Origin of the sequence: Micromonospora sp. WMMA1949, assembly GCF_027460145.1 — a bacterium.
Taxonomy (GTDB): Bacteria; Actinomycetota; Actinomycetes; order Mycobacteriales; family Micromonosporaceae; genus Micromonospora.
Map to the genome: position 1 here is coordinate 1942389 of NZ_JAPZBG010000001.1, position 55492 is coordinate 1997880.

Consider the following 55492-nt stretch of genomic DNA (forward strand, 5'->3'; position numbering starts at 1 on the left):
CGACGCGGTGGCGGCCGCCGTCACCCAGGCGTACGCGAAGCGCGGCTTAACCGCCCCCGGCACGCTCACGGTGCTCCCGGCCGGCGGCGTCACCCGGCTGTAAGGAAGGGCCCCTTCTTAACGCCTGCGGTAGAGGAAGGGCCCCTTGTTAACAACAGCTGTCAACAAGGGGCCCTTCCTTGCACGCAGGGGTCAGCCGGCCTCGACGATCATGCCGGCACCGACCGTACGGTTCGTCGACTCGTCGATGATCACGAAGCCGCCGGTGGTGCGATTGCGCCGGTACTCGTCGGCGAGCAGCGGAACCGTGGTGCGCAGCCGCACCCGGCCGATCTCGTTGAGCTTCAGCTCAGCGGCCGTCTCGTCGCGGTGCAGCGAGTTGATGTCCAGCCGGTAGTGCAGCCCGCGCACGATCGCCCGCGCCGAGCGGGTCGTGTGCTTGATCGCGTACCTGCCGCCGACCTGCAACGGCCGCGTCTCGTCCATCCAGCAGACCATCGCCTCGATGTCCTGCACGGGCGTCGGGGCGTTGTTCGGCCGGCAGATCATGTCGCCGCGGGAAATGTCCAGCTCGTCGGTCAGCCGGACCGTCACCGACATCGGCGGGAACGCCTCGTCGACCGGGCCGTCGGCGGTCTCCACCGCGGCGATCCGGCTGGTGAACCCGGACGGCAGCACCATCACCTCGTCGCCCGGCTTGAGCACGCCCGAGGCCACCTGGCCGGCGTAACCCCGGTAGTCGGTGACGGTGGTGGACTGCGGCCGGATCACGTACTGCACCGGGAACCGCACGTCGACCAGGTTGCGGTCCGAGGCGATGTGCACCCGCTCCAGGTGGTGCAGCAGCGACGGGCCCTCGTACCAGGGCATGTTCTCCGAGCGGGTGACGATGTTGTCGCCCTGCAACGCGGAGACCGGCACCACTGTCAGGTCCGGCACGTCGAGCTTCGCGGCGAACGCGGTGAACTCGTCCGCGATCCGCTCGTAGACCTCCTGCGACCAGTCCACCAGGTCCATCTTGTTCACGCACAGGACCAGGTGCGGCACCCGCAGCAGCGAGCAGAGGAACGCGTGCCGGCGGGACTGCTCCACCAGGCCCTTGCGCGCGTCCACCAGGATCAGCGCCAGGTCGGCGGTGGAGGCGCCGGTGACCATGTTCCGGGTGTACTGGATGTGCCCCGGGGTGTCGGCGATGATGAACTTCCGCCGCGGGGTCGCGAAGTAGCGGTACGCCACGTCGATGGTGATGCCCTGCTCCCGCTCGGCGCGCAGGCCGTCGGTGAGCAGCGCCAGGTTGGTGTACTCGTCACCCCGCGCGGCGCTGACCGCCTCGACCGCGGCGAGCTGGTCGCTGAACAGCGACTTGGTGTCGTAGAGCAGACGGCCGATCAGCGTCGACTTGCCGTCGTCGACGCTGCCCGCGGTGGCGAACCGCAGCAGGTCCATCGGCCGGGTGGTGTCGCTCTCGGCCGGGGCCAGGGTCTCGACGCTCATCAGAAGTAGCCCTCTCGCTTGCGGTCCTCCATGGCGGCCTCGCTGACCCGGTCGTCGCCGCGGGTAGCGCCGCGCTCGGTGATCCGCGTGGCGGCCACCTCCTCGATCACCTTCTCCACCGTGTCGGCGTCCGAGCGGACCGCCGCGGTGCAGGAGGCGTCGCCCACGGTCCGGTACCGCACCTGTTCGGTGAACGGCTGCTCACCGGCGCGGGCCCGGAAGAACTCGTTCACCGCGTAGAGCATGCCGTCGCGCTCGATCACCTCGCGCTCGTGCGCGTAGTAGATCGACGGCAGCGGGATCCGCTCCCGCGCGATGTAGTGCCAGACGTCCAGCTCGGTCCAGTTCGACAGCGGGAACACCCGGATCGACTCGCCCGGGTGGTGCCGGCCGTTGTAGAGCGCCCACAGCTCGGGACGCTGGTTCTTCGGATCCCACTGGCCGAACTCGTCGCGGAAGCTGAACACCCGCTCCTTGGCCCGCGCCTTCTCCTCGTCGCGCCGGGCGCCGCCGAACAGCGCGTCGAAGCGGTGCTTCTCCACCGCCTCCAGCAGCACCGGCGTCTGGATCCGGTTGCGCATGCCGTCGGCGGACTCGCGGACCAGGCCCTTGTTCAGCGCCTCCGGCACGCTCGCCACGATGAGCTGCAGGCCCAGCTCGGCCACCCGCTGGTCGCGGTAGGCGAGCACCTCGGGGAAGTTGTGGCCGGTGTCCACGTGCATCACCGGGAAGGGGATGTTGGCCGGCGCGAACGCCTTCTGGGCCAACCGGAGCATCACGATCGAGTCCTTGCCGCCGGAGAACAGCAGCACGGGCCGTTCCATCTCGGCGACGACCTCACGCATCACGAAGATGCTCTCCGCCTCGAGCGCGTCGAGGTGCGACACCTGGTACGCGGCGGGGGACGTCATGACACGAACTCGATTCGCACGGATCCGTACATCGGATTCCAGACCTTTCAGGTCGGACTCGTGAAGAAGAACGCTCAGGTTACCCGGAATGCCGCTGCAACGCTGCAAGCAACCGACTCGCGAGATCCTTGCGGCAGACCAGCAGATCCGGTAGGCGCGGGTCGGCCCCGTTGTATTTCAGCGCAGAACCGTCGATCCGGGAAGCATGCAGACCGGTGGCCGTCGCCACAGCGACCGGAGCGGCCGAATCCCACTCGTACTGACCGCCCGCGTGGATGTACGCGTCGACCTCACCGGTGACCACGGCGGCGATCTTCGCGCCCGCCGAGCCCATCGGAACCAGATGAGCGCCGACGTCCTCCGCCAGGTCGGTCAGGAAAACCGGCGGACGGCTACGGCTGGCCGCCAACCGGATGACCCGCGCGCCGGCCCCGGTGGCCGCCTCCACAGTCATCGGCGGGTACGCCGGCGGGTGGTCCGTGCCGAGCACCCGGTGCTGGGCCGGCAGGGCCACCGCGCCCGCCACCAGGCCGTGCGGCGTCGACGCGTTACGCGACCAGAGCGCCACGTGCACCGCCCAGTCCGCGCGCCCCTCCTCCGCGTACTCCCGGGTGCCGTCCAGCGGATCGATGATCCAGACCCGGTCGGCGTTCAACCGCGACGACGCCTCGTCCGTCACCTCCGCCGTCCAGGCCAGCCGCGACCCCTCGTCCTCCTCGGACAGCACCGCGTCGGCCGGCCGCCACTTCGCCAGCTCGGTCCGGATCACGTCGTGCGAGACCTTGTCCCCGGCCGACCGGAGCGCGCCCGCGTCGGCGAACCCCATCTCCGCGCGCAGGGCCGCCAGCGCCTGACCGGCCCGGGCCGCCAGCCAGCGGGCGAAGCCGCCGTCGATCATCGGAGGACTACCCATGCTGCTCCCGTCGCCCGCTCCCGTCACCAGAGCCGCAGACTACCGATGGCCGCTCAAGCCCCGTGGTAGAGGTTCTGCGTCGGTTCCACGCCCTTGAGAACGACGGACTCCACCACGTCCGCCGCGCGGTCCACCAGGAACTCCAGCTCCTTGCGCTCCGCCGAGGAGAAATCCGAGAGTACGTAGTCAGCCGGGTCCTGCCGGCCCGGCGGCCGGCCGATGCCGAACCGCACCCGCACGTAGTCCTTGGTGCCGAGCGACTTCGACATCGACCGCAGGCCGTTGTGCCCGCCCTCGCCGCCGCCGCACTTCACCCGCACCTGCCCGTACGGGATGTCCAGCTCGTCGTGCACCGCGATCACGTGCGCCGGCGGGATCTTGTGGAACTGCGCCAGCCCGGCGACCGGACCGCCGGAGAGGTTCATGTACGTCAACGGTTTGAGCAGCACCAGCTTCGGGCCGCCGAACCCCAGCCGCCCCTCGGCGGCCTCGGCCATCGCGCGCTTGTGCCGCCCGAACTTCGCGCCCACCCGGGCCGCCAGCAGGTCGGCCACCATGAACCCGACGTTGTGCCTGTTGTTCGCGTACTCCCGGCCGGGGTTGCCCAGGCCGACCACCAGCCACGGCCCCGCCTCGTCCGTCACCCGACGCCCCTTCCCGCTCGTTCGCCCGACCAGCCGTCCCGATACGCCGACAGGCGCCCCCGGGAACCGGGGACGCCTGTCGCACAGCCTTGCGGACCGGTCAGGCCTCGGTCTTCGCCTCGGCCGGGGCCTCCTCGCCCTCGGCGGCCGGCGCGCCCTCGGCAGCCTCGGCGGTCTCCTCGCCGGCCTCGGCCTCGGCCTCCTCGGTGGCCTCCTCGACCTCGGGGAGGGTGGCCTCGAGCTGCTCGGCGGTCGGAGCGGCGGTCACCGAGGCGACAGCGGTCTCCTCGTCGGTGGCCAGCTCGACGCCGGACGGCAGCTGGACGTCGGCAGCGGTGATCGTGGTGCCCGGCTCGGCGCCCTCGATCGACGCCTCCAGGTGGTCCGGCACCTTGGTCGCGTCGGCGGTCACCGACAGCGTGTCGTGGTCGTGCACGATCAGGGTGTCCTTCGCGGCCTCACCGGTCAGCTGGACCGGGACCTCGACGGTGACCTTCTCGCCGCGGCGGACCAGCAGCAGGTCCACGTGCTCGAAGGTGTCCTTGATCGGGTCACGCTGGATCGCCTTCGGCAGCGCCAGCACCTGGGTGCCGTCGCTGACCTCGATCGCGAAGAGCTGGTTCGCGCCGCCCTTGCGGATCGCGGCGGCGAACTCCCGCGCCGGAAGCGCGATGTGCTTGGGCTTCTCGCCGTGGCCGTACAGCACGGCGGGCACCTTGCCGGCCCGGCGGGTACGACGGGCACCACCCTTGCCGAACTCGGTACGGGGCTCGGCGCTGATCTTTACCTCGGACACGGGGAAACTCCTGATGCTTCGCTGCGGCGGCTTGTCGTCTGGCGGTGCTGGGGCGAGGGGCTCGCTGGGGCTAGGGTCATGAACGACCGCCCGGAGCACCGCGTCGATGACGGCGCCTCCGTGCGGTGCTTGTCAGCAGCCCGCCGGGCACCCTCGCCGTGGCAACCGCACCAGTCTACCCGAGGGATTTCCCGGCTCTCCGGCAGTCCCCCATATCACCGCCCCGCCGGTTCCGCAGGGCATCGGCCCGGCCGCCGGAGCACCGGCGGCCGGACCGGCGCGCTCAGCTCAGGCCACCGAACAGGGTGGTCACCGAGCCGTCGTCGAAGACCTCCCGGATCGCCCGCGCCAGCAGCGGGGCGATCGACAGTACGGTCAGCTTGTCCAGCTGCTTCTCCGACGGCAGCGGCAGCGTGTTCGTCACGACCACCTCGCTGATCGGGCTGTTCTTCAGCCGCTCCGTCGCCGGGTCGGACAGCAGCGCGTGGGTCGAGGCGACCACGATCTCCGCCGCGCCCTGCTCCTTGAGGATGTCCGCCGCCTTGGTGATCGTGCCACCGGTGTCGATCATGTCGTCCACGATCAGGCACACCCGGCCCTCGACCTCACCGACCACCCGGTTCGCCACCACCTGGTTCGGCTTGAGCGGATCGCGGGTCTTGTGGATGAACGCCAGCGGGCAGCCGCCCAGCCGGTCGGTCCAGCGCTCCGCCACGCGTACCCGGCCCGAGTCCGGCGCGACCACAGTCATCGGCCGGCCCGCGTACTTGTGCTCCACGTACTCGGCCAGCACGTCCATCGCGAACAGGTGGTCCACCGGGCCGTCGAAGAAGCCCTGGATCTGCGCGGTGTGCAGGTCGACGGTCAGGATCCGGTTCGCACCGGCGGTCTTCAGCAGGTCGGCGATCAGCCGCGCCGAGATCGGCTCCCGGCCGCGGTGCTTCTTGTCCTGCCGCGAGTACGGGTAGAACGGCAGGACCACGGTGATCCGCTTGGCCGAGCCGCGCTTCAGCGCGTCGACCATGATCAGGGTCTCCATGACCCAGGTGTTCACGCCGTGCGTCACGGACTGCACCACGAAGGCGTCCGAACCACGGACCGAATCCTTGTACCGTACGAAGATCTCGCCGTTGGCGAAGTCGTACGCGTCGGCCGGCGTCGGCGCGACGCCGAGCACCTCACCGATCTCCTTGGCCAGCTCCGGAAAACCCCTCCCGGAGAAGAGCATCAGGCTCTTGCGGTTTTCGGCGACGATGCTGCCCATGGGCCCGTCTGCTCCCGTATGTCGGTGGTGCCCGGCGGCGGTGGGGCCGGGGACTGTTCGGTTGCAGTATGCCCCCGGTTCAGCGATCCACCCACGGCCCGGCGATCCCCGTGGAGTCAGTCACCTTCGCTTGCGGCGCCGCCCGTGTCGGGCGCACCCTCACCGGCCCGCCGCGCCGCCTCCGCGGCCTCCGTACCGGCCCGCTTGCGCAGCACCCAGCCCTCCACGTTGCGCTGCTGACCCCGCGCCACCGCCATCGCACCCGGCGGCACGTCCCCGGTGATCACCGAACCCGCAGCGGTGTACGCGCCGTCGCCCACCCGCACCGGCGCCACGAACATGTTGTCCGCTCCGGTACGCGCGTGGCTGCCGATGGTGGTGTGGTGCTTGCGTACCCCGTCGTAGTTGACGAAGACGGTCGCCGCGCCGATGTTGCTGTGGTCCCCGATCGTCGCGTCGCCCACGTACGACAGGTGCGGCACCTTCGAACCGTCACCGATCGACGCCTTCTTGGTCTCCACGAACGTGCCGACCTTCGCCTTGCGGCCCAGCCGCGACTCGGGCCGCAGGTACGCGTACGGGCCGACGCTCGCCTGCGGGCCCACCTCGGCGCCGAGCGCGTGGCTGCGCACGATGCTCGCGCCCGCCCCCACCACCGTGTCCACCAGCGTGGTGTCCGGGCCGACGAGCGCGCCCTCACCGACCACGGTGGCGCCCTGGAGCTGCGTGTTCTGGTCGATCACCGCGTCCCGCTCGACGGTCACCGTCACGTCGATCCAGGTGGTGTGCGGGTCGAGGATGCTGACCCCGGTCCGCATCCAGCCCTCGTTCACCCGGTCGCGCAGCAGCCGGCGCAGCGCGGCCAACTCGACCCGGTCGTTGCAGCCGAGCGTCTCCACGTGGTCGGCGGCGCAGTGCACCGCCACCGGCTCCCCCGCGTCGCGCAGCAGCGCGAAGACGTCGGTCAGGTACTCCTCGCCCTGGTCGTTGTCGGTGGAGAGCTTGCCCAGCGCCTCCCGCAGCCGGGCCGCGTCGAACGCGTAGATCCCCGCGTTGATCTCCCGCAGCGCGCGCTGCTGGGGGGTGGCGTCGCGCTCCTCGACGATCTGCTCCAGCTGCCCCTGCACGTCCCGCACGATCCGGCCCAGGCCGGTCGGGTCGGGCACCTCGGCGGCGAGCACCGTGGCCGCGGCCGCGGCCTCCTCGTGCGCCTCGACGAGCGCCTGGACCGTCTCCGGCCGCAGCAGCGGCACGTCCCCGTTGATCACCACGACCGTGCCGGCCGCGTCCGGCACCGCGTCCAGCGCGATGCGGACCGCGTGGCCGGTGCCGAGCTGGCGTTCCTGGAGCACCGGCGTGGCACCGGGGGCGACGTCGGACAGGTGCTCCCGGACCTGGTCGGCGCCGTGGCCGACCACGACCACGGTGCGGTCCGCGCCCAGCGGCCCGGCCGCGGCCAGGACGTGACCGAGCAGGGTACGGCCGAGCAGCGGGTGCAGCACCTTGGGCAGGGACGACTTCATCCGCTTGCCCTCACCGGCGGCGAGCACGACAACGGTGCGGAGGTGGGGCTGGGACACGACGTGGCTCCCGTCGGGACGGCGACAGTCTCGCGGTCATGCTAACCACGCGACGGAGGGCAAACAGCAGAAGCTCCCGGGAGAGGATTCGAACCCCTATAATCAGGACCAAAACCTGACGTCCTGCCATTAGACGACCCGGGATGGTCGAAAACGGGCAAACGGCATTACGCCCGCCGGCTGCCTACACCTTACCGGTCACGAGGTGGATCTTCATCGCTCATTCCTTTCATGATCCCCTCGATCCTCCAATAGAGACGAGTTCCGCCCACGACGTGCACGGTCAGGCAGCCGCGATAGTCGGCGCCGACGTTCTTGCGCCTCGTCAACGGTCGATGCCTCTTGATCGTGGTGGGCTGGAAGCGCTCCGCCGGCACGCCCACCCGCGCCGCCCACCACCGCACCGCGGCCACGTCGTCCGCCGTCTCGTGGATGCTCACCCGGAACCTCCGGTCCTCGGCCGGCACCTCGACGGCGTCGAGGAAGCGCAGGAAGAGCATCACCAGCAGGGGATCGCTGTTGACGAACTTGATCCTGCAGTCGTTCGGACGCCAGGGCTTCGCCTTGCCACCTTCACACCAGTAGATCGCCGCCCCGATCAACAACAGCTCGCGCCGGTCGAGCCGCCGCACCCACTCCGCCGACGCGTTCACCACCTCGGCCCGGGCCGCGTCCCGCGCCGCCCGGTGCGCGCCCCACTGGGCGTCGGCACGCGCCTGCTGGGCGATGCGCCGCCGACGGCCCACCAACTCCGGATCCAGCGGCAGATGCCGGGTCCACAGGTACGCGGTGGACTTCGAGACGTCGAGCGCCTTCGCGATCTCCCCCACTGGGCAGCCGGCTCGCCGCAGGTCCAGCGCCCGGGCATGCAGTTCCGGCTTCCAGCCGCGATAAGAGGGCGGGTGGGTTCCGAACTCGTCACCGACAGCCACGGACGGAGATTAGAACGCGCGTACGACAGCGACCGGTCGGACCGGGGACGCCGCGCCTGGCAGGATGGACGGGTGACCGACGTTTCCGGCAGCGACCGCACCCGTCGGCGGCCCGTGCCGGCGGCGAAGCCCTCCCGGGTGCGGATGTCCGCGACGCAGCGGCGCGAGCAGCTGATCTCGATCGCCCGGCAGATCTTCGCCGAGAAGGGCTTCGACGCGACCTCGATCGAGGAGGTGGCGGCGCGCGCCAAGGTCTCCAAGCCGGTGGTCTACGAGCACTTCGGCGGCAAGGAGGGGCTCTACGCGGTGGTGGTGGACCGGGAGGTCCGCGCCCTGCTGGACCGGATCACCACGGCGTTGACCGCGGGCAACCCGCGGGAGTTGCTGGAGCAGGCCGCGCTGACGCTGCTGACCTACATCGAGGAGGAGACCAGCGGTTTCCGGGTGCTGGTCCGGGAGTCGCCGCTGATGTCGGCGACGGGCAACTTCAGCAGCGTGATGAACGACGTGGCGCACCAGGTGGAGCACATCCTGGCGGGCGAGTTCTCCATCCGGGGGTACGACCCCAAGCTGGCGGAGCTCTACTCCCAGGCGCTGGTGGGCATGGTGGCGCTGACCGGCCGCTGGTGGCTGGAGGTGCGCAAGCCGCGCAAGGAGACGGTGGCGGCGCACCTGGTGAACCTGGCGTGGAACGGGTTGTCGCACCTGGAGTCGAAGCCGGGCCCGATCCCCCGCGGCTGAGGCCGCTTCAGCACACGACGACAGCCGCTCAGCGCTCGCCGATCGGGTGGTAGCGGCGCTGCCGTTCCTCCTCGGCGTGCTCGGCGGTGCCGACCTTGTCGTAGAGGCCGGTGGCGAGCAGGACCAGCCCGAACAGCAACGACACGATGACCGTCGACATCGAGAAGTTCAGGAAGTTCGCCGAGGTCTGGAGCACCGACATCATCAGGATGCCGGTGACCAGGAAGACCACGCCGGCGGTGAGGTTCATGTAGTGGCCGAGGTTGTTGCGGCGGGACGCGCCGACCAGCAGGACCGCGCCGAAGACCACCGAGACCAGCGAGAAGGCCAGGTTGGTGCGCAGGCCCAGCGCCCAGTTGCTGCCCCGGCCGAACAGTCCCTCGCCCCAGGTCAGGAAGACGCCGTAGACGCCGAAGACCAGGATGTAGAGGCCGATGAGCCCGGACAGCACCCGGTACAGCGGCCGCGCGGGGTGGTTCACCGGGAAGTGCGCCATGATGCCCTCCAGCCGTATGACTGATTCGGGGCAATTGTCGCTTGGGTTGTCTGCTCGCGTCCGGAAAACACCGAAGGCCCGGCGCGTCGCGCCGGGCCTTCGGTGGAAGACGGGATCAGAGCACCAGGCGGGCCTTCTGCCAGGCCTCGTGCTCGTCGTCGGAGCCGACCTTGCCGTACATGCCGACCATCAGGAGCACCAGCGACAGGGTCAGGACCACGACGTCGGTCATGATCGAGAAGTTGAAGATGTTGGCGTCGGTCTGCAGGAACGCCAGCGCGGCCAGGCCGATCACCATCAGCGTGTAGGCCAGCCACTGGTTGATCGCCACGTCGAGGTTGCGGCCGATCGCGGTGCCGACCAGGATCACGACGCCGAACAGCACCGACAGCAGCGAGAACGCCATGTTGGTGCCCTGGCCGAGGACCTTGGTGTCGTCCTGGGCGAGGAAGTCGTTGCCGGCGCTGGCGATGATGCCGAGGCCGCCGAAGACGACGAAGTACAGACCAACGAGCCCGCCGATCGCCCGGTAGATCGGCCGCGCGGGGTGGTTGACGGGGGTGTGGGCCATCTCTGCGTCTCCAAAGACCGTTCGGACGAGGGTTCCACCGGTGATTGTCCCGTACGCCGGTCAGTGACGCCGCACACCCCCCACCCCGGCGGCAGGTCAGCCGCCCGGCAGTTCCTCGGCGAGAGCCAGCCAGGTCTCCTCGGTGCGGTCCCGCTCGGCCCGTACCTCCTTGAGCTGTGCGTCCAGCTCGGCGACCCGGGCGTAGTCGGTGGCGTTCGCGGCGAGCTGCTCGTGCAGGCCCGCCTCCTTCTGTTCGAGCTTGGCGATCTGCCGTTCCAGCCGGTTCAGTTCCTTCTTCGTGACGCGTACCTCGGCCGCTGACATGCCCTCGCGCGCCGGCGCCGCCGTGGCCGGGGTGAGATCGGCGGGCGCCGGGCCGCCGGCCGCGGCGGCGCGTGCCAGGTACTCGTCGACGCCGCCGGGCAGGTGCACCAGCCGGCCGTCACCGAACATGCCGTACGCGACGTCGGTGACCCGCTCGATCAGGTAGCGGTCGTGGCTGGCCACGACGATCGTGCCGGGCCACGAGTCGAGCAGGTCCTCCAGCGCGGCGAGCGTGTCGGTGTCCAGGTCGTTCGTCGGCTCGTCGAGCAGGAGCACGTTGGGTTCCCCGGCGAGCAGCCGCAGCATCTGCAGGCGGCGGCGCTCGCCACCGGACAGGTCGCTCACCGGGGTCCAGAGCCGCCTGTCGTCGAAGCCGAAGATCTCGGCGAGTTGGGAGGCGCTGATCTCCCGGTCGCCGAACTGCACGCGCCGGGCCACCTCCTCGACGGCTTCCAGCACGCGCAGGTGGCCGGGAAGCTCGGCGAGTTCCTGGGACAGGAACGCGGGCCGCACGGTCTGCCCGGCGGCGAAGCGCCCACCGTCGGGGCTCGTCACCCCGGCGAGCAGCCGCAGCAGGGTGGTCTTGCCGGCGCCGTTACGGCCGAGGATCGCGACCCGGTCGCCGGGACCGACCTGCCAGGTCGTGTCGTGCAGGATCTCCTTCGGACCGGCGTACAGCCGGACGCCTTCGAGGTCGTACACCTGCTTGCCGAGCCGGGCGGTGGCGAGCCGTTGCAGCGACATGGTGTCGCGGGGTTCCGGCACGTCGGCGATGAGCGCGTTCGCCGCGTCGATGCGGAACTTGGGCTTGGAGGTGCGGGCCGGCGCCCCGCGGCGCAGCCAGGCGATCTCCTTGCGGAGCAGGTTCTGGCGGCGGGCCTCGGTGGCGGCGGCGACGCGCTGCCGCTCGACGCGGGCGAGCGTCCACGCGGCGAAGCCGCCCTCGTACGCCCGGACGGTCTGGTCGGCGACCTCCCAGGTAGTGGTGCAGACGGCGTCGAGGAACCAGCGGTCGTGGGTGACCACGACGAGCGCGCCCTTGCGGGTGACGAGGTGCCGGGCCAGCCAGTCGACGCCGCCGACGTCGAGGTGGTTCGTGGGCTCGTCGAGGACGAGCAGATCGGCGTCGCGGACGAGCAGCGCGGCGAGCGCGACCCGGCGGCGTTCCCCGCCGGACATCGGGCCGACCGGGGTGTCCAGGCCGAGGTGGGGCATGCCGAGGCCGTCGAGGATCGCGCGCACGCCGGCGTCGCCGGCCCACTCGTGTTCGGCGCCCATGCTCTCGCCGAGCCAGGCGGTGCCGAGCACCACGTCCCGCACTGTCAGTTCGGGGGCCAGGTCGAGGCGCTGCGGCAGCCAGGCCACCCGCAGGTCGCGGCGGTGCGTGACGCGGCCGTCGTCGGGTTCCTCGGTGCGGGTCAGCAGCCGCAGCAGCGTCGACTTGCCGGCGCCGTTGAGGCCGACCACACCGACCCGGTCGGCGTCGTCGAGGCCGAGCGAGACGTCGGTGAGCAGCGGCCCCGCGGCGCCGTACCCCTTGGACACCCGGTCCAGGTTGACGATGTTGGCCACTGACCCACCCCTCACGACTCAGGCGTCCCGGGGGCCCGGGACGCCTGAGTCAAGGGTACGGGGCGTCAGACCACGCGGGCGCCGGCGACCGGACCGTGCGCGACGCGGGCCTCCCGGCACACCCCGGCGGCGGTGATCTCGGCGGCGATCCGGACCGCGTCGGACTCACCGGTGGCCAGGAAGACACAGGTGGGCCCGGAGCCGGAGACGAGGCCGGCGAGCGCCCCGGCCGCCTCGCCGGCCTTGAGCGTCTCGGCCAGCGACGGGCGCATGGTCAGCGCGGCGTCCTGGAGGTCGTTGCCGAGCGTGGCGGCGAGCACCCGCGGGTCGCGCTGACGCAGCGCGGCGAGCAGCGCGTCGGTACTGCCCAGCGGCGTGCCGGCGGCTCCGGTGTCGCGCAGCCGGTCCAGTTCCCGGTACGCGGCCGGGGTGGACAGGCCGCCGTCGGCGATCGCCACCACCCAGTGCCAGGAGGTGGGGCGGGCCAGCACCGGGCTGACCGCCTCGCCCCGGCCGGTGCCGAGCGCGGTGCCGCCGTGGATCAGGAACGGCACGTCGGAGCCGAGGTCGGCGGCGATGCCGGCGAGTTCGTCGCGGGACAGCCCGGTGCCCCAGAGCGTGTCGCAGGCGACCAGCGCGGCGGCGGCGTCGGCGCTGCCGCCGGCCAGCCCGCCGGCGAGCGGGATCTGCTTGCGCAGGTGCAGCCGGGCGTGCGGGGCGACGCCCGCGTAGCCGGCGAGCGCGTGCGCGGCCCGCAGCACCAGGTTGGTGTCGTCCAGCGCCAGTTCGCCGGCGCCCTCGCCCTCCATGGTGAGGGTGAGCGTGTCGCCGCGACGGGCGGTCAGCTCGTCGTAGATGGAGATCGCGTGGTAGACGGTGTTCAGCTCGTGGTAGCCGTCACGCCGCAGCGGCCCGACCCCGAGGTGCAGGTTGACCTTGGCGGGCACCCGCACCTTCACCGGGCCGCTGGACCCGCGCCGCTGCCCGTCCTCGTCCTCCGGTCGCCATGCCTCGGTCACCGGGCGGACTCCACCGGACGTGGGCGGATGTCGAACGGCTTCGGCACGGTCAGCTCCTCGGCGAGGGGTCGGGCAACGGCGCCAGCCTACTGCTCGCCGCCGTGGGCGTCCGGGGCCGACGCGGCGATGGCGGCGAACTGCTCGACGGTGAGCGATTCGCCCCGGGCGCCCGGATCCACGCCGGCGGCGGTGAGCGCCGCGGCGGCCCGGTCCGCGCCGCCGGCCCAGCCGGCCAGGGCGGCGCGCAGCGTCTTGCGGCGCTGCGCGAACGCGGCGTCGACGACCGCGAACACGGCCTTCCGGGGTACGTCCGGCCGGGGCGGCTCGCGCCGGGTGAACGCGACCAGGCCGGAGTCGACGTTCGGCACCGGCCAGAACACGTTCGGCGGGACCTTGCCGGCGGCGCGGGAGCGGGCGTACCAGGCGAGTTTGACCGACGGGATGCCGTACACCTTGGAGCCGGGACCGGCGACGAGCCGGTCGGCGACCTCCTTCTGCACCATCACCAGGCCGTGCCGCAGCGTGGGCAGCTCGGCGAGCAGGTGCAGCACGACCGGCACGGCGACGTTGTAGGGCAGGTTCGCCACCAGCGCGGTCGGCGCCGGGCCGCCCAGGTCGGCGGCGGTGACCCGCAGCGCGTCGGCCGGGTGGACGGTGAGCCGCCCGGCGGCCTCGCCGGCGAAGCGCGCGGCGGTCTCCGGCAGCGCGGCGGCGAGCGCCAGGTCGAGTTCCACGGCGTGCACGTGCGCGGCGACGGGGAGCAGGGCGAGCGTGAGCGAGCCGAGCCCCGGGCCGACCTCCAGCGCCACGTCGTCGGGGGTGAGCCCGGCGGTGGTGACGATGCGGCGGACCGTGTTGGGGTCGTGCACGAAGTTCTGGCCGAGCTTCTTGGTCGGCGTGACGCCGAGGCGCGCGGCGAGTTCCCGGATCTCCGCCGGGCCGAGGAGTCCGGTCACGCCCCGTAGCGTAAGCGCCCCCGGCCGCGGGGAAGGAAGGGCCCCTTCTTAACGCCTCGCGATATGGAAGGGCCCCTTCTTAACGCCACGGCCCGAACGCGCGCTCACCGTTCGTGGAGATGGTGGCGCAGAGGGTGTCCAGGTCGGCCCCGGTGGTCTCGGCGAGGAAGCGGACCGTCAGCGGGATCAGGTACGACGCGTTGGGCCGTCCCCGGTGCGGCATCGGGGTGAGGTAGGGCGCGTCGGTCTCCACGAGCATCTGCTCCGGCGGGGTGACGGCGGCGGCCTCGCGCAGCGCGGCGGCGCTGCCGAACGTGACCGTGCCGGCGAAGCTGAGCAGGAACCCGCGCCGGACGCACTCGCGGGCGAAGTCGGCGTCGCCGGAGAAGCAGTGCATGACCACGGTCTCCGGGGCGCCCTCGTCGTCGACGATGCGCAGGACGTCGGCGTGCGCGTCCCGGTCGTGGATGACGAGTGCCTTGCCGTGCCGCTTGGCGATGGCGATGTGCGCCCGGAAGCTCTCCTCCTGCGCGGCGCGCCCCTCGTCGCCGGTACGGAAGAAGTCCATCCCGGTCTCGCCGACGCCGCGGACCCGGTCCCGGCCGGCGAGCGTCTCGATCTCGCGCAGCGCCTCGTCCAGGTCGGCCAGCCGGGGCGCCTCGTTCGGGTGCAGCGCGACGGTGGCGAGCACCGGGGCGTACCGGTCGGCCACGTCGGCGCTCCACCGGGACGACTCGACGTCCACCCCGACCTGCACGAGCCGGTCCACGCCGACGCGGGCGGCGACGTCGATCGCGGCGGCCACCGGGTCGTCGCCGGGGGTGCCGCCCGGCGGCGTGCCGAACTCGCCGACGGTGATGTCGAGGTGCGTGTGGCTGTCCAGCACGGGCACGGGCAGCGGCTCGGGGGCGGGCGGGAACTCCCCGGCCCGGCGGGCGGCGCGCTGCTTGCGGGTCTCGGTCTGCTCGGTCATCGCGGCCAGCATCACACACCGGCCCGGGGCGGCGTTCCCGGACCGCCACCGCCTGTTCACGTGCCCCACATCTGGCGGGCTTAGCGTCTTGGAGTGACAGTCACCGACCAGGCCGGCGGGCCCGCCTCCGACCGGGCCGGGTTGCGCGTGACGTACGGCGGCCGGGTGCACCCGGCCGACGAGATCGCCCGGGGCGCGGCGTACGAGTTGTTCAGCGCCGACGAGGCACCCGGGTTCGAGTGGTGTCCCCGGCCGGGCGGCGGCTATCCGTGGCGCCGGTTCGTGCACGCCACGGAGGTGGACGCGGTGCACGGGGGCGCCGGGCCGGCCGACGACACGGACGCGCCGCTGCTGATGCCGGTGCACCGGGACCGGGGCTGGGCGTACGTACACCGGCTCAGCCAGCAGCCTGGTGCGGCGGCCGATCCGACGCTGGCCGCGGTACGGGCGTCGGCGGTGATCCGGCCCGGTACCCGGATGGTGAAGGTGCTCTCGGCCCGGCAGCTCGCCGGGTACGTGCGCGGCTGGCTGCCGCACGGCTTCTGCTACCGGGAGCACGACGTGGCGCACCTGCGGACACCGGCCGGGATGGCGGTGCTGCGGGGCGACTCCGAGGGCGGTGACGTGGCGTACGCGCTGCGCTGGCGGGCCGCCGACCCGGCCGACTACGACGTGCCGGTGGGCGCGGCGCACCGAGGGCTGATGGCGTTGCCGCCCCGGGACCGGCTCGGGCCGCCGGTGCTCGGTACCGGGTTCGTGCCGAGCAGCGCGCAGCTCGTGCCGGAGTTCGTCACCCGGGAGTTCGCCGACCTGCCGATGCCGGCGAACGCCACGCTGCTGGCCTACCCGGCCGAGGGGGTGGAGGTGGTGCTCTACACCTACCAGGCGGAGCAGCGGGGCTGGCTGCGCCTGGCGGGTCCGCAGTGGCGGCACCTGCTCGCCGCGGTGCCCGGGCTTTCCGCCGACCAGGAGTACGTGCCGACCGGCGACGCGCCGCGCTCCACCCGGCTCGTCGGCACGTACGCGGGTTCGGAGTACGAGGCGGTGGCCGACCAGCCGGGCGGGTTCCGGGTGCTGGCGATGACCCGGGCGGCCCGGTACCCGGTGGACGCGGCGGCCCGCCGGGTGCGCACGGCGGCGTGGCGCGGCGCGCCGTGCCTGGTGCTGCGGGAGGAGGGCGGCTGGTTGCGGTTGCGGCTGCGCCGCCCGGATCCGGACGCGGTGGCCGCGACGGGTGCGCAGTGTCTGGAACGTGGCGTGTACGAGGTCTGGGCGCCGGGCGCCGAGCTGACCGACGACCGCGTGGTGGACCTGCCGTATCCGGCCCGGCACGCATAGACGGGGGCACGTCGGGAAGGCGTGGGGCGTCCGAGAAACCCGCGCGAGGGGGAATCCCGACATGCCTTTCGTCACCGTCGGTACGGAGAACTCCGCACCCATCGACCTGTACTACGAGGATCACGGTTCCGGTCAGCCGATCGTGCTGATCCACGGTTTCCCGTTCAACGGGGCGACCTGGGAGAAGATGAGCGGTCCGCTGCTGAACGCCGGATACCGGGTGATCACGTACGACCGGCGGGGGTTCGGCAACTCCGCCCAGCCGGCCATGGGCTACGACTACGACACGTTCGCCGCCGACCTGGACGTGTTGATGACCGAACTGGACCTGCGCAACGCGATCCTGGTCGGGCATTCCATGGGCACCGGTGAGGTGACCCGCTACCTGGGCGCGTACGGGTCGGACCGGGTGGACCGGGCCGTCATGATGGCCCCGTTGGCGCCGTACCTGCTGAAGGCCCCCGAGGACCCGGAGGGCGTCGACAAGAGCATGTTCGAGGGGTTCCAGAAGGCGATCATCCAGGACCGGTTCGCCTACCTGACCCAGTTCTGCGACGCGTTCTTCAACGCCAGCGAGAACCGGGGGAAGCTGGTCAGCGACGAGGCGTACCACGCGCACTGGCAGATCGGCGCGCAGGCGTCGGCCAAGGGCACCCACGACTCGGTGGACGCCTGGCAGACCGACTTCCGCGGTGACCTGCCGAACATCGACGTGCCGGTGCTGATCATCCAGGGCGACAAGGACAACGTGCTGCCGTACCCGGTGACGGGCCAGCGGCTGGTGAACATGCTGCCCGACGCCAAGCTGGTCACGTTGAAGGGCGCGCCGCACGGCACGCCGTGGACCCATCCCACCGAGGTCAACAAGGCCATCATGGAGTTCATCGGCAAGCCGAGCATGGCGACCGCCTGACCCGGCGGACGACCGCGGCCCCGGGGAGATCCCCGGGGCCGCGGTTCGCGCGCGTGTTCAGCCGGCCAGGCGGGCCAGCTCCTCCTCGACGATGGACGGGTCGAGCTTGCGGAACACCGGCTTCGGCGCCGCGAGCGGCCGGCCCACTTCCAGGGGTACGGACTCCCAGCGCGCGCCGACCGTGTAGTCACCGGTCAGCACCGGGTACGACGGTCCGCCGTCGAGGTCGTCGACCTCCTCGATCACCGGCATCGGGGCGTGCGTGCCGGTGCCGCCGAGCAGCTCGTGGATCTTCTGGGCGGAGTGCGGCAGGAACGGGGTGAGCAGCGTGTTGGCGTCGCTGACCACCTGGAGCGCGACGTGCAGGATGGTGCCCATCCGGGGCTTGTCGTCCTCGCCCTTGAGCTTCCAGGGCGCCTGCTCGGAGAGGTACTTGTTGGCTTCGGCGACGACCTTCATGGCTTCGCCGATGGCCTGCTTCTGCCGGTGCCGGGCGATCAGATCGCCGACGGTGGCGAAGCCGGCCTTCGCGGTGTCCAGCAGGGCCTGGTCGGCCTCGGTGAGCCCGGCCGGGTCGACCGGCGGGATCGCGCCGAAGTTCTTCGCCGCCATCGACACCGACCGGTTGACCAGGTTGCCCCAGCCGGCGACCAGCTCGTCGTTGTTGCGGCGCAGGAACTCGGCCCAGGTGAAGTCGGTGTCGTTGCTCTCCGGGCCGGCCACCGCGATGAAGTAGCGCAGCGCGTCGGCGTCGTAGCGCTCCAGGAAGTCCCGGACGTAGATGACCACCTTGCGGGAGGACGAGAACTTCCGGCCCTCCATGGTCAGGTACTCGCTGGACACGACCTCGGTGGGCAGGTTGAGCCGGCCCAGCTCGCCCGGCTCGCCGTCGCGGGCGCCCTCGCCGGAGTAGCCGCCGAGCAGCGCCGGCCAGATCACCGAGTGGAAGACGATGTTGTCCTTGCCCATGAAGTAGTAGGAGCGGGCATCCTTCCCCTCCCCGTCGGCGGACCACCACTTGCGCCAGGCCTCCGGGTCGCCGGTGCGCCGGGCCCACTCGATGGAGGCCGACAGGTAGCCGATGACCGCGTCGAACCAGACGTAGATCCGCTTGTCCGGGCGGTCGCGCCAGTCGTCGAGCGGGATCGGCACGCCCCACTCCAGGTCGCGGGTGATGGCCCGGGGCTGGAGGTCGTCGAGCAGGTTGCGGGAGAACCGCAGTACGTTCGGGCGCCAGCCGTCGCGGTTGTCCAGCCACTGCCGCAGCGCGTCGGCCAGGGCGGGCAGGTCGAGGAAGAAGTGCTCGGTCTCGACGAACTCCGGCGTCTCCCCGTTGATCTTCGACTTGGGGTCGATCAGGTCGATCGGGTCGAGCTGGTTGCCGCAGTTGTCGCACTGGTCGCCGCGCGCGCTGTCGTAGCCGCAGATCGGGCAGGTGCCCTCGATGTAGCGGTCGGGCAGCGTCCGGCCGGTGGACGGGGAGATCGCCCCGGTGGTGACCTTCGGGACGATGTAGCCGTTGCGGTAGAGACCCGTGAACAGCTCCTGCACGACCGCGTAGTGGTTGCGCGTGGTGGTGCGGGTGAACAGGTCGTACGACAGGCCCAGCGCCCGCAGGTCCTCGGCGATCACCCGGTTGTAGCGGTCGGCCAGCTCGCGTGGGGTGACGCCCTCGGCGTCGGCCTGCACCTGGATCGGGGTGCCGTGTTCGTCGGTGCCGGACACCATGAGCACGTCGTGACCGGCCATCCGCATGTACCGGGCGAAGACGTCGGAGGGAACGCCGAATCCGGATACGTGGCCGATGTGGCGCGGGCCGTTGGCGTAGGGCCAGGCGACCGCGGCGAGAACGTGACTCATGAGCAGCAAGCCTAGTGATTGCCGTGGGTGCGCCGCGAACCAATGGGCGGCAGGCTCCGACCGTACGTCCGATTTGTCGCCGACACGCGGCGTGAGCTTCACCGCAAGCCGGGCGTATCGGTGTGAAATGAACATCGTGACCAACAGACCAGCGGCGCCGGAGTCGTCGGCGGCGACCACCCGGCGGGCGCGGCCCGCTCCGGCGGGCGCGCCCGTCGCGCCGCAGCCACGGCTCGACCCGGCGGATCCGCCGGTCGAGGTGGAGCCGACCACCGGGGCGCCGGTGGACGCGGTGCCGAGCCGGGTGCCGGTACGCCAGCCGCGCTGGCAGCGCGCGGCCGCGCCGTCCGGCGGCTGGGCGCCGATCGAGGAGGTGCACTGGGACGGCACCCCGCTGCGCGACGAGCCGCGTCCGGGTCCCGACCGGCTCCCGGCGCGGCGGGAACGCGCCCGCCCGGTCGCGCCGCCGAGCCCGCCCGCCGGCCTGGCCGTGCTACTGACGCTGAGCCTGCTCGCCGCGTTCTTCGCCTGGGTGAGCGCGGGCCCCTTCTGGCTGGCGGCCGGGCACTCGACAGGCGGCACCGTGATGATCACCGAATGCGCGGGGAGCGGGCTCACCCAGCGCTGCCGGGGCATCTTCTCGGCCGACGGCGACCGGTTCCAGGCCCACGGGGTACGGGTCAGCGGCGTACCGGCCGCTCGCACCGACACCGGCAGTTCCCTGCGGGCGCGGATGACCGGGCCGGACGGGTCCACCGCGTACGCGGACACCGGCGTCGGACGGCACCTGCGCTGGCTGCTGGGGTTGGCCCTGGTGGCCGGTTGCGCCGCCGGGATCGCCCGGTGGACCGGCGCGACCCGGCTCGCGGACGAACGGCAGCGTCGCTGGGCGGTCGGCCTGGCGCTCGCCGGGCCGGCGTTGATCACCGTCGGTTTCCTGGCGGCCGCCTGGTGAGGCGGGGTGTTAAGAGGGGGCCCTTCCTCTACCGCAGGCGTTAAGAAGGGGCCCTTCCTTTCTAGCTGTGCACGACGGCGTACACCTCGCGCCGCCGCAGCCCGTACGCGGTGGCGACCTCGGTGATCGCGTCGCGGCGGGACAGGCCGCCCGCCTCGCGCTCGGCCACCGCGGCGCGCAGCGTCTCGTCGTCCGGCCGGACCGCGGGCGTGGCCGGTGCGCCCGCCACGACGAGCGTGATCTCGCCCCGGGGATCCCCCTCGGCGGCCCACTCGGCCAGCTCACCCAGCGGCCGGCGGACGACCTCCTCATAGGTCTTCGTCAGCTCGCGGCAGAGCGCGGCGGGCCGGTCCGGACCGAACGTCTCGGCCAGGTCGGCGAGCGCACCGGCGATGCGGTGCGGCGCCTCGAAGAACACGAGCGTGCGCTCCTCGGCGGCGAGCGCGCGCAGCCGGGAACGGCGGGCCCCGGGGGTACGCGGCAGGAAGCCCTCGAAACAGAACCTGTCGCAGGGCAGCCCGGACAGCGCCAGCGCGGTGGTGACGGCGCTCGGCCCGGGCGCGGCGGTGACCGGCACTCCGGCGTCCAGCGCGGCCCGGACCAGCCGGTATCCGGGGTCGGAGACGCTCGGCATGCCGCCGTCGGTGACCAGCGCGACCGTGTAGCCGGCGGCGAGCACCTCGGCCAGTTCGGGGGTACGCCGCTCCTCGTTGCCCTCGAAGTACGAGACGATCCGGCCCGGCACCGTCACGTCCAGGTCGCGGGCCAGCCGGGTGAGCCGCCGGGTGTCCTCGGCGGCGACCACGTCGGCGGCGGCCAGCACCTCGCGGAACCGGGCGGACGCGTCGGCCGGATTACCGAGCGGCGCACCGAGCAGCACGAGCCGCCCGACCTCGGACATTTCCCCCACGGTGTGTGCTCCTTCATCGAAGGTCGTACCAATTTCGGAGACGACAGACGCCACCGGGCACCCTCGCAGCCTACGATCGCCGGGTGACGAGTGCGTCGACAGCACAGAGCGCGAACCCGGACCCTTCCACCACCGACCGGGGCGACGGCGCCGGGCGCGGGCTTCCCGCCGCCGTACGGCGCCGGCTCGCCACCGTCGACGACCGCATCGGCAGAGGTCAGGCGTGGCTGGCGACCGCGGTGGTGGTGGCCGTCGCGGCGATCCTGCGCTTCGTGGGGCTCGGTTTCCCGCCCGGGAAGATCTTCGATGAGACCTACTACGCCAAGGACGCGTACGGGCTGATCGACCGCGGCTTCGAGTGGAACTACAAGGACAACGGCCCGTCGTACGTGGTGCATCCACCGCTGGGCAAGTGGATGATCGGCATCGGCGAGTGGGCCTTCGGCTACCAGGACGCCGACAGTGGCGTCTCGGTGCCGGGCCACCTGATCACCACCTCGCCGGAGTTCGGCTGGCGCTTCGGCGCGGCGGTGGCCGGCACGCTGTCGGTGCTGCTGCTGGTCCGCATCGGGCGGCGGATGTTCCGCTCCACGGTGCTCGGCTGCGCGGCCGGCCTGCTGCTCGCCCTCGACGGCTACCACCTGGTGCTGTCCCGCACGGCCATCCTCGACATCTTCCTGCTGCTGTTCGTGCTCGCCGCGTTCGGCGCGCTGGTGCTCGACCGGGACGCCCGGCGGCGGCGCTGGGCCCGGGCGCTGGAGGCCGGGCTCGACCCGACACAGCCGGGCCGGGCCGGACGGCCGTCGTCGGGCTGGCGGGACTGGCCGTGGTGGCGGCTGGCGGCCGGTGTGCTGCTCGGCTGCGCCTGCTCGGTGAAGTGGAGCGCGGTCTACTTCGTACCGGCGTTCGCGTTGCTGGTGCTGCTGTGGGAGGTGGGTGTCCGCCGCTCGTCCGGGGTACGCCGGCCGTGGCGCGACGCCGTGCTCGACGAGCTGCCGTGGCTGCTCGCCGCCGGCGTGCTGATGCTGGTGACCTACGTGGCGACCTGGTCGGGCTGGCTGCTCGGCCAGGACGGCTACTACCGCCTGGCGGAGCGCTACCCGAACAACCCGGAGCTGAGCGACACCCCGTTCGTCGGGGCGCTGATCAACCTGTGGGAGTACCACAAGGCCGCGTACGGCTTCCACACCCAGCTCGACGACCCGCACAAGTACCAGTCCTGGCCGTGGCAGTGGCTGCTGCTCGGCCGCCCGGTGGCGTTCCACTGGTCCGGGGACGGCAGTTGCGGCGCGCCGAGCTGCGCCTCGGAGGTGCTGCTGCTGGGCACGCCGCTGCTGTGGTGGTCGTTCCTGCCGGCGATCGCCGCGACCGCCTGGCTCGGCCTGGCCCGGCGCGACTGGCGGGCGGGCGCGATCCTGCTCAGCGTCGCGGCCGGCCTGCTGCCGTGGTTCTGGTTCGCCCTCGACGGCCGGACGATGTTCTCCTTCTACGCCGCCCCGGCGGTGCCGTTCCTGGTGCTCGCGGTGGTCTACGTGCTCGGCGCGATCGCCACCCCGGCGCCGGTGACGAACCCGGCCGCGCCACCGGACCCGCAACAGGTCCACGACCGGCGGTTGGTGGGCGGGATCATCGCGGGCGCATACGTGTTGCTCGTGGCGCTCTGTTTCGCCTACTTCTACCCGATCTTCGTGGGCCGGGTGCTGCCGTACGCGGACTGGTCGGCCCGGATGTGGCTGGACGGCCGCTGGATCTGAGGCGGGGCGCCGGGCACTGCGCGGCGCCAAGCACATAGAAGCGCGCCCCGATCGCCTGCCACGGGGGAAGCGGGCGATTGGGGCGCGCAAGACAGAGCTTAACCACACTCCGGCAACCGCACAACGGGTGCGGGCCGGTCAGATTTCCGACGAGTACCCCACCGGCCGAAAGGTTTACATGGTGCAGCTAACGGTGGGTGGCCGAGCGCGGCCGTGACGGCCCCGGCGGACGCCGGAAACCGGGCTTCGGCGGGCACCCCGACCCGGATGATCTTCCAAAGTGGATCTCACTACACTTCGCCCGGTGATCAACAAGAGACGATCGACGGCCGTCCTCATCGGACTGCTGGCGGCGGCCGCGCTGATCGGGCCGAGCCCCGCCGGGGCCGACGACGAGACCACCGAGCCCGTCGCCGAACCACCGAAGGTCGAGCTGGTCCTCGACGTCAGCGGATCGATGCGGGCCCGCGACATCGACGGGCGCAGCCGGATCTCCGTCGCGCAGCAGGCGTTCAACGAGGTGGTCGACGCCCTGCCGGACGAGACACAGCTCGGCATCCGGGTGCTCGGCGCCACCTACCGGGGCAAGGACAAGAAGCAGGGCTGCCTGGACACCCAGCAGATCGTGCCGGTCGGCCCGGTGGACCGCACCCAGGCCAAGGCCGCCGTCGCCGGGCTGCGCCCGACCGGCTTCACCCCGGTCGGGCTGGCGCTGCGCTCCGCCGCGCAGGATCTCGGCACCGGCAGCACCACCCGGCGGATCGTGCTGATCACCGACGGTGAGGACACCTGCGCCCCGCCCGACCCGTGCGAGGTGGCTCGCGAGCTGGCCGCCCAGGGCACCCGCCTGGTGGTCGACACGCTCGGCTTGGCGCCGGACGAGAAGGTACGCAAGCAGCTGCTCTGCATCGCCGGCGCGACCGGAGGCACCTACACCGCCGCGCAGAGCGCCGACGAGCTGACCGGCCGGATCAAGCAGCTGGTCGACCGCGCCCGGGACACGTACACCGCCACCCCGGCGGTGGTCGGCGGCGGCGCGGCGTGCGAGGGCGCCCCGCTGCTCGCCCCCGGCGTCTACAGCGACCGGGAGGCGTTTTCCGAGCACCGCTGGTACCGGGTGCCGGTGCGTGCCGGGCAGGAGCTGCGCGCCTCGGTCAGCGTCGCGCTGGACCGGCCGGTCAACCCGGACTACGGCGTGCTGCTGCGCGCCACCGCGCCGGACGGGCGGGAACTCGTCCGGGGCGTCGACGCCGGCAGCGGGCGTACCGACGTGGTCTCCGCCGGGCTGCGCTGGTCGGCCGCCGACGAGGACGAGGACGGCCCGAGCCCCGAGCCGAGCGCCGGCGCGGAGCAGACGACCGTCTGCCTGGTGGTCAGCAACTCGTTCGCGGCCAAGCCCGGCACCCGGGCCCGGCCCGGCATGCCGGTCGAGCTGACGGTGGACGTGGTTCCCGCCTCCCCCGCGCCGGACGGGCCGGACCTCGGCCGCGGCTGGGTGCTGCTGCTTCTGCTCACGCTGGCCGGACTGCTCACCGGGCTGGTCGCCGGGCTGCTCACCCGCTGGTGGGTGCACACGTGGAGGGTGAACTGAGCATGCGTACGCTGATCCGCGCCGCGGCGGCCACGACCGTCGCGGGACTCGCCCTCACCCCGGCGGCGGCCCTGGCCGCGCCCACCCCGTCGCCGGGCGCGACCCCGGTGACCAAGGCCGGCACCTCGTTCCTCACCGCCACGACCGTCACCGCCGGCCAGCCGGTGCAGGTGGGCGCGTCGACGGGTGACCACCTGTACTGGTCGTTCCGCGCCGACGCCGGGCAGGTGCACGAGATCACCGCCACCGTCACCTTCCCGAAGGCACGCGGCGGCGCGTCCACCTGGACCGTCGACGTCTTCGACGGGTTGCGCCGCCGGCAGGCGTGCACGGCGGGCGCGCAGACCCCCACCGCGGACGCCACCGCGACGAGCGTCGCGCTCGGCTGCACGCTGCGCCGGGTACGGCCGTGGGCCGAGCCCTGGTCGGGTGACCCGCTGCCCGGCACCTACTACGTCCGGCTCTCCGTCACCGACCTGCCCGAGCCCGACCTGGGTCAGCCGATCGAGGTGGAGATGCTCGTCGGCGCGACCGACGAGGGCGGAGCGTCCGGCGACGACGGCGAACTGGCCGCGCCGCTGGTGCCGAACACCAGGGCCGGCACCGTGCTCGGCGCGGAGCCGACGCCCGAGCCGGTGGCCGACGAGGAGATCGACCTGACCGGATGGCTCCCCGAGGCCGGATCGCGCTGGGTGTGGACAAGCGTGGGCGGCGTGCTCGCCGCCGTGGCCGGCGTGGTCGGCTTCGCGCTCACCCGGCGGCCCCGCCGCCCCTGAGAACCGCCGCCCCTGAGACCGCAGCCGGTGGCCGCCGCGAACCCGACGCGGCGGCCACCGGACGCGCTCACGCCTCGGCGATACGCGGACCGCGCGGCACCCAGCCGATGAACCGGTCCTGGAGCGCGGTGACCGGCACGGAGCGCAGATCCTGCGTCGCCGCGGCGAGGCAGGATCCGAGATAGACGCTCAACGACGCCCGGTCCACCTGGTACTCGCGCAGCAGGTGATGACGTTTCGTGGCACAGGGCCAGTCGTCACCGCACGAGCCGCAGGTCCAGTCCGGGGTCACCGGCACGTGCTCGCCGTCGGTACTCCCCGAAACCTCCGCGCCAGGCGTCATCGGCCGCTCCTTCCGAGTCAGGAATGGTGGTGATGGACCGGTTGCCTCCCCGCAACGTTCCTTCAGCGCCGCGGCACGCCCCACCGTTACGGTACGTTCACCGCGTGTCCCCGTCATCCACCTCTCGTGCGTGATCTGCTTCCGGCCGTGGTCGCCGTGGCGGTGGCCGGGCCGGCCGAATGGGCCGGTGACCTGCTCCCGGCCGAGCTGGCGGCCCTCGGCGAGCGCGCGGTGCCCGGCCGTCGCCGCGACTTCACCGCCGGGCGGGTCTGCGCCCGCCGGGCACTCGCCGCGCTCGGCCTGCCCGCCACGCCGGTACCCGCCGGCGCCGACCGGGCCCCGATCTGGCCGCGCGGCGTGGTCGGCGCGATCACCCACACCCGCGACTACTGCGCCGCGGCCGCCGCCCGGGCCGCCGACGTGCGCGCCGTCGGCATCGACGCCGAGCGCCACCGGCCGCTCTCCCCAGGGGTACGACGAAAGGTGTGCCGCCCCGACGAGGAGGCGGACCTGGCCCGGCTGCCGTCCGGCACGCCCTGGCCGACGGTGCTGTTCAGCGCGAAGGAGACCGTCTACAAGGTCTGGCACCCGCTCGTCGGAACGTGGCTGGGCTTCGCCGACGCGCGCGTCACGCTTGACCCGGAGGCGGGCACGTTCCACGCCGAGATCGCACCGGCCCGGCTCGCCGCCGCGCCGGTGCCGGATCCGCCGTCAGCGGTGACGGGGCGGTTCGCCGTGGACGACGACCTGGTCCGCACCGCTGCCGTCCTGCCACACCGATGAGGCACCACCGGCCGGTTGCCCCCTGCCGGTACCGTCGTTGCGACTGAAAATCCAAAGGCGCCCCTAGGAGTACGGTGAGCCACCCTCAGCCTCCATCCGGGTCACCGGACCCGAACCAGCAGCCGCCGGAACCGCCGACGCAGGCGTTCCCCACCGCACCGATGCCGCCGGCGCCGGACAGCCCGTACGCGCCACCGCCCGTCTCCGGTCCGCCGCAGCCGCCGGTGTCCGGGGCGCCCTACCCGCCGCCGGGCAGCGAGTACCAGCCCCCGGGCGGTACGTACCCGCCGCCGGGGTCCGAGTACCAGCCCCCGGGTGGCGCGTACCCGCCGCCCGGGTCCGAGTACCAGCCCCCGGGCGGGACGTACCCGCAGGCGGGGTCCGGGTACCCGCAGGCGGGTGGGGCGTACCAGGCGCCGGGCGCCTATCCGCCTCCGGGCGGTTACCCGCCGCCGGGTGGTGGCGCGTACCCGCCGCCGGGAGCGCCGTTCGGGCCGCCGGCGAAGAAGTCGAACAAGAACGTCTGGATCACGATCGGCGTCGTCGCCGTGATCCTGCTGCTGCTGTGCTGCGGTGGCGGCATCTTCGCCGTCTACAGCGGCGCGCAGAAGACGCAGGATGCGATCGACTCGCTGCCCACCCCGGGCGTCACCGACGGCCAGCCGACCTCCGCCGCCCCGACGGGTGCGCCCGCCACCACGTCGCCGGGCAACTCCGACGGCAAGACGTTCAACCTGCCGGCCGGCGAGAAACTGTCCGTCAACGACGACCGGGGCACCATCGAGATCACCGTCGGCAACTTCCGGACCCGGAACGCCGCCTGCAGTGAGGTCATGCCCGGGCCGAAGAACGGCATGTTCCTGATCGCCGACGTGACCGCCGAGATCGTCGAGGGCACCGGCTCGATCAACCCGTTCTACTTCACCTGGGTCGCCGCGGACGGCACCGAGGAGAGCGGCATCGGCGGCGCCTTCTCCGGCTGCGGCAAGCTCATGACCTCGGGCACCAACCTGCCCGCGGGTTCCAAGCGCAGCGGGCAGCTCATCTTCGACGTGAAGGACCAGAACGGCGTCGTCGAGTACCGGCACCTCTTCCGTCCCGCCGGTTCCTGGAAGCCCTGACCCACACGTGACCCCGCACGGGGGGCCGGTCCATAGCGGACCGCCCCCCGTGTCCGTTCGGACGGCGCCGCCAGCCGTTCGGACATTTCCATGGGCGCATGACGGCTCTCGTTCGCCAGGCTCGAGGCATGGCGAACGAGATGACAATTCCCCTGCTGCCCTGCCGCTCCGTGGACGACGTGGCGCCCTTCTACCAGGCCCTCGGCTTCGAGGTCACGTACCGGCAGGAGCGCCCGAACCCGTACGTGACGCTGCGGCGGGAGGACCTGCACCTGCACTTCTTCGGGATGCCACAGTTCGATCCCGCCGACTCGTACGGCTCCTGCCTGGTCCTGGTGGACGATCTGGTCGACATCCACAGTGCCTTCGCCGACGGCATGCGTGCCACGTACGGCAAGGTGCTCGTCTCCGGCGTACCCCGGATGACCCGGCCCCGGCCCCGCCGCAACCAGGAGGGCCACTTCGGGTTCAGCATCGTCGACCCCGGCGGCAACTGGATCCGGTTCGTCGGCCGGGCCACCCCGCCGGAGACCGACGACAGGGGCGGTCTGGCCCGTACGCTGCACAACGCGGTGGTGCAGGGCGACTCGCGCGGCAATCCGGCGCAGGCCGCGCGGATCCTCGACGGCGCGCTGGGCCGCCCGGATCCCGACGACGACCCGGCCGTCCGGGTGGAGGCGCTGGTCTACCGGGCGGAGCTGGCGCTGCAACTCGACGAGCCGGAGTCCGCGCGGGAGCTGGTGCGGCAGGCCCGTTCGATCCCGCTGGACGACGGCGCGCGCGACGCGCTGGCCGACACCCTGCGGCACGCCGAGGACCTGATCGCCGGCCTGCCACCCGCATGACGTCAGCCGGGCCGGTGGCGGCGGTTTGCCGTCCGGGTCAGCGGGGACGCGAGGCGGCAGGCGGCGAGCGCCGCCACGCGACGATCCGGGGAGGCGGCATGAGCGTCGAGCGCGCGAGGAACGACCTGGAAGACCTGGCCGGTCCGGCCCGGGCCCGGCTCGGTGACCTGAACCAGGACGAACACGCCGAAGCGGACCGGGTACGCGAACAGGACGAGATCCGGGGCAAGCGCCCCGGCGAGCACATCCAGGCGGACGCCCGCGACGCGGACGACAACTTCTCCACCTGACCCGGCGCCACCACAGATCTTGTGTGGAGGAGCGGTGTCGGGGGTGGTTCCTATCCTGGGGCGATGGTTCTCACCGACGTCACCGGGGCCTGGGCCGGCACCAACGCGTTCCGGCTGATGCCCGCCGATCCGCTCGCCGAGTCGCCGGCCGCGCTCACCGTCGCCACCGCCGCCGGCGGTCACCTGACCACAGTGTCGTACTCGTGGGCCCATCCGGACGACGGCCCGCAGGACGGCCTGCTGGTGATCGCCGCCGGCGACCGGCCGGGCTCGCTCGTCGCCTGGTGGGGCGACTCGTGGCACCAGCAGCCGACGCCGATGACGCTCACCGGCACGGCGGGCGGCGCGGCGGCGGTCCAGCTGAGCGCCGGCTACGGCGACGGCTGGGAGTGGCGGATCGTCCTCGACACCGCCGACCCGGCCCTCCTGCGGCTACGGATGGAGAACGTCGTCCCCGCGGACCAGGCCGGGCCCGGCACACCGGCCGGGCCCTACCCCGCGATGCTCACCGAGGTGCGCCGGGCCTGAACTCGATCAGGCGTCGAGGATCTCCCGCAGCCGGCGCGCGAACGCCTCCGGCTGCCCGGCGTAGCCCATCCCCTCGCCGAGGAACCCGCCGTGGTGGCTGGGGAAGACCGCGGCCTTCCCGCCGAGCAGCTCGGCCGTGGCCACCGACGTGCGTCCGGTGAGGGTGTCCGCCGACTCCTCGCCCACCGCGACGACGACCCGGGTACGCGCCGCGCGCAGCGCGTCCACGTCCGGCCGGAAACGGGTGACCGCCGCCGCACGGTCGGAGAGCAGCGGGTCGTCCCGGCTGCCGTCGTCCTCGGTCGGCATGCCGAACGCGGCCGGGTCGGGCAGCGGCTGGGCGAAGTACTCGTCGGTGAACTCGCCCCGCCACGACGTCATGGCCACGAACGCCGCCATGCCCGCGCCCCAGCCGCTCTTCTGGTACGCCTCCTGGCAGGCGGCCGTGGCTCGGCGGGCAGCCTCGGCGTCGGGCAGCACCTGGATCAGCGGTGGCTCGTGCGCCACGAGCGTGGCCAGCGCGTCCGGGTACGCGGCCACCAGGGCGAGCGCCGTGACCGCGCCGCCGCTGCTGGCGAACATGTCCACCGGTCCCGCGCCGAGTGCCTCGATGATGTCGCGTACGTCCCGGGCCTGGACCTCGGGCACGTCGTCGCCGCGGCCGTCCTTGCGGACGCTGCGCCCGAGCCCGCGCGGGTCGTACGTGACGACGGTGCGGTCCGGGAAGTACGACGCGAGCGTGGTGAAGCCGTCGGCGCACATGGGCTGGCCGATCATGAACAGGGGACGGTGCCCGGTCTCGGCCGCCGTGGGGGCGTGGACGTCGTAGACGAGGTCGACCTCGGGCGTCTGCAGAGTGAGCGTCTTCATGCCTGTGTCGACCGGCGCCGGCCGGAAAACTCATCGGTCCTGCGGAAACGTGTGCCGGGCGCGGCTCGCGGCGGTGTCGACGCCCACCGCCGCGAGCCGTGCCGTTGCCGTCAGCTCACCGTGCCGGTGACGGTGCTGCCGGACCTGGTGACGTAGTAGGTCAGCTTCGTGCCGCTCCAGAAGTGGAACGTCAGGGTGACCCGCTGCCCGTCGTTGACCTCGGCGAAGAACTCCGGCTTCAGCGCGATCGTGTTGCCGGTGTAGTTCGGCGCGAACGTCACGTCGAACTCCTTGTACGAGGTCCAGTTGTGCGGTCCGGCGTTGCTGCCGTCGGCGTACTTCGCCTCCATCGTGGCGAGCTGGTCGCCGCGGAACTGCGCCGGGAGCGTGAACGCGGCGGTGGTGCCGGTCGCGTTCGACAGCACCGGCGGGTCGTACGTGATGATGCTGATCCGCCACGGCACACCGGCGGAGAAGCGGGCCTGGAGGTTGGCGTTCACCCCGTACGCGCGGGAGCCGACCAGCCGGGTCAGCGCCGACGCAGTGAGCGTGAGGGTGCTGCCGGAGACCGTGTAGTCGGTGCCGTTGACCAGGTCGGTGGTGCCCTGCCGCAACCCTTGGAACGTGGTGCCGTTCAGGTTGAGCGTCAGGCTCTTGGCGGTGATCGAGCCGGTACGCGGCACGTACACCTGGTCGCTGGACGCGGTGCCGGAGCGGGTGGTCCAGCTCGACTTGATCTGCGCGAACAGCTCCGGGTCCTTCCAGACGAAGGACGTCCGGTCGAAGTGCTGGCCGTTGTCCCAGAGCTGGGTGGTCAGTTTGCGGCTGCGCGCGTAGTGGCCGAGGAACTCGAAGAACTTCAGCTTCTCGCCCTGCTCGATGGTGCCGGTGTGCCGGTCGAAGCCGAGCAGCCCGTACTCGCCGATGATCACCGGGATGTTGCGGGTGACGAAGGCGTTGTAGACGCGGTCGAACTGGTCGGTCAGGTCCTGCTGGACCGTGGCGTCGAACCGGGTGCCCCCGGCGACGTTCACGCTGAACGGCCAGTACCCGTAGAAGTGCACGGTGGCGATCAGGTTCGGGTCGTTCAGCGTGTTGAACGTGCTGACCAGCTCGTCCACCCGGGCCTGCTCGGCGGAGGTGTGCAGGGTCGGCAGCACCAGCAGCCGGGTGGCGTTGTTCCCGCCGGACTGGCGGACGATGCGGTGGAACGAGGTGTTCAGCTCGTTGAGCAGCGTGGCGTTCTGCGCGTCGCCGGAGCTGCCGGTGAACTGCGGCTCGTTGACGCTCTCGAAGGTCAGCTTCGGCGAGGAGTCCTTGAACGCGGCGGCGATCTGGGTCCAGAGCGCGTTGTAGCGGTTCAGCACGCCTGTCCGGTCGGTGGGCATCGTGTTGATCCACTGCCACGAGTCGTGGTGGATGTTGAGCACCACGTAGAAGCCGTCGGCGAGCGCCCAGCCGACCACCTCGCGTACCCGGCTGAGCCAGGCCGCGTCGATCGTGTAGTTCGGCGCGGCGCCGTGGTGGTTGCTCCAGGTCACCGGGATGCGGATGCTGTTGAAGCCCTGCGCCCGGACGTTGTCGAGCAACGCCTCGGTGACACGCGGGTTGCCCCACGCGGTCTCGTCCGCGCCGACCGCGTCGAAGGAGTTGCCGAGGTTCCAGCCGGGCTGCATGGCGGCGACAGCGGCCATGGCGTTGCCGGCCGGCGGCGGCGTGGTGGGCGGCGGGGTGGTCGTGGGCGGTGGCGTGGTGGGCGGCGGGGTGGTCGTGGGCGGTGGCGTGGTGGTCGGCGGCGGGGTGGTCCCGCCGACACCGCCGGTGCAGGCGACCCCGTTCAGCGAGAACGCGGTGGGCGCGGTGTTGGTGCCGGCCCAGGAGCCGTTGAAGCCGAACGAGACGCTGCCGTTCGTGGCGATGGCGCCGTTGTAGCCGACGTTCGTGGCGGTGACGTCGGCGCCGGAGGAGGTGACGTCGGCGCTCCACGCCTGGGTGACCCGCTGGCCGGACGGGAACGTCCAGCGCAGGGTCCAGCCGTTTATCGGGTCACCGAGGTTGGTCACGTCGACGTTCGCGGTGAAACCGCCGGGCCACTGGCTGGCGGTCGTGTAGTTGACGCGGCAGCCGGCCGCCGCCTGGGCGTTCGTCGCCATCACGGCGGTGCCGGTCACGAGCGTGGCGGCGGTCGCCGCGACCAGGCCGACCCGCAATCGGGCGGTACGGGGAGAGCGGAACATGGTGGTTCCTTCGTGGTGCGTGGGGGCGCGTGGACGGGGAAGGCGGGGCGCGCACCCGCCCAGCGCGAGAGTAAGTTTGGAATCTAAACATTGTCAATCGGCAGACGTGGATGCGGCAACCCGTCGGGGCCCGTCAGGCGGCCGTCAGCGTCTCGACGGTGAGGTGCGCCGACAGCGCGCGCAGGAAGTCCGGCGCGTCGAAGATCCGCCCGGCCGAGGCGACACCGGTCGCCCGCGTCCGCCCGGTCAGGATCCGGTGGACCGCCTCGACCGCCAGCGGCGCGCTGATCGCGTAGATGTCCTGCCCGTGCGCCACCACCCGCCGACGGACGTCACCCGACCGCACCACCACGTCGACGGTGAACGTCTGCGCCGACCGGCCGCGCTCGTCCACAGCGGCCGGAGCGTCCCCGGCGGCCAGATCCCCCGCCGCGTTCGCGGTCATGTAGGTGCACACCTCCGGGATGTCCAGGTGGCTCGGCACCGTCACCACGTCGGCCATGGTGAACTCCCCGAGCACCGGCCGCACGCCCAGCGGCGCCGGGAACTCCCAGTCCCGCCGGGGCAGGTCGCCGTCGGCGTACACCAGGCGCCCGCCGGTGAAGCGGACCCGCCGGCCGTCGCGGCGCTCGCGCGAGACGACGCCGGAGGCGACCGTCCCGGCCGTCGGGTGCCAGCTGCTCAGCCCGTACGCGACGTGCGCCTCGTCGGCCGCCGTCCAGTCCCCCATCGCGGCGGTGACCAGCAGGTCCCCGAGCCCGCCGAAGAACGCCATGGCGGGCACCACAGCGACTCCGGCGGCCTCGGCGCGCTCGGCGTAATCGGCGAACGTGTCCCGGTTCGCCTCGATCTCGGCCGCCACGTCGACGTAGGGGATCCCGGCCCGCATCGCGGCCTCGATCAGCGGCCCGGCGGTCGAGGCGAACGGTCCGGCGCAGTTGACCACCGCCGCCACCCCGGCCAGCGCCTTGTCCAGCGTGGCCGGGTCGTCGACCGACGCCACCCGCTGCTCCGTCCCCGGAAACGCCGCCGCCAGCTTCCCGGTGTCACGCCCCACCGGCAGCGGCTCGTACCCCCGCTCCCGCAGCTCCGCCACCACGAACCGTCCGGTGTGCCCGTACGCCCCGAACACCGCCACCTGCATGACACTCCCCCTCGAAGATCGACTGGAATGATCCTCGCGGGGATCCGAGGGCCGGGCCAGTGTCGCAAACGCCAATGCCCGTACAGTTTCGGACATGACCCTGATCGCGCTCGCCGCCACCGACGGGATGCTGCACTTCGAGCTGGCAGCGGCCTGCGAGATCTTCGTCCGCGACCCGACCGGCCTGGCCGACCCCTGGTACGACCTGGTGGTCTGCGGTCCCGGCCCGGTCGGCGTCGGCCGGTTCGCGGTCACGCCCGACCACGGGCTGGACCACCTCGCCCGCGCCCACACGGTGATCGTCCCGGCGATCGAGGACACCGACGCCGAGCCGCCGTCCGACCTGGTCGAGGCGGTCCGGGCCGCGCACGGGGCGGGCGCCCGGATGGTCTCGTTCTGCACCGGCGCGTTCGTGCTCGCCGCCGCCGGCGTCCTCGACGGGCTGCGCGCCACCACCCACTGGGCGCACACCGACGCGCTCGCCGCCCGCTACCCGCGCGTGCGGGTCGACCCGGACGTGCTCTACGTGGACAACGGCGACGTGCTCGCCTCCGCCGGGAAGGCCGCCGCGATCGACCTGTGCCTGCACCTCATCCGCCGCGATCACGGCTCGACTGTCGCCAACGCCGTCGCCCGCCGCCTGGTGGTGCCGCCGCACCGCGCCGGCGGCCAGGCCCAGTACGTCACCACCCCGGTCCCGGCCCGCGAGGACCACCCGCTCGCCGCGCTGCTGCCCTGGGCGATGGCGCGGCTGGACCGCCCGCTCACCGTCGCGGACCTGGCCCGCCGGGCGAGCATGAGCACCCGCAACCTGGTCCGGCACTTCACCGCCGCGACCGGCGCCACGCCGTCGCAGTGGCTGGCCACGCAGCGCATCCGGCGGGCGCAGGAACTGCTGGAGAACACCGACGACAGCATCGACGCCGTCGCGGAGGCATCAGGCATGGGTACGGCGACGACACTGCGCCGGCACTTCCAGCGCACAGTGGGCGTGCCGCCGGACACCTACCGCCGGACGTTCCGCCGCGGCTGAGCGGGTTGCCGCGGTGTCCCGCCGGGTAGCAGAGGCGTCATGGATCGACGTACCCGATCGATGCAGAACCGGTGGAACACCTACCCGGAGGCCACCAGCGGGCAGCGGACCACAGCGATCGTCCTGGCCCTGGCCCTGTCGGTGCCGACCACCTTCCTCTGCGTGTGGCTGGCGATGTCGCTGCTGAGCGGCACCCACTGGCTGCTCCAGACGCTCGCCTTCGCCGTCGTCGGTCTCGTCATCGGCGGCGGCGCCCTCGTCCTGCTGTCGAAGCTCGCCGGGCGCGGCGGGCGCCGGGCGGCCTGAACGAATCTGCCGTCTGCCTGCCCTACGGGGCCCGGGCGTTCCGTCCCGAGGGCTATGGTCGGTTCGTGCCGCCCGACGGGACGGTCGCCTGACACTCGGCACGGGGGATCGTGTGTTCGACGTGATCGTGGTCGGCGGTGGGCCGACCGGCATGATGCTGGCGAGCGAGCTGCGCCTGCAGGGCGTCGGCGTCCTCGTGCTGGAGCGGGACGCCGAACCGCCGCCGTACGTGCGCTCGCTCGGGCTGCACGTCCGCAGCATCGAGGTGATGGACCAGCGCGGGCTGCTGGAGCGGTTCCTGGAACACGGCGGCACGCACCCGATCCGGGGCTTCTTCGCCGGCATCGACAAGCCCGCGCCCGCCGACCTGGACACCGCCCACCCGTACGTCCTCGGCATCCCGCAGACGCTCACCGACCGGCTGCTCGCCGACCACGCCGCCGAGGTCGGCGCCGAGATCCGGCGCGGCCGTGCGGTCACCGGGCTGGAGCAGGACGACGACGGCGTGACGGTCCACCTCGACGACGAGAGCGCGCCACCGCTGCGCGCGCGGTTCGTCGTCGGCTGCGACGGCGGGCGCAGCACGGTCCGCAAGCTGCTCGGCGTCGGGTTCCCCGGTGAGCCGTCGACAGTCGACACGCTGCTGGGCGAGATGGAGGTGACAGCGCCCCAGGACGAGATCACCAGGATCATGACCGAGGTACGCCGCACCGAGAAGCGGTTCGGGCTCGGCCCGTCCGGCAGGCCGGGCGTGTTACGGGTGGTCGTACCGGCGGCCGACGTCACGTCGGTGCCGCCGACGCTCGACGACGTCAAACGGCAACTGACCGCGTACGCGGGCACCGACTTCGGCGTGCACTCCCCCCGCTGGCTGTCGAGGTTCGGTGACGCGACCCGCCTGGCCGAGCACTACCGGGTCGGGCGGGTGTTCCTGGCGGGCGACGCCGCGCACGTCCACCCGCCGCTCGGCGGGCAGGGGCTCAACCTGGGCATCCAGGACGCGTTCAACCTGGGCTGGAAGCTGGCGGCGACGGTGAACGGCTGGGCGCCGGACGACCTGCTGGACACCTACGAGTCCGAGCGGCGCCCGGTCGCCGCCGACGTGCTGACGAACACCCGCGCGCAGATGCTGCTGACCACGAACGAGCCGGGACCGCACGCCGTGCGTGAGGTGCTGACGCAGCTCATGGACTTCGACGAGGTCAACCGCTTCCTGATCGAGAAGGTCACGGCGATCGGCGTCCGGTACGACGTCGGCGAGGGGCACGCCCTGCTCGGGCGGCGGCTGCGCGACGTACCGCTGCGGGAGGGGCGCCTGTACGAGCTGATGCGTACCGGCGGCGGGTTGTTGCTCGACGGAACCGGGAAGCTGTCGGTGGACGGCTGGGCCGACCGGGTCGGGCTCGTCGCCGGCACCGGCGACGAACTGGACGTGCCGGCGGCGTTGCTGCGGCCGGACGGGCACGTGGTGTGGACGGGCGACGACCAGCGGACGCTGGACGACGCTCTGGCCCGGTGGTTCGGCGGCGCGACGCGGTGAGCTGCGACCGATCGCCCGAGGGCGCTCAGGGTCCGGTCGTCTGGTAGCTGCGGAGCGCGGCTTCGGCGAGTCGGGTGAGGTGATCGTCGCCACCGGGCTCGTTGCCCTGCTCCTGAACGACCACCAGGGTGGAGCCGATCCGGACGAGGATGCTGTCCCATCCCAGGGTGACCGATCCAGTCGGCCGCCGGCCGCGGGCCGGCTGCCGGACGGGCCGGGGACGCCTCCGCGCTCCCCTATGCTGCGCCGCGTGACGGTTCTGATGATCTACAGCGGTGACACGGCGCCGGATGCGCCCGGCACGCGTACCGGTGGTGTTCCGCTCGTGCCCGCGGACTTCGACTGGCCACTGTGCGGCGAGTGCGACGGGCCGATGCAGTTCCTGGCCCAGGTCCGGCTCGACGACATCGACGCGGCCGAAAACGAACTCCTGTCGGTCTTCATGTGCCAGAACGATCCGGGCCTGTGTGACGAGTGGGATGCGACAGCCGGCGGCAATCGCGCGTTCGTCTTCCCCCTGGGGGCGTTGGCTCCGTCTGCCGTGCCCTCCGGCGACACCGTCCTGGTGGCCGAGACGTCCGCCGTCACGTACGCGCCGATGCAGGACTCCGACGGTTACGACGAGGCGCGCGAGCGCTGGCGCAGTGAGTCCGGCCGACCGCTGCGAGACGTCCTGGGGCAACTCGGCGGACTGCCGGCGTGGCTCCAGTTCGACCAGACGCCCACCTGTCCCGCCTGCGCTCTGCCCATGTCGTTCGTCGTCCAGCTGGAGGAGGGCCACGATCACCGCACCGGCTTCAACTTCGGTGGCGGTGGCTGCGGGTACGGATTCCGCTGCCGACCGTGCTCGACGGCGGCGTTCCTGTGGCAACAGTGACCCGCTTTTCCGGCTTGACGAACGCCAATGGTAAGCCGTAGCTTACCGTTCGTGGCTACTTACCGAACCGAGGACGGGTGGGACGCCTTGGGCGACCCGACACGGCGGGCGATCATCGCGTGTCTCGCGGAGCGGCCGCGGGCGGTCGGCGAACTGGCCGCGGTGCTGCCGGTCAGCCGGCCGGCGGTGTCGCAGCATCTGCGGGTGCTGAAGGACGCCGGCCTCGTGACGGACCGCACCGCGGGCACGAAGCGTGTCTACCGGCTCAATCCCGCCGGCGTGGCCGCCCTACGAGATCAGCTCGACACCTACTGGAGCCGCGCGTTGGACGGCTTCAAGGACGTCGCCGAGCGCCCTGACGAGGAGGAATCATGAGTGGAACGGATGCGGTGGTACGGCGGCAGATCGTGGTCGACGCGCCGGTCGAGCGCGCCTTCGCGGTGTTCACGGAGCGGTTCGGCGACTTCAAGCCGAAGGAGCACAACCTGCTGTCGTCGCCGATCGCGGAGACGGTGTTCGAGGCGAAGGTCGGTGGGCACATCTACGACCGCGCCGAGGACGGCAGTGAGTGCGCCTGGGCGCGGATCCTCGTCTTCGAGCCGCCGGACCGGCTCGTCTTCAGCTGGGACATCAGCCCGGCATGGCAGCTCGAACAGGATCTGGACAACGCCAGCGAGGTCGAGGTCCGGTTCGTCGCCGAGACACCGCAGCGGACCCGGGTCGAGTTGGAGCACCGCAACCTGGACCGGCACGGTCCGGGCTGGGAGTCGGTTCGTGACGGCGTCGGCCACGACGAGGGCTGGCCGCTGTACCTGAACCGCTACGCCGACCTGTTCACCGAGGCGAGATAGCGCAGACCCTGCGCCGTTGCCGCAAGAGCCGACGCGGCGCAATAGGCTCCGGATCGTGCACGGATTCACCGACGTCGACCGGCAGTCAGACCCGGACTCGTGGGTCGGCGTGCTCGACCGCCTCGCCGACGAGCCCTTCTACCAGGCATATCAGCATCGGGTCCGCGAGCTGCTCCATCCGGTGCCCGGCCGGCGCTACGTCGAGGTCGGTGCGGGCACCGGGGCGAGCGCGGCCCGCCTCCGAGACGAACACGACGCCGGCGTGGTCGCCGTGGACCGCGCCGCGACCATGGCTGCCGCCATGCAGGCGCGCGGCTTGACGCAATGCGCCGTCGCCGACGCCCACCGACTGCCGTTCCTCGACGACTCCTTCGACGGCGCCTGGTCCGACCGCACCGTGCAACACCTCGCCGATCCCCGTGCCGCGATCGGGGAACTCGTCCGGGTCGTCCGGCCGGGTGGCCGCATCGTCCTCGCGGACCCCGACTACGACACGCAGGTGCTCGACATCGCCGACCAGGATCTGGCGCGACGTGTGCTGCGGTTCCGGGCGGACGTCCTCCTCCGCAACGGCACCCTGGCCCACCAGCATGCCGGCATTCTCGCCACGCTTGGCCTGACCGACGTCACCGTCGAACCCCGAACGCTGCTGGTTCGCGACCCGGCCGCCGCCGACAACGTTCTGGGCCTGCGCAGCTGGGCCGCCACAGCGGCTCAGCGCGGCGTACTCGAACCCGGCGAAGCTCGCTCGTTCGAAGACCAGTTCGACGAGGCCGTCGACGCGGGCCGGTTCACCTACGCGGTCACGTTCTTCCTCACCGCGGCCACCGTCACCTGAGGCGGACGTCGGCCACGGCAGCGACCGCCCCGAGACCTCGGACACACTGACCCGCCTTCGTGGGGCAGTGAGCGGGCCGACACCTGCCGGGGTGTAGGCGAACGGGATGCCGGGTACCTCGCGCCTTACCCCGCACCCCTGCCCAGGAGGACCATATGACCGTCGTACTCGCCGTTGTCTGCAAAGACGGGGTGGTGATCGGCGCGGACTCCCAGATCACCGAGAGCGATCGCGGTCTGAGTTTCCCCGCCCAGAAGCTGCACCCCCTGGGCGACTGCGCCGCCTGGGGCGGCAGCGGCGCGCGGGGGGTACTCAACGACCTGCGCCCCCTTCTCCAGGACTCGGCCACCGCCATCCTCGAAGCACCGGACATCGGCGACGAGTTGCAGGAGCGCGTCCTGCCCGTCTTCAAGAAGCACTACGAGAACTACATCCCGGACGTGCCCGGCGAGGGCAGCGGCGGCGGGGTGTCGGCGTACCTGCTCGCGGCCGGCTACAGCCAGGGCGGGCCGTGGATCGTGGAGATCAACCCCAACGGGCTCATCGGCCGCTACGAGGACGTGGGCTTCCACGCCATCGGCTCCGGCGCGCCCATGGCCCAGCAGGCCGGCGCGCTGCTGTCCCACTTCCGGATGACCACGCGCACCGTCGAGTACGGCGTGGTGGGCGTGGTGCGGGTGCTGGAGGCGCTGGAGCGGACCTCGCCGTCGGTCGGCGGGCCGTTCAGTGTGGCGTGCATCCGCGAGGAGGGCGCCCACCACCTCGACGAGAAGGAGATCGCCAAGGCGCTGAAGGACGCCGAGCGCTGGCGCGACCTGGAACAGAAGGCGCTCGACGGCCTGTTCGACTGACGGCGGCGTGTTGGGCGGCCGGGTTCGGAACGTCAGCGGAGCAAGGGCCGCGCGCGCCCAGGTGATAGCGCGTGCGGCCCGTCCAGGGTTGCCCTGACAACGTGAGGACGTCGCCTGGCCTACCTCCTCGATCTCACGGGCGGCACTGGCCTTGGGAAGCGACAGGGATCAATCTGGCTGCTACCTCTTCGATATCGCCCAAGCCGCTGACGGTTCGCAGCAGGTCACGGGCCCGGTAGTAGGCGCGCAACGGCTCCATCTGCGCCTGATGGTTTTCCTGTGCGTGCGCGTAGGTGAGCAGGAGTTCCTGACGTCGCACGGCGACCTGGGGATCGAGTTCCACCCGTCGTTCCACCCGGCGCTGAACAGCGAGGTGGAGTTGGTCCTCAGCCAGGACGAGTTCGATCACCGTGTCGGGAACGTGGCCGCTCCGCGTCAGCAACTCGGCCTGACGGATCGTGCGAGGGAAGCCGTACAGCACCCAGCCACCGTCGACGCCGGCTAGTGCGCCGGCGGCGGCTCTGACCATCAGTTCATCGGTGACGAGCTGTCCGGCCTGCATGTAACCGTTCGCCTCTTCGCCCAGCGGAGTCTGCTGCTGCACGTGCTGACGGAAGACATTGCCCGCGCTGACGACCTGCAGGCCGAGGGCGTCTGCCAGAGCCGACGCAGCGGAGGCCAGGTCGACGACCGGTCCGGAGATGAGGGCCACGTTGGGCATGTGTGCTCCCCTGTTGTGCGCCGAAGAGAGCAAGCTAGCAGTGCACGTGGTTCCGGTGGGCTGCCCCGCACGAGATCGAAAAAGGCCGTCTCCGACTGGCGGAAACGGCCTTTGAACTGGGTGGAGCTGAGGGGATTTGAACCCCTTACACCTTCTGCGGGGAGCGATCATCGCGAGTCGGGCACATCTGCGGCGCGACCTGCACAACCGTCGCCAAGCCCTTCCGACGTTTGACACGGCTTGCCGCTCGCAGTTGTGCCGGATCTGTGCCCGATGATCTTCGAGATACTCCGCAGCAGCTGCACCGCTCTCCGCGCCGAAGGCGGGCCTACTTGAAGACACCGATGACGCCGGTCACCGTGCCGATGACGAAGCCCAGCGTCGCCAGCTTGGCCTGGGCTCCCGTCCAGATGCCCCGGCTCTTCTCTCGCCATCCCAGCGACCACCAGTCACGCCCGAACTTCTGCCACTTGTGCTGCCGAAGGTGGCAGCCCAGGATCAACCCTGCCGAGTTGTTGCGGCAGAACTCAACGACGCCGGCTCGCTTCCGGTTGATCGCCCCGCAGTAGACCGGGGCCTGGAAGAGGACGAAGAAGAGCAACAGGCCAACGAGAAGCGCGTACACGCCTGGACCGAACGCGTTGCCGCCGAGAGATAGAAGGAGTACAGCAAGCACGCCGTAGCCCCAGAACCGCCACAGCATCGACTTAGCCCGAGACGCCATGAACACGAAGAGTACCGAACCGAACGCGAGACGTGAAGACGCCTTGCAGCGCAGGTCTCGGCGCCCTCCACTGCAAACTTGGCCGTGGATCTTGCATTGATGTCTGACTGCACTCGATGAGCGTTGCTGCGCCTCGACAACGCCTGCCGCAGGGGTTGACGCGAGGAGGCAGGATATCGGTGTGAATCTCGATCAACGCACTCGTCGTTTCGCTGTTGCAGGCGTAGTACTCGGGATTATCGCCCTGGTGGCGAGCATGTTCGCCATCTCAATGGGTTACCGACCGCCCGCCGGCGTCGAGGCACCAAAGGTAACGGACTGGATGCAGGGATGGGGCAGCCTCCTCGGCGTACTCGCAGGGGTCGGAGCTGCCGCAGCGGCTGTTTGGCTGCTATCGCACGAGCGGGAGCAAGCGCGGTTAGCACAGGAAGCACAGAAGCGCGAAAGCGAGGAACGGTATTCAGAGTTGGTCACTTGGTACTTGAGAGAGAAGCGAGACGAAGATGCGGACTTGCGCCGACCTGCCGACGGTGGTGACTTTTGGGGCGCCCCAACCGACTCGTCCGAGGCAGTGCTGGTCATCCTCAATAATAGCCACGGCTGCATTTACGAAGCAATCGTGTCAATACCCGAGTTTGAGAGAGAGCACTATCGGGAAGAATTTAGCGCATTGGCAAGACGCGGGCTCGGCACAATCCCTCCCGGTCAGACCGAAATCGTGATGCCTATGCGAGGGTACCGCACACTAGCAGGCTCAGCCTCATACAGGACAAGACGAGAGCTCCCCAGCAACGCTCCAGTCGCCTATCTACAGTTCAGAGACCCAGCGGATCGCTCATGGCGACGGACAGGCAGAGGTGAACTCGTACGCCTTCCATATAGCAAGCCGGGAACAGACTACCCCGACCACTCGCCGTGAACTTTAACGACATTAGAAACGCTTCGCCGGATACGCTCTCCCTTCGAGCTGATTACCTATGCAGACAGTGGCGTAATCCAGTCTTTCCATAGCACCATGAAGAGCCAGCGCCCAAGGGCATCGAGTCCCGTCCGACTCTCCCATCACCGCTTCGTTAAATCGAGGCCGCTCGCACGTCGTATCCCAGAGGACATCCTCGACGTATTCCAGTTCTCGCGCGGGCTCTGCTGGAAGGAACGCTCTGTGAGCACGTTTTACTCGATCACTCTCATCGATTAGCTCCTTCATTCCCGACAGTCGGATCACATCGGGGCAGGAACCATCAGATAGCGGCTCGTGCGCATGAAGCTTCGCCAACTCGTAAAGAGCGTCGTGTTGCTTGTCGCCGAGTTGGTAGTAAGCGATAAGTGCCTCTCGCTCCAGCTCTTCACGACGCAGTACGCGCTGGGCTTCCAGGCTGTCCTGAACCTGCATCTTGGCCACCCGCATTGCACCCTTCACCTGGACAGAGGCAGCCAGCCAACTAGCGACGCCCCCGACAATGGCCCCGATGAGCGCGCTGGTCGCGCCACTCCAGAACTCATCCACGTACGCAATGATTGCAAGGCTGCACAAGAACACCGCTGCTCTTCCGACAGGTCTAGCCATCCCGTCGGCCTTCGTCCGCACATCGTGGAGTGGGTGGGGCCTGCCCGGTCAAGGTGGAGCACACCACTGTCTGAACGACCTTGACCGGGCAGGCCCCACCTGCTCGGCTTTGCCCGGACGGAGGTTGTCGGGATGGCGCCACCATCCCAGAGTGCCCGAGCGCCCCGCCGGAGGCACTGCCCGTGTCTCGCCCAACGTGAAGCCCCGGAATCGCCATCGGTCATGGCGGCCCGGGGCTTCTTCGTATGTCGCGCCGCCGGCGGGCTATCACCGACGCGCTGGCGGCCGAAGGCCAGAGGCGCGGCGGCGGGCCATCGGCCCGGCCCAGGTTCGGCGGCGCGAGCGGCCTGCGAAGCGGGCCGCCTTGATCCCGTATAGAAAGTTCTCACACGTCTCTAGCCCCAGTCTGAGCCCAATGTAAAGATCGAAGCATGTCTGACGCGGAAGCTTCACTCCCAATGCCAGCAACACCACGCGTCATGATCTGCCCACACTGCAACTGGCCTGCCATTCAGGAAGTCAAGGGGCAGGTAGAAGTGCCTTCGGATGATCCAGGGGACCAAAGCCTTCCTCTGGCCTACGAGTTCACGTTGCTTCAATGCACCAACTGCCAACAAGTTTCCTTGCAGCTTCGCGACATCTGGTTCTTTTCCTCACCTAACGAAGCCCCGCAATTCCTCTATCCTGCTCGGCGACAACTCAGCAGCGACATACCCGACAAGCTGCAGCAGGAAGTTGGAGAAGCGCGAACCTGCTTTGACGCAAAAGCCTATACGGCAACTGTGGTCATGGTTAGAAGGACTCTTGAAGGCATTGCTGCCGACAATGGCATTGCAGAGCGGAACCTCGTACGTCAGATTTCCAAAATGAAGGATCAGGGTCTAATCGATGCCAGCATCGCGGATTGGGCAGACGGCTTGCGCGTACTGGGCAATCAGGGAGCCCACTACACCGGTCGAAAAGTTAGCAGAGAGGACGCCAATGACGCACTCGACTTCGCAGAGGTCTTGCTCGACCATATCTATGTCTACAAGAGGCGCTTCGACGAGTTCAAGAAGCGGCGCGAGGCAAAGCTTCCTTATCAGACAGGTCCTCATTGATTGCGGCTAGCGATCTACTCCCGTTACGTCTAAGCTGGCGTAGTGGACGCAGACGGCGTAGTGCTTGCGAGGTCGACGGCTCAACTCCACCTGGCGGAAGCCCTTCCTCGCCGTTGGACTCATGTCCAGGGAGTGGCAGCGAAGGCTCACTCACTGGCGCGTTTGGTGGGCGAGGATCGACACCTGCTCGTTGCGGCGGCCTTCCTACACGATATCGGTTATTCGCCCGAGATCCGGGAGACTGGATTCCATGCCCTTGATGGTGCTCGATGGTTGCGGCGAAATGGCTTCGAACCGCGCTTGGCCGGTTTGGTTGCCTACCACTCATGCGCCACTTATGAGGCCGCCGAGCGAGGGCTGATCGACGCTCTTTCCTCCGAGTTCTCCAGAGAGGAATCCGCGACTTCCGACGCACTGTGGTTCGCGGATATGACAACCGGCCCGGATGGGCAAGACCTAACGCCACAACAGCGACTAGCCGAGATACGTGAGCGGTATGGACCGGAGGATTTGGTCACACGATTCTGGGCGAAAGCGGAAGCGCCGCTCTTAGAAGCCATCCAGCGCACCGAAAAGCGCCTAGCTGCCTAACCGATGTACGGCTGTAGCCGGTTCTCAAAGCCGTGTTCGATCCTCAGCCGCATCGATGGGTGGATCGCGAGGTCATTCAGCTTGTCGCGTGAGACCCAGCGCACCTCCGATGACTCGTCGCTCGGCGTTGGTTCGCCGCTGACGTAGCGACCACGGAAGCAGATCGAGAACTGCTGTCGCACCTCGCCGTCGCTGTACTCGACCACATGGTTCGGGTTGGTGTAGATCCCGACCACGCTGGTCACCTCGATCTCTACACCCGCCTCTTCCCGTGTCTCACGGACAGCCGTCTCGGCGATGTACTCCCCGAACTCCTGGCCGCCGCCGGGCAGTGCCCAGAGGCCGTTGTCGGTTCGCTGGATGAGCAGCACCCGGCCCTGTTCGTCCTGCACGAAGACGGTGACCGCAACGACGATGCTGTTCGGCTTCGGGGCGTTCGGATCGTTGAAGTGCTCGACGCGGGCCATGGCCCTAGCCTCTCACCGCCGACGGCTCAGTGCTCCGGCCAGACGGCCCGCTTCTTTCCGAGCACCTGTTTGAAGCTGGCGACGTAGTTGTCGAACAGCTCCGCTCCGCCGATGCGCCGGAGATGCAGCACCGGGGCGTAGGCGGCCGGTGTGCCGTAGAGGTGGGTGTTGACCAGCATCTCGTCATCGAAGCGGTAGATGGAGTTGTAGAGGATCGTGTCGTGGTAGTAGATCCCGACGGTGTCCAGGTCTCGTAGCTCCTTGTAGAAGGCAAGCGCGTTCAGAATCTTGCTCGACATGGCAGCGCCGATGCCCTCGTCGTTCCCCCGCTCGGCGATGTGCTTGCCCTCGGGATCACCAAATAGCAACTCCACCTGGGCGCCCGCGAGCGCCTTCTCGCGAAGGGTCGGCACCCATCGGTGGTTGAACTCGGGTAGGAACAGGCCGCCGTAGACCAGGACGCCGATCTGTCGGGTGGCCTTCTCCAAGAGTTGCTGCCAGAGGTCCGTCGGGACGGCTCCGCGTCGAGGGTAGATGTGGACCACCTCGGACTGGCTGACCTGCGCCGCTCGCTGCGCCGGCAGAGCGTCCGGCCAGAGGTAGGACTCGCTCTCGTCCAGCAACTCAGCGATCGTGTGGCGATAGCGCGGGTATGGGTTCCGGTCCTGGGTGATCCACCGCTCGACGGTCTTCGGGTCGACCCCAAGTCTTTCCGCGAGTGCCCCAGGCGTCAGCCCTTTCGTCAGCATCCTGCTGCGTAGACGGTCGTTCGGCATTGAGGCTCCTGCTCGTGAACCAAGGGACGACTCTAGGGACGACTCACCGTACCAAGGACGTCCCTAGTCGTCCATGTCTCGTGGTGAACTCGTCACTACTGATCGACGCATCCTGATTCCACTAGAGCTGCCGTCCAGGGAGGACGTATCTGGCCCAGCGATACGGGCTCAGCTCACGAGTTGAAGGAGTCAGTCATGGGACGTCTGCTGCTGGACACCTCGCGGGTGTCGTACGAGGTGTCGGTGAACCCGGTGCCGAAGCTGGACCAGAACGGTCAGCAGAAGTTCGACCGGGAGACCAAGAACCCGATGTGGACCGTGCACCTCTACGCCCTCTCCGAGGGCAGCGCGGAGGTCATCAACGTGACGGTCGTGAACCCGGTGATGCCGCCGGTGACCGTCCGTCAGCCGGTGCAGCCCCTCGACTTGGAGGCGCTGCCGTGGGTCAACGACCGCGACGGCAAGGTTCGTTCGGGGGTGGCGTTCCGGGCCTCGGGCCTGACGCCGCTGGACACCGCCGCCTAGCGGCGGGCGTGTCATCTGCTCCAACAGAAGTGGTGGACACGGGCTCGCTGGTGATTGGCGTCGTCTGCGAGCCCGCGTCCTGTCAACAACTCCGGTCCCGTGTTGGGAGGACTTGTCGTGTCCAAGTCTATGTCGCGGTCCCCGTTCGGCTGGTCGAACCGTGGGGGCAACGTCACCGTCATCGAAGCCCCGATCGCCCGCTCCTACCGTCGTCGGGCCACCATCGCCTTCTGGGTCGTTCTCGGCGTCGTCGGCCTCCTGGCCGCCACCGTCGCCTCGCACTACCTGCACCCGATCGTCGGCGCCCTGCTCGGCGGGATCATCGGCGCTGTCCTCGGCGCGGTGACGTTCGCGCTGATCGTGGCGTGGCCGGTCCTGCGCGTCTTCTGGCACTGGCTGCCGGAAATCGCGTTCGGCCTGGCCGCCGTCTACGGCTGGACCGCGCTGATGCAGTCGACGCCGCTGTGGGGGTCGCTGCTCGTCGTCGCCCTGGTCGTCGGCGTGCCGGCCGCGATCGCACCCGTGCGTCGCCGCGTGATGGCGCTGGTGTGGTGTCTGGTGGTGCGGCACCGGCTGCGGCTGTGTTTCGCGGCGTTCATCGCCACCAACCGGCACGGCTCGCTGCCGCTGATCCTGCCCGCGAAGCCGACCCCGGCCGGTGAGCGGGTGTGGGTGTGGCTGCGTCCCGGTCTGTCGCTGCGGGACTTGGAGCAGGACGGCCACGTGCAGAAGCTGGCCGTCGCCTGTTGGGCCAACGAGGTCCGCGTCATGCGCGCCTCCCGCCGCTACGCCGCTTTGATCCGCCTGGACATCACCCGCCGCGAACCTCTCGCGGCAACCATCGTGTCCCCGCTGCCGGACCACGTCCCCACGGACATGCCGGCCAACGCTCCCACGTCCCCGGGCATGCCGCCTGTCGGCCTGGACCTGCCCGACGTGCCGGACACCCCGGCAACCCTCACCGCCGAGACTCCTCGGCCGCGCAAACCGCGCAACCCCACCACCACCGAGGCGAGCCCGACCAACGGGTTCGACCCCTCCGACTACGCCTGACCACCGGGACGGCGCGGACCACGCACCCCTTGCGGGTCGAGAGTCCGCGCCCTTCCCACCCTCACCCGCCTTTGACACGTACGTGTCAACCGACCCCACCGGGAGCCCGTCATGGATCTCACCGACACCATCGAACTACCCGCTACGTCGGCCGACACGGTGCCGGTCGGCGCGGGCTTGTCCATCTTCGACCCGGTGTTCCTCGGCATCGACGAGTTCGGCCAGGCCGTCTACCTGCCGATGATCTACCGGAACATCCTCATCGGCGGCGAGCCCGGCGCGGGCAAGTCCTCGCTGTTGAACACCATCGTCGGCCACGCGGCGCTGTGCCCGGACGTCAGGTTGTGCCTGCTCGACGGCAAGCAGGTCGAACTCGGTCTGTGGCAGGACGCTGCCGACGTGTTCGTCGGCCCGGACATCGAGCACGCCATCCGCACCCTGCGCCGGGTGCAGACGGTGATGGACAACCGCTACTCGTTCCTGATGTCGCGCCGCCGCCGCAAGATCGGCCGCAACGACGTGTTCGGTCAGATCCTCGTGGCCTGCGACGAGATCGCCTACTTCTCCGCCACCGCCGGGGACAAGAAGACCCAGGAACTGTTCGCCGCGCTGCTGCGCGACATCGTGGCCCGTGGCCGCGCCGTCGGGATCATCGTCGCCGCCGCGACGCAGCGCCCGTCCTCGGACATCATCCCGCCGTCGCTGCGGGATCTGTTCGCGTGGCGGTTCGCCGGCCGCTGCACCAACGACGTGTCCTCCGACATCATCCTCGGCCACGGCTGGTACGCCCGGGGCTTTTCCTCCAACACCATCGACCCGAACAACCAGGGCGAGGGCTTCCTCATCGCCGAAGGCGGCATCCCGAACCGCGTCAAGGCCGCCTACATGAGCGACACCGACATCATCCGCGTCGCCGACTACGCCGCCTGGACCCGCCGCCACGACAGCTCCGAGATCGGAGCGGCGGCATGAACGGCCGGACCGCTGTCCCGACCCGCGTCGTGGACCTGGTGCTCGTCGGCACCGGCGAAGACATCGCCGCGCTGACCGCCATCACCCGCAACGCGGGCGTACTCGTCTTCCGCTCCGCACCCACCGCCGCTGGCCCTTATGACGACCGGCAGCGGGTGTTCCTCCGGCTCCACCTGCACCACCGATAGAAGCGGCCGACGGCCCGGATCGAGCCCTGAGAAAGCGAACCCGGACCGCCGACCCAACCACCGCCCACGAAAGGACGTGGCCGCCATGAACCCTACCCAAAAACAGCCCACCACCCCCGGCGCGCTGGCCGACCTGACCCCGGCCGACACCCTGCGCTGCGCCGCCCGCTACCTGGAAATCCACGGCTGGATCAAGGGCACCTACTACAGCAACCAGGGCGGCACCTTCCCGCCCGCCTGCGCCGTCGGCGCGATCGGCATGGCCGCCCACGGCCGCCTCATCACCATCCCCGCCACCCACGGATCCGGCGCCCGCGACTGCACCCGGGCTCTCGACTACCTCACCGACTACCTGAGCGACCTCGGGGTCATCGCCTACGGCGACGACTGGAACACCGCCCCGACGGACGCGATCGAGTGGAACGACCGCGACGACCAGACCGCCGAGCAGGTCATCACCACCCTGCGCGCCGCCGCCGACAACTACGACTGGTCGCACGCGACCGCCGAGCAGCTCGAAACCTACGCCGAGCACGAGTACGCCAACGAGTCGCTGCCCACCCGTGAGGGCTTCCTCGCCTGGATCGGTGCCCGATGAGCACTGTCACCGCGCTGCCGACCGGCAACGTCCACGCCATCCTCGACCGCGCCGCCCTCTACCTGGGCCAGCACGGCTGGACACCGACCGGCCTCTACGACGCCCACGACGGGTGCACCGCGAAGTGCGCCTGTCACCGCACCGGCCTGTACCCGGCGTCGATCCTCGGCGCGATCCGCGCGGCCGTGTTCGGCCGGCCCCGCTGGTACCTCACCGGCATCACCGACGCGGACCTGCACGCCTACAGCGCCGCCGTCGAGTGGTTCAACACCTACCTCATCGCCGTCGGCCACGACGGCCAGCACGCCCCGGTCTTCGCCTGGGAGACCACCCCCGGCCGCACCCCGGCCCACGTCACGCAGGCGCTGTGCGCCGCCGCCATCGCCTACCGCAAGCACACCATCCGGAGGGCCGCATGAGCACCGCCGCCCACATCACCGACCTGACACGTACGTGTCAAAACCCTGTCTCCACCGCCGCGCTCGTCGGCGCGCTCGAATCGGCGTGGGCCGCGATCCGTGCCCAGCACGCCGAGATCCCGGCCGTCGTTCTCGTCGTCGGCTCAGGTTCCCCCACCAAGCCCAACCAGGGCATGAAGTGGGGCCACTTCGCCGCTCTGCGCTGGCAGCACGGCGACACCCAACTGCCCGAAATCCTCATCTCCGGCGAGGGCCTGTCCCGCGAACCGGAAGCGGTGTTCACCACCCTTCTGCACGAGGCGACCCACGCCCTGGCCGACGTCCGGGGCATCCAGGACACCTCCCGGCAGGGCCGCTGGCACAACAAGCGCTTCGCCACCCTGGCCGCCGAACTCGGCATGTCCACCACCAAGGACGACAAGCTCGGCTACTCCCCCTGCACCCTCACCGACATCACCCGCGCCCGCTACCGGGCCGTCATCACCGACCTCACCGAGGCGCTGCGCTTCTACCGCCACCCCGAACCCACCGGGGAAGGCAAGCAGCGCACGAACAACAACAACGGCGTCTCCTGCGAATGCGAGTGCCCTCGCAAGCTGCGCATGTCCACCACGGCCTTCGAGGAAGGGCCGATCGTGTGCGCCGTCTGCTCGGCGGCGTTCCTGCCCGAGGACATCGACCGGGACACCTACGAACACCCCACCTTCGCCACCGGCACCCCGGCTGGCGGACAGGGCGACGACGACCAGGAGGACGACGACCCGATGGTCTTCTACGACCCGACCGGCGAGCGCTACGGCCTGCCCACCTACCCGTTCAAACTCGCTCCCGGCGACCTGCTGACCCGCCGTCAGCTCCGCGCCCGCGACCTTCGCCCCGGCGGCCAGGATCCCGCCGCGCAGATCCTTTGGCGTCGCGGTAAGCGCGTCGCATACCTCTACCGCCTCGACCTCGCGCAACCCAAGCGCACCGCCACCGCCGCCCAGATGGCGGCCATCGACAAGGCGCTCACCGCCCGGCGCACCTGCCCCGACTGCGGCCAGGTCAAGCCCTACTACATCCCTCGCCGTACCGGCGCCTGCCTCGACTGCCAAGAGGTGACCTCATGACGTACCCGCCCACTGCTACCAAGGCGAAGAAGAACGGCCGCGTCTACGCCTACATCGGCGCGTTCTCCGGCGGAGTCGTCTCCGTCGCCGCCAACATCGCCCACTCGTTCATCGCACCCAAGGACGCCCCGGCCGACTGGTCGCCGGAACCCGGTGCGGTGGTTTCTGCGGTCGTGTGGCCGCTGTTCCTGTTCATCGCCATCGAGATCCTTGCTCGTACGCCCTGGCCGACGGGCTGGGGTTGGAACGTGCTGCGCTGGGTCGGGCTGCCGCCCGTGGCCCTGGTCGCCGCGTTCGTGTCTTACCGGCACCTGTCCGGACTGCTCGACCACTACAACGAGGAAACCCTCGTCGTCTGGTTCGGTCCCCTCGCCGTGGATGGCCTGATGCTCATGGCCACCGCCGCGCTACTCGCCACCGGAAACCGCACCACCCGGCCCACTGCTCTCGTCCCGGCACCTGCGCCGGCCACCACCGCCGAGGCCCCGTCATCCGACAACCCCGCCTCGACGCTGGTCCGCCCGGCCGCCGCGACCCCGGCCACCAACCCCAACCCCCACACCGATCCGCGACCCATCGAACCCGTCAACCCGCCCACCCCAACCGAGGACACCGACACCCCGACGGCGGTCGAGCCCACCCCGGACACCGCCACGGACCCGATCCCGGCACCTGCGGCACCGGTCACCACCGGCCCGCCGCCCGCGTTGCTGTCCAACGCCCGGCTCGTCGCCGCCGCGCACGAAAAGGCCCACGGTGAACCGATCAACCCGGGCCAGCTCGCCGTCCGGCTGCGCGTGCCGACCCACACGGCCGCCGACCTCCTGACGGCCCTCAACCACCCGACCACCATCAACGACAAGACCCACAACGGCACTGCCGTGGGAGCCACCGCGTGACCTCCTCGACGCTGCCTCTCGCACCCGGGACCACCACGGTCCCGGGTACGGGAGCCTCCGCCGACGCAGACACCGGCCACTGGCCCTGGGCTGTACCCACCTCCACCCGCCCCGCTGATGACGGCTGGGTGCGCGGCCATGACCCCCGCACCGTCGCCTCCGGCCGCGCCCGCGCCCAGGATCCCGACTACGCCGACTGGCTCGGCCACGTCCGCGCCGCCTCCGCGTGCAAGCACCCGATCCGCCTGGCGGGGCAGATCCACGTCAACGACCGTGACGGCAACCGCATGGTCACCATCGACACCGACACCATGCCCGACGGCGCGATCTACACCCCCTGCGGCAACCGCCGCGCCGCCGTCTGCCCGTCCTGCGCCGAGGTCTACCGCCGCGACACCTACCACCTCATCAAAGCCGGACTCCAAGGCGACCGGTGGGGACTCCCGCCGCTGCACGAACACATCGCCCTCTTCCTCACCGCCACCGCGCCCTCGTTCGGGCCGGTGCACCACCGGGTGGTGAAGGTCCACGCCGCGGACTGCCGCAAGAAAGACGGCTGCACCTGCCGCGCCTCCGTCTGCCACCCCTTCGGCCGCACCTGCCCCCACGGCCACGAGCTGCGCTGCGGTGCCCGGCACAAGGCCGGTGACGGGCAGCTCGGGCAGCCGCTGTGCCTGGACTGCTACGACCACACCGCCCAAGTCGTCTGGAACCACGAAGCACCCGAGCTGTGGCGCCGCACCATCCAACAAGTCGACCGCGAGCTACGCCGCCTCGGCCGCGCCCACGGTGTCGAGCTGCGCCGCCGCTACATCAAGGTCTACGAATTCCAGGTACGCGGCGTCGTGCACTACCACGCGCTGATCCGCCTCGACGGCCACAACCCCGACTGCCCCGGCGCGATCGTCCCACCACCCCGCCAGATCACCCGGGACATGTTCGAACAGGCGGCACGGGCGGCGTTCGTCAAGACCTCCTACACCTCCGCCGGCCACCCCGCCAACGGCGGCCAGGGATGGCACATCGCCTGGGGCGACAAGGGGCTCGACGTCAAGCACGTCAACGCCCCCGGCGGTGAAGTCAACCTCGCCCAGATCACCGGCTACATCGCCAAGTACGTCACCAAGAGCACCGAAGTAACCGGCCTGAACCTACGCCGCGTCGACGACCTCACCGTCGACGTCCACGGCGACCCGACGACCCACCTCGGCCGACTCATCCGCGCCTGCTGGGACATCGGCGAACACCCCGACTACACCCGCCTTCGCCGGTGGGCGCACCAGTTCGGCTACGGCGGGCACATCGCCACCAAGAGCCGCGCGTTCTCCGCAACCCTCGGCTTCATCCGCATGCAGCGCACCATCTGGCGACGCACCGAAGGCCACCCCCACACCTGGGACGACGAACAAGCCGAACAGGTCATCTACGAACTCGGCTACCACGCCACCGGCTGGATCAGCACCGGCGACGCGCTACTCGCCAACACCGCCGCAGCCCAAGCCCGCGCCCGACACCAAGCCGGACTCGACGCCCTCACCGACGAACTCACCGCCGCTCGCGCGGCCCGACCCCTGGCCGCTTGACACGTACGTGTCAACGCCACGTGTAGCCGTTCCTTGACAACTCCACAGCGCACGCAACACCCCCACCACCTCGGCCCGGAAGGAGCAGCCATGCCCACACGTCCCCGCCCCCTGGTCGCGGTCCGGCTCATCGGCCCGACCGCCACCGTCACCACCCACGCCGCCACCATCGCGGCCCAGCTCGTCGCCCACCACGGCGGGCGCGAACGCGTCACCTGCCGCACCAGCACCCGCACCGCCGACTACAGCGGCGAAAGCCGCGCCTACATCACCATCACCAGGAAGGAGCCACGATGACCGCACCCACCCCGCTCCCACTGCCGGAACTGTGGTCGATCCAAGACACGGCCGCGTTCCTCCGTGTTCCCGTCGGCACGCTCTACCAGTGGCGGCACCGCCGCACCGGCCCTCGTGCCTTCAAGGTCGGCCGCCACCTGCGCTACAACCCGGCCGACGTCCGGGCATGGCTGGAAGATCAGGCGGCCTGACATGCCCATCGACGACCTGTGGTACCTGAGCAAGCGTGGTCCGAACAACGAGCGTCTGAAGTCCAAGCGCTACGGGCGCGGAAAGCGGTGGCGCTGTCGATACGTCGACCGCAATGGCGAGGCGCGGGAACGCCTCTTCGATCGGAAGGTCGACGCGGAAGCCTGGGATGCCAAGGCACGCGCGGGTCTCGCCGAGGAAGTCCGGATCGATCAGGGGGAGCGCCGTCTGACGTTCCAGGACTACGGGGAGCGGTGGCGGCTGTCGCGTCAGATCGGGCAGGCCCTCGACTACCAGCGCCACACCGAATCCCGGCTGCGTCACCACCACTACCCGCACTTCGGTGACCGGCCGATCCGGGCGATCACCGTCACCGACGTCTTGGAGTGGGTGGCCACGCTGTTGCGCAACAACGTCGCGCAATCGTCGGTGAAGACCTACTTCGACCTGCTCAACAACATCATGAACTCGGCGGTGGCCGACAAGGTGATCCCCGACAACCCGTGCAAGTCGATCCGGCTGTTCGCGATCCTGCGGGGCTTTTCCCGCTCGCCGAAGTGGGTGCCCACCGACGATGACGTCCTGGCCCTGGTCGACGTGGTGCCCGACGAGTATCAGGCGGCCATCTGGGCCGGTGCCGGTGAGGGGATGCGGCTCGGGGAAGTCCTCGGCCTGGAGGACAGCACCCGGTGCATCGACCCGGATCGGCAGGAACTGCACGTGGTGCAGCAACTGCGGTTCCACAAGGTCGCCTACGGTGGCTTCTACCTCGCTCCGCCGAAGGCCGGTTCGGTCGGTGATGTGGACCTGGACGACCACGTTGCGGCCGTCTTCGCCCAGCACGTCCGTACCTACCCGCCCGCCCTGGTCGAGCTGCCGGACATCACCGCTGGAACTCCCGACCCGGGCAGGGAGCCCGAGCGCCGTTCGGTCCCGCTGCTGTTCACCGACGAGCTGGGCCGGCCGATTCATGACCAACGCTGGTCGAAGATGTGGCGGGGATGGTGCAGGGCGGCTGGCTGGCCCGATGAGGGCACCTTCCACTCGCTGCGGCACTACTTCGCCACCCGCCTCATCACCTCGGGTGCCGACCCCACCGACGTGCAGAACGCGCTGCGGCATTCCAGCCTGCGGATCACGCTGGAGACCTACGTCCATTGGTGGCCGAAGAAGGACCGCCGCCGCAACATCATCAGCGGCGCGCTGCGTGAGGCGAGCGCCAAACGAAATCGGGGCCCGAAGGCCCCGAATACTCGCTGAGTTGTGCCGGATCTGTGCCCGCTGATCTTGCTAGCGGCATTTCCCCTGGTCAACGGTGTTACTGGTGGAGCTGAGGGGATTTGAACCCCTGACCCCCTCGATGCGAACGAGGTGCGCTACCGGTCTGCGCCACAGCCCCTCCGCCAGCGAACCGGCGTCGGTCCCACCCAGCTTTCACCGGGTGGGCCGGCGACAAGGCTAACAGGTCGCGGCCCCGCGATGCGAACCGACCCACCGCCCCCGTAGATCTTGGAAGCAAGTGGCCCCCAGAGGGGCCCAATTCCTCCAAGATCGCCACCAGGTCCAGGCTCGCGAGGCAGGTGAGGGGGTCAGGCGCCTCGGCCGGACTGGTAGGGGCGCCCGCGCAGGCCACCGGCCCGCCGGTAGGACACCGAGCCGCCGCTCGCCGCCGGCGGCAGGTCGGCCGGGCGGTCCAGCCCCATCGCCGTACGCCGGACCGCCTCGCGCTGGGCGGCCAGCCGGCGCTGCGCCTCCCGCCGGGCCGCCGCGCGCCGGGCCTGCTCGCGGCGCACCTCGGCCTGGCGGGCGGCCAGCCAGGCCGCCTCGCGGGCGTCCGCGCGCCGCCGCCGACGCTCGGCCAGGGCACGCTGCCGCAGGTGTACGACGTACGCGACGAGCAGCGCGCCGGTGACCGAGACGCTGATCCAGAACCCGGGTCCGACGAGCACCACGCCGCCCAGCTCGACCAGGTTG

61 protein-coding genes and 2 tRNA genes (2 of these 63 only partly in view) are annotated in these 55492 nt (G+C 70.7%); 35 read left to right on the forward strand and 28 right to left on the reverse strand.

The window, feature by feature from the left end; genetic code table 11:
- A protein-coding gene (gene galK / locus O7607_RS08840) for a galactokinase (protein ID WP_269702328.1) crosses the window boundary here: on the forward strand, window positions 1-103 show its 3' portion. The gene continues 1049 nt to the left of window position 1, outside the view; the window shows 103 of its 1152 coding nt (coding positions 1050-1152); its start codon lies off the left edge, out of view; the stop codon is at window positions 101-103.
- A gap of 89 nt (window positions 104-192) precedes the next feature.
- Here the strand turns inward: galK and O7607_RS08845 are convergent, their stop codons facing one another.
- From O7607_RS08845 to O7607_RS08885, 9 genes are all read right to left on the reverse strand, one after another.
- Window positions 193-1494 carry a sulfate adenylyltransferase subunit 1 gene (locus tag O7607_RS08845; protein ID WP_269702330.1) on the reverse strand — a complete coding sequence of 434 codons (1302 nt, stop codon included), beginning with the start codon at window positions 1492-1494 and terminating at the stop codon, window positions 193-195.
- Window positions 1494-2405 carry a sulfate adenylyltransferase subunit CysD gene (gene cysD, locus O7607_RS08850; protein WP_269702332.1) on the reverse strand — a complete coding sequence of 304 codons (912 nt, stop codon included), beginning with the start codon at window positions 2403-2405 and terminating at the stop codon, window positions 1494-1496. Before cysD ends, O7607_RS08845 begins: the two co-directional genes overlap by 1 nt.
- A gap of 79 nt (window positions 2406-2484) precedes the next feature.
- The gene (locus O7607_RS08855; RefSeq protein WP_269702333.1) at window positions 2485-3318 is read right to left on the reverse strand and encodes an inositol monophosphatase family protein; all 834 of its coding nucleotides are present in this window, start codon (window positions 3316-3318) and stop codon (window positions 2485-2487) included.
- Window positions 3319-3371: 53 nt separating this feature from the next.
- Complete coding sequence (gene pth / locus O7607_RS08860; RefSeq protein ID WP_269702335.1) at window positions 3372-3962, reverse strand: aminoacyl-tRNA hydrolase; 591 nt, start codon at window positions 3960-3962, stop codon at window positions 3372-3374.
- A gap of 100 nt (window positions 3963-4062) precedes the next feature.
- Complete coding sequence (locus O7607_RS08865; protein WP_269702336.1) at window positions 4063-4758, reverse strand: 50S ribosomal protein L25/general stress protein Ctc; 696 nt, start codon at window positions 4756-4758, stop codon at window positions 4063-4065.
- Between the two features lie 283 nt (window positions 4759-5041).
- On the reverse strand, window positions 5042-6022 hold the full coding sequence (locus O7607_RS08870; protein WP_013283956.1) for a ribose-phosphate diphosphokinase: 981 nt from the start codon (window positions 6020-6022) through the stop codon (window positions 5042-5044).
- 116 nt (window positions 6023-6138) lie between these two features.
- Window positions 6139-7602 carry a bifunctional UDP-N-acetylglucosamine diphosphorylase/glucosamine-1-phosphate N-acetyltransferase GlmU gene (gene glmU / locus O7607_RS08875; RefSeq protein WP_332367301.1) on the reverse strand — a complete coding sequence of 488 codons (1464 nt, stop codon included), beginning with the start codon at window positions 7600-7602 and terminating at the stop codon, window positions 6139-6141.
- 73 nt (window positions 7603-7675) lie between these two features.
- Window positions 7676-7746: transfer RNA gene (locus tag O7607_RS08880), tRNA-Gln, on the reverse strand.
- A gap of 47 nt (window positions 7747-7793) precedes the next feature.
- The gene (locus O7607_RS08885) at window positions 7794-8534 is read right to left on the reverse strand and encodes a resolvase (RefSeq protein ID WP_269702338.1); all 741 of its coding nucleotides are present in this window, start codon (window positions 8532-8534) and stop codon (window positions 7794-7796) included.
- 72 nt (window positions 8535-8606) lie between these two features.
- Here O7607_RS08885 and O7607_RS08890 point away from each other — a divergent pair, with 72 nt between their 5' ends.
- A complete protein-coding gene (locus O7607_RS08890; protein ID WP_269702340.1) occupies window positions 8607-9275 on the forward strand; it encodes a TetR/AcrR family transcriptional regulator in 669 nt (222 codons plus the stop codon).
- Window positions 9276-9303: 28 nt separating this feature from the next.
- On the opposite strand, the gene O7607_RS08895 is transcribed toward O7607_RS08890, so the two are convergent.
- From O7607_RS08895 to O7607_RS08920, 6 genes are all read right to left on the reverse strand, one after another.
- Window positions 9304-9771 (reverse strand): DUF4383 domain-containing protein, encoded by a 468-nt coding sequence (locus tag O7607_RS08895; protein WP_104113785.1) that lies wholly within the window; start codon window positions 9769-9771, stop codon window positions 9304-9306.
- Between the two features lie 115 nt (window positions 9772-9886).
- Window positions 9887-10342, reverse strand: a complete 456-nt coding sequence (locus tag O7607_RS08900; protein WP_269702345.1) for a DUF4383 domain-containing protein — start codon at window positions 10340-10342, stop codon at window positions 9887-9889.
- 96 nt (window positions 10343-10438) lie between these two features.
- Window positions 10439-12238, reverse strand: a complete 1800-nt coding sequence (locus tag O7607_RS08905) for an ABC-F family ATP-binding cassette domain-containing protein (RefSeq protein WP_269702346.1) — start codon at window positions 12236-12238, stop codon at window positions 10439-10441.
- A 65-nt stretch (window positions 12239-12303) separates the two neighbouring features.
- Window positions 12304-13257, reverse strand: coding sequence for a 4-(cytidine 5'-diphospho)-2-C-methyl-D-erythritol kinase (locus O7607_RS08910; protein ID WP_269702348.1), 954 nt, complete (start codon window positions 13255-13257; stop codon window positions 12304-12306).
- A gap of 86 nt (window positions 13258-13343) precedes the next feature.
- Window positions 13344-14213: a 16S rRNA (adenine(1518)-N(6)/adenine(1519)-N(6))-dimethyltransferase RsmA gene (rsmA, locus tag O7607_RS08915; protein ID WP_269702350.1), complete on the reverse strand. Its 870-nt coding sequence runs from the start codon at window positions 14211-14213 to the stop codon at window positions 13344-13346.
- Window positions 14214-14292: 79 nt separating this feature from the next.
- A complete protein-coding gene (locus O7607_RS08920) occupies window positions 14293-15198 on the reverse strand; it encodes a TatD family hydrolase (protein ID WP_269702351.1) in 906 nt (301 codons plus the stop codon).
- 81 nt (window positions 15199-15279) lie between these two features.
- Here O7607_RS08920 and O7607_RS08925 point away from each other — a divergent pair, with 81 nt between their 5' ends.
- A complete protein-coding gene (locus O7607_RS08925; protein WP_269702352.1) occupies window positions 15280-16524 on the forward strand; it encodes a hypothetical protein in 1245 nt (414 codons plus the stop codon).
- Window positions 16525-16585: 61 nt separating this feature from the next.
- A complete protein-coding gene (locus O7607_RS08930; RefSeq protein ID WP_269702353.1) occupies window positions 16586-17437 on the forward strand; it encodes an alpha/beta fold hydrolase in 852 nt (283 codons plus the stop codon).
- 57 nt (window positions 17438-17494) lie between these two features.
- On the opposite strand, the gene metG is transcribed toward O7607_RS08930, so the two are convergent.
- Window positions 17495-19297 carry a methionine--tRNA ligase gene (metG, locus tag O7607_RS08935; protein ID WP_269702354.1) on the reverse strand — a complete coding sequence of 601 codons (1803 nt, stop codon included), beginning with the start codon at window positions 19295-19297 and terminating at the stop codon, window positions 17495-17497.
- 127 nt (window positions 19298-19424) lie between these two features.
- On the opposite strand from metG, the gene O7607_RS08940 reads away from it, so the two are divergent.
- A complete protein-coding gene (locus O7607_RS08940) occupies window positions 19425-20252 on the forward strand; it encodes a hypothetical protein (protein ID WP_269702356.1) in 828 nt (275 codons plus the stop codon).
- A 61-nt stretch (window positions 20253-20313) separates the two neighbouring features.
- Here the strand turns inward: O7607_RS08940 and rsmI are convergent, their stop codons facing one another.
- Window positions 20314-21153 carry a 16S rRNA (cytidine(1402)-2'-O)-methyltransferase gene (gene rsmI / locus O7607_RS08945; RefSeq protein WP_442929474.1) on the reverse strand — a complete coding sequence of 280 codons (840 nt, stop codon included), beginning with the start codon at window positions 21151-21153 and terminating at the stop codon, window positions 20314-20316.
- Window positions 21154-21245: 92 nt separating this feature from the next.
- On the opposite strand from rsmI, the gene O7607_RS08950 reads away from it, so the two are divergent.
- From O7607_RS08950 to O7607_RS08960, 3 genes are all read left to right on the forward strand, one after another.
- Window positions 21246-22916: a dolichyl-phosphate-mannose--protein mannosyltransferase gene (locus O7607_RS08950; RefSeq protein WP_269702358.1), complete on the forward strand. Its 1671-nt coding sequence runs from the start codon at window positions 21246-21248 to the stop codon at window positions 22914-22916.
- A gap of 304 nt (window positions 22917-23220) precedes the next feature.
- Window positions 23221-24507 (forward strand): VWA domain-containing protein, encoded by a 1287-nt coding sequence (locus O7607_RS08955; RefSeq protein WP_269702360.1) that lies wholly within the window; start codon window positions 23221-23223, stop codon window positions 24505-24507.
- A gap of 2 nt (window positions 24508-24509) precedes the next feature.
- A complete protein-coding gene (locus O7607_RS08960) occupies window positions 24510-25283 on the forward strand; it encodes a peptidase (protein ID WP_269702361.1) in 774 nt (257 codons plus the stop codon).
- Window positions 25284-25350: 67 nt separating this feature from the next.
- On the opposite strand, the gene O7607_RS08965 is transcribed toward O7607_RS08960, so the two are convergent.
- Window positions 25351-25626, reverse strand: a complete 276-nt coding sequence (locus tag O7607_RS08965; protein WP_269702362.1) for a hypothetical protein — start codon at window positions 25624-25626, stop codon at window positions 25351-25353.
- 126 nt (window positions 25627-25752) lie between these two features.
- Between O7607_RS08965 and O7607_RS08970 the strand changes: the two genes are divergently transcribed.
- The 5 genes from O7607_RS08970 (at window position 25753) to O7607_RS08990 (ending at window position 29193) form a co-directional block, all read left to right on the forward strand.
- The gene (locus O7607_RS08970; RefSeq protein ID WP_269702363.1) at window positions 25753-26409 is read left to right on the forward strand and encodes a 4'-phosphopantetheinyl transferase family protein; all 657 of its coding nucleotides are present in this window, start codon (window positions 25753-25755) and stop codon (window positions 26407-26409) included.
- A gap of 74 nt (window positions 26410-26483) precedes the next feature.
- A complete protein-coding gene (locus O7607_RS08975; protein ID WP_269702365.1) occupies window positions 26484-27530 on the forward strand; it encodes a hypothetical protein in 1047 nt (348 codons plus the stop codon).
- Window positions 27531-27658: 128 nt separating this feature from the next.
- Window positions 27659-28375, forward strand: a complete 717-nt coding sequence (locus O7607_RS08980; RefSeq protein ID WP_269702366.1) for a VOC family protein — start codon at window positions 27659-27661, stop codon at window positions 28373-28375.
- 98 nt (window positions 28376-28473) lie between these two features.
- A complete protein-coding gene (locus tag O7607_RS08985) occupies window positions 28474-28665 on the forward strand; it encodes a general stress protein CsbD (protein ID WP_269702368.1) in 192 nt (63 codons plus the stop codon).
- Between the two features lie 63 nt (window positions 28666-28728).
- On the forward strand, window positions 28729-29193 hold the full coding sequence (locus O7607_RS08990; RefSeq protein ID WP_269702369.1) for a hypothetical protein: 465 nt from the start codon (window positions 28729-28731) through the stop codon (window positions 29191-29193).
- Between the two features lie 6 nt (window positions 29194-29199).
- Here O7607_RS08990 and O7607_RS08995 read toward each other — a convergent pair whose 3' ends face one another.
- The 3 genes from O7607_RS08995 to O7607_RS09005 form a co-directional block, all read right to left on the reverse strand.
- Window positions 29200-30063: an alpha/beta fold hydrolase gene (locus tag O7607_RS08995; RefSeq protein ID WP_269702370.1), complete on the reverse strand. Its 864-nt coding sequence runs from the start codon at window positions 30061-30063 to the stop codon at window positions 29200-29202.
- Between the two features lie 110 nt (window positions 30064-30173).
- Window positions 30174-32300 (reverse strand): cellulase family glycosylhydrolase, encoded by a 2127-nt coding sequence (locus tag O7607_RS09000; protein ID WP_269702371.1) that lies wholly within the window; start codon window positions 32298-32300, stop codon window positions 30174-30176.
- A gap of 133 nt (window positions 32301-32433) precedes the next feature.
- On the reverse strand, window positions 32434-33444 hold the full coding sequence (locus O7607_RS09005) for a saccharopine dehydrogenase family protein (RefSeq protein ID WP_269702373.1): 1011 nt from the start codon (window positions 33442-33444) through the stop codon (window positions 32434-32436).
- Between the two features lie 94 nt (window positions 33445-33538).
- On the opposite strand from O7607_RS09005, the gene O7607_RS09010 reads away from it, so the two are divergent.
- The 8 genes from O7607_RS09010 to O7607_RS09045 all read left to right on the forward strand — a co-directional run bounded on the left by O7607_RS09010 (window position 33539) and on the right by O7607_RS09045 (window position 39740).
- Complete coding sequence (locus tag O7607_RS09010; protein ID WP_269702375.1) at window positions 33539-34477, forward strand: helix-turn-helix domain-containing protein; 939 nt, start codon at window positions 33539-33541, stop codon at window positions 34475-34477.
- Between the two features lie 39 nt (window positions 34478-34516).
- Complete coding sequence (locus O7607_RS09015) at window positions 34517-34783, forward strand: hypothetical protein (RefSeq protein WP_269702377.1); 267 nt, start codon at window positions 34517-34519, stop codon at window positions 34781-34783.
- A gap of 112 nt (window positions 34784-34895) precedes the next feature.
- Window positions 34896-36323, forward strand: coding sequence for a rifampin monooxygenase (gene rox, locus O7607_RS09020; protein WP_269702378.1), 1428 nt, complete (start codon window positions 34896-34898; stop codon window positions 36321-36323).
- 250 nt (window positions 36324-36573) lie between these two features.
- The gene (locus O7607_RS09025) at window positions 36574-37200 is read left to right on the forward strand and encodes a DUF1963 domain-containing protein (RefSeq protein WP_269702379.1); all 627 of its coding nucleotides are present in this window, start codon (window positions 36574-36576) and stop codon (window positions 37198-37200) included.
- A 27-nt stretch (window positions 37201-37227) separates the two neighbouring features.
- Window positions 37228-37575 (forward strand): ArsR/SmtB family transcription factor, encoded by a 348-nt coding sequence (locus tag O7607_RS09030; protein WP_332367302.1) that lies wholly within the window; start codon window positions 37228-37230, stop codon window positions 37573-37575.
- Window positions 37572-38051 (forward strand): SRPBCC family protein, encoded by a 480-nt coding sequence (locus O7607_RS09035; RefSeq protein WP_269702382.1) that lies wholly within the window; start codon window positions 37572-37574, stop codon window positions 38049-38051. Before O7607_RS09030 ends, O7607_RS09035 begins: the two co-directional genes overlap by 4 nt.
- 55 nt (window positions 38052-38106) lie before the next feature.
- Window positions 38107-38889 carry a methyltransferase domain-containing protein gene (locus O7607_RS09040; protein ID WP_269702383.1) on the forward strand — a complete coding sequence of 261 codons (783 nt, stop codon included), beginning with the start codon at window positions 38107-38109 and terminating at the stop codon, window positions 38887-38889.
- A 155-nt stretch (window positions 38890-39044) separates the two neighbouring features.
- On the forward strand, window positions 39045-39740 hold the full coding sequence (locus tag O7607_RS09045; protein WP_269702384.1) for a proteasome protein: 696 nt from the start codon (window positions 39045-39047) through the stop codon (window positions 39738-39740).
- A 133-nt stretch (window positions 39741-39873) separates the two neighbouring features.
- Here the strand turns inward: O7607_RS09045 and O7607_RS09050 are convergent, their stop codons facing one another.
- From O7607_RS09050 to O7607_RS09060, 3 genes are all read right to left on the reverse strand, one after another.
- Window positions 39874-40461: an adenylate kinase family protein gene (locus O7607_RS09050; protein ID WP_269702385.1), complete on the reverse strand. Its 588-nt coding sequence runs from the start codon at window positions 40459-40461 to the stop codon at window positions 39874-39876.
- A gap of 328 nt (window positions 40462-40789) precedes the next feature.
- Window positions 40790-41185: a hypothetical protein gene (locus O7607_RS09055; RefSeq protein WP_332367303.1), complete on the reverse strand. Its 396-nt coding sequence runs from the start codon at window positions 41183-41185 to the stop codon at window positions 40790-40792.
- Window positions 41186-42116: 931 nt separating this feature from the next.
- A complete protein-coding gene (locus O7607_RS09060) occupies window positions 42117-42692 on the reverse strand; it encodes a hypothetical protein (RefSeq protein ID WP_269702387.1) in 576 nt (191 codons plus the stop codon).
- Between the two features lie 491 nt (window positions 42693-43183).
- On the opposite strand from O7607_RS09060, the gene O7607_RS09065 reads away from it, so the two are divergent.
- Both O7607_RS09065 and O7607_RS09070 read left to right on the forward strand, forming a co-directional pair.
- The gene (locus tag O7607_RS09065) at window positions 43184-43852 is read left to right on the forward strand and encodes a DUF4145 domain-containing protein (protein WP_269702388.1); all 669 of its coding nucleotides are present in this window, start codon (window positions 43184-43186) and stop codon (window positions 43850-43852) included.
- 60 nt (window positions 43853-43912) lie between these two features.
- Window positions 43913-44443: an HD domain-containing protein gene (locus O7607_RS09070; protein WP_269706926.1), complete on the forward strand. Its 531-nt coding sequence runs from the start codon at window positions 43913-43915 to the stop codon at window positions 44441-44443.
- Here the strand turns inward: O7607_RS09070 and O7607_RS09075 are convergent.
- Window positions 44440-44910, reverse strand: coding sequence for an NUDIX hydrolase (locus O7607_RS09075; RefSeq protein ID WP_269702389.1), 471 nt, complete (start codon window positions 44908-44910; stop codon window positions 44440-44442). The genes O7607_RS09070 and O7607_RS09075 overlap by 4 nt on opposite strands.
- Before the next feature lie 26 nt (window positions 44911-44936).
- Window positions 44937-45533 (reverse strand): XRE family transcriptional regulator, encoded by a 597-nt coding sequence (locus O7607_RS09080; protein ID WP_332367304.1) that lies wholly within the window; start codon window positions 45531-45533, stop codon window positions 44937-44939.
- A 348-nt stretch (window positions 45534-45881) separates the two neighbouring features.
- Between O7607_RS09080 and O7607_RS09085 the strand changes: the two genes are divergently transcribed.
- From O7607_RS09085 to O7607_RS09140, 12 genes are all read left to right on the forward strand, one after another.
- On the forward strand, window positions 45882-46211 hold the full coding sequence (locus tag O7607_RS09085; protein WP_269702391.1) for a hypothetical protein: 330 nt from the start codon (window positions 45882-45884) through the stop codon (window positions 46209-46211).
- A gap of 117 nt (window positions 46212-46328) precedes the next feature.
- Window positions 46329-47264 (forward strand): hypothetical protein, encoded by a 936-nt coding sequence (locus tag O7607_RS09090; RefSeq protein WP_269702392.1) that lies wholly within the window; start codon window positions 46329-46331, stop codon window positions 47262-47264.
- Window positions 47265-47375: 111 nt separating this feature from the next.
- Window positions 47376-48236 carry an FtsK/SpoIIIE domain-containing protein gene (locus O7607_RS09095; protein WP_114918888.1) on the forward strand — a complete coding sequence of 287 codons (861 nt, stop codon included), beginning with the start codon at window positions 47376-47378 and terminating at the stop codon, window positions 48234-48236.
- Window positions 48233-48424, forward strand: a complete 192-nt coding sequence (locus O7607_RS09100) for a hypothetical protein (protein WP_269702394.1) — start codon at window positions 48233-48235, stop codon at window positions 48422-48424. The genes O7607_RS09095 and O7607_RS09100 overlap by 4 nt, the downstream gene beginning before the upstream one ends.
- Before the next feature lie 85 nt (window positions 48425-48509).
- Window positions 48510-49022: a DUF6197 family protein gene (locus O7607_RS09105; protein ID WP_269702396.1), complete on the forward strand. Its 513-nt coding sequence runs from the start codon at window positions 48510-48512 to the stop codon at window positions 49020-49022.
- On the forward strand, window positions 49019-49441 hold the full coding sequence (locus O7607_RS09110) for a DUF6197 family protein (protein WP_269702398.1): 423 nt from the start codon (window positions 49019-49021) through the stop codon (window positions 49439-49441). The genes O7607_RS09105 and O7607_RS09110 overlap by 4 nt, the downstream gene beginning before the upstream one ends.
- A gap of 764 nt (window positions 49442-50205) precedes the next feature.
- Window positions 50206-50550 carry an RRQRL motif-containing zinc-binding protein gene (locus tag O7607_RS09115; protein ID WP_269706927.1) on the forward strand — a complete coding sequence of 115 codons (345 nt, stop codon included), beginning with the start codon at window positions 50206-50208 and terminating at the stop codon, window positions 50548-50550.
- Window positions 50547-51449 (forward strand): hypothetical protein, encoded by a 903-nt coding sequence (locus O7607_RS09120; RefSeq protein ID WP_269702400.1) that lies wholly within the window; start codon window positions 50547-50549, stop codon window positions 51447-51449. The genes O7607_RS09115 and O7607_RS09120 overlap by 4 nt, the downstream gene beginning before the upstream one ends.
- Before the next feature lie 128 nt (window positions 51450-51577).
- A complete protein-coding gene (locus tag O7607_RS09125; RefSeq protein WP_269702401.1) occupies window positions 51578-53032 on the forward strand; it encodes a replication initiator in 1455 nt (484 codons plus the stop codon).
- A 90-nt stretch (window positions 53033-53122) separates the two neighbouring features.
- On the forward strand, window positions 53123-53329 hold the full coding sequence (locus tag O7607_RS09130; protein ID WP_269702403.1) for a hypothetical protein: 207 nt from the start codon (window positions 53123-53125) through the stop codon (window positions 53327-53329).
- Complete coding sequence (locus tag O7607_RS09135; RefSeq protein ID WP_269702405.1) at window positions 53326-53520, forward strand: helix-turn-helix transcriptional regulator; 195 nt, start codon at window positions 53326-53328, stop codon at window positions 53518-53520. The genes O7607_RS09130 and O7607_RS09135 overlap by 4 nt, the downstream gene beginning before the upstream one ends.
- A 1-nt stretch (window position 53521) precedes the next feature.
- Window positions 53522-54778, forward strand: coding sequence for a tyrosine-type recombinase/integrase (locus O7607_RS09140; RefSeq protein ID WP_269702407.1), 1257 nt, complete (start codon window positions 53522-53524; stop codon window positions 54776-54778).
- Window positions 54779-54840: 62 nt separating this feature from the next.
- Here the strand turns inward: O7607_RS09140 and O7607_RS09145 are convergent.
- Together O7607_RS09145 and sepX are read right to left on the reverse strand one after the other, a co-directional pair.
- Window positions 54841-54917: transfer RNA gene (locus O7607_RS09145), tRNA-Ala, on the reverse strand.
- Between the two features lie 190 nt (window positions 54918-55107).
- On the reverse strand, window positions 55108-55492 hold the final stretch of the coding sequence (gene sepX / locus O7607_RS09150) for a divisome protein SepX/GlpR (RefSeq protein WP_269702409.1). 398 nt of this gene lie beyond the right edge of the window; only the last 385 of its 783 coding nucleotides appear in the window; the start codon falls outside the window, past its right edge — the gene reads right to left on this strand; the stop codon is at window positions 55108-55110.

Excerpts from the sequence above, each read along its gene's own strand:
- O7607_RS09005 (WP_269702373.1), bottom strand. The coding sequence starts at position 33,444 with ATGCAGGTGGCGGTGTTCGGGGCGTACGGGCACACCGGACGGTTCGTG.
- O7607_RS08990 (WP_269702369.1), top strand. The coding sequence starts at position 28,729 with ATGGTTCTCACCGACGTCACCGGGGCCTGGGCCGGCACCAACGCGTTC.
- O7607_RS08930 (WP_269702353.1), top strand. The coding sequence starts at position 16,586 with ATGCCTTTCGTCACCGTCGGTACGGAGAACTCCGCACCCATCGACCTG.
- O7607_RS09110 (WP_269702398.1), top strand. The coding sequence starts at position 49,019 with ATGAGCACTGTCACCGCGCTGCCGACCGGCAACGTCCACGCCATCCTC.
- rsmI (WP_442929474.1), bottom strand. The coding sequence starts at position 21,153 with ATGTCCGAGGTCGGGCGGCTCGTGCTGCTCGGTGCGCCGCTCGGTAAT.
- metG (WP_269702354.1), bottom strand. The coding sequence starts at position 19,297 with ATGAGTCACGTTCTCGCCGCGGTCGCCTGGCCCTACGCCAACGGCCCG.
- O7607_RS08920 (WP_269702351.1), bottom strand. The coding sequence starts at position 15,198 with ATGCTGGCCGCGATGACCGAGCAGACCGAGACCCGCAAGCAGCGCGCC.
- O7607_RS09115 (WP_269706927.1), top strand. The coding sequence starts at position 50,206 with ATGGTCTTCTACGACCCGACCGGCGAGCGCTACGGCCTGCCCACCTAC.
- O7607_RS09000 (WP_269702371.1), bottom strand. The coding sequence starts at position 32,300 with ATGTTCCGCTCTCCCCGTACCGCCCGATTGCGGGTCGGCCTGGTCGCG.
- O7607_RS08965 (WP_269702362.1), bottom strand. The coding sequence starts at position 25,626 with ATGACGCCTGGCGCGGAGGTTTCGGGGAGTACCGACGGCGAGCACGTG.
- O7607_RS09130 (WP_269702403.1), top strand. The coding sequence starts at position 53,123 with ATGCCCACACGTCCCCGCCCCCTGGTCGCGGTCCGGCTCATCGGCCCG.
- O7607_RS08995 (WP_269702370.1), bottom strand. The coding sequence starts at position 30,063 with ATGAAGACGCTCACTCTGCAGACGCCCGAGGTCGACCTCGTCTACGAC.
- O7607_RS09135 (WP_269702405.1), top strand. The coding sequence starts at position 53,326 with ATGACCGCACCCACCCCGCTCCCACTGCCGGAACTGTGGTCGATCCAA.
- O7607_RS08900 (WP_269702345.1), bottom strand. The coding sequence starts at position 10,342 with ATGGCCCACACCCCCGTCAACCACCCCGCGCGGCCGATCTACCGGGCG.
- O7607_RS08985 (WP_269702368.1), top strand. The coding sequence starts at position 28,474 with ATGAGCGTCGAGCGCGCGAGGAACGACCTGGAAGACCTGGCCGGTCCG.
- O7607_RS09050 (WP_269702385.1), bottom strand. The coding sequence starts at position 40,461 with ATGCCCAACGTGGCCCTCATCTCCGGACCGGTCGTCGACCTGGCCTCC.
- O7607_RS09045 (WP_269702384.1), top strand. The coding sequence starts at position 39,045 with ATGACCGTCGTACTCGCCGTTGTCTGCAAAGACGGGGTGGTGATCGGC.
- O7607_RS09100 (WP_269702394.1), top strand. The coding sequence starts at position 48,233 with ATGAACGGCCGGACCGCTGTCCCGACCCGCGTCGTGGACCTGGTGCTC.
- cysD (WP_269702332.1), bottom strand. The coding sequence starts at position 2,405 with ATGACGTCCCCCGCCGCGTACCAGGTGTCGCACCTCGACGCGCTCGAG.
- O7607_RS09140 (WP_269702407.1), top strand. The coding sequence starts at position 53,522 with ATGCCCATCGACGACCTGTGGTACCTGAGCAAGCGTGGTCCGAACAAC.
- O7607_RS09015 (WP_269702377.1), top strand. The coding sequence starts at position 34,517 with ATGGATCGACGTACCCGATCGATGCAGAACCGGTGGAACACCTACCCG.
- O7607_RS09095 (WP_114918888.1), top strand. The coding sequence starts at position 47,376 with ATGGATCTCACCGACACCATCGAACTACCCGCTACGTCGGCCGACACG.
- O7607_RS08870 (WP_013283956.1), bottom strand. The coding sequence starts at position 6,022 with ATGGGCAGCATCGTCGCCGAAAACCGCAAGAGCCTGATGCTCTTCTCC.
- O7607_RS08960 (WP_269702361.1), top strand. The coding sequence starts at position 24,510 with ATGCGTACGCTGATCCGCGCCGCGGCGGCCACGACCGTCGCGGGACTC.
- O7607_RS09085 (WP_269702391.1), top strand. The coding sequence starts at position 45,882 with ATGGGACGTCTGCTGCTGGACACCTCGCGGGTGTCGTACGAGGTGTCG.
- O7607_RS08895 (WP_104113785.1), bottom strand. The coding sequence starts at position 9,771 with ATGGCGCACTTCCCGGTGAACCACCCCGCGCGGCCGCTGTACCGGGTG.
- O7607_RS09030 (WP_332367302.1), top strand. The coding sequence starts at position 37,228 with ATGGTAAGCCGTAGCTTACCGTTCGTGGCTACTTACCGAACCGAGGAC.
- O7607_RS09055 (WP_332367303.1), bottom strand. The coding sequence starts at position 41,185 with ATGGCGTCTCGGGCTAAGTCGATGCTGTGGCGGTTCTGGGGCTACGGC.
- O7607_RS08855 (WP_269702333.1), bottom strand. The coding sequence starts at position 3,318 with ATGGGTAGTCCTCCGATGATCGACGGCGGCTTCGCCCGCTGGCTGGCG.
- O7607_RS09010 (WP_269702375.1), top strand. The coding sequence starts at position 33,539 with ATGACCCTGATCGCGCTCGCCGCCACCGACGGGATGCTGCACTTCGAG.
- O7607_RS09035 (WP_269702382.1), top strand. The coding sequence starts at position 37,572 with ATGAGTGGAACGGATGCGGTGGTACGGCGGCAGATCGTGGTCGACGCG.
- O7607_RS09120 (WP_269702400.1), top strand. The coding sequence starts at position 50,547 with ATGACGTACCCGCCCACTGCTACCAAGGCGAAGAAGAACGGCCGCGTC.
- O7607_RS09105 (WP_269702396.1), top strand. The coding sequence starts at position 48,510 with ATGAACCCTACCCAAAAACAGCCCACCACCCCCGGCGCGCTGGCCGAC.
- O7607_RS09075 (WP_269702389.1), bottom strand. The coding sequence starts at position 44,910 with ATGGCCCGCGTCGAGCACTTCAACGATCCGAACGCCCCGAAGCCGAAC.
- O7607_RS09065 (WP_269702388.1), top strand. The coding sequence starts at position 43,184 with ATGTCTGACGCGGAAGCTTCACTCCCAATGCCAGCAACACCACGCGTC.
- O7607_RS08940 (WP_269702356.1), top strand. The coding sequence starts at position 19,425 with ATGAACATCGTGACCAACAGACCAGCGGCGCCGGAGTCGTCGGCGGCG.
- O7607_RS08980 (WP_269702366.1), top strand. The coding sequence starts at position 27,659 with ATGGCGAACGAGATGACAATTCCCCTGCTGCCCTGCCGCTCCGTGGAC.
- O7607_RS08845 (WP_269702330.1), bottom strand. The coding sequence starts at position 1,494 with ATGAGCGTCGAGACCCTGGCCCCGGCCGAGAGCGACACCACCCGGCCG.